This is a genomic window from Streptomyces sp. NPDC002787 (assembly GCF_053592095.1).
In genome coordinates this window covers 113,509-161,987 of record NZ_JBSFVC010000026.1, presented here as the reverse complement: position 1 = coordinate 161,987, position 48,479 = coordinate 113,509, and the positions used below count along the sequence as shown (strand labels likewise).

Below are 48,479 nucleotides of genomic sequence, written 5' to 3'. Positions count from 1 at the left end.
CGGGGGGGGCTGGGCGCGCAGTTCCCCGCGCCCCGGAAAAGCAGGGGCTGCGCCCCGTGCTTTTCGCCCCTGGGTGGCCGCAGGCCCTCAAGGGGCGCGGGGAACTGCGCGAGAAGCCCCACCGGACGGTCAGCTGGGGGTCGAAGGGGCGCAGCCCCTGGTGGGGGAAGGTCGGGTAGGGGCGGTGGGGGCGAGCAGAAGACGGAGCCGCACCCACCGCCGCTAGGAGGACCCACCCCCCTGTCGTTAGGATCGCCCCTCGTGACCGCCACCCTCGTCGTCAAGAACCTCGCCGCCGGCCACGGCGACCGCTCGCTCTTCTCCGGCCTCGACCTCGTCGTCGCCCCCGGGGACGTGATCGGGCTGGTCGGCGCCAACGGCGCGGGCAAGTCCACACTGCTCCGGCTCCTCGCGGGCCTGCTCCCGCCCGAGCAGGGCGAGGTGCGGCTGTCCCCGCCCACGGCGACCGTCGGTCACCTGCCGCAGGAACCGGAGCGCCGGGAGGGCGAGACCGTACGGGAGTTCCTCGCCCGGCGCACGGGCGTGGCGGAGGCCCAGCGGGTGATGGACGAGGCCACCCAGGCACTCGTCGACGGCGCGCCGGGTGCCGACGATGCGTACTCCACCAGCCTGGAGCGCTGGCTCGACCTGGGCGGCGCCGACCTGGACGAGCGGGCGGCGGAGGTGACCGACTCCCTCGGTCTCGGTGTCGGCCTGGACCAGCCCATGACCGGCCTCTCCGGCGGCCAGGCCGCCCGCGCCGGACTCGCCTCCCTCCTCCTCTCCCGCTACGACGTCTTCCTCCTCGACGAGCCCACCAACGACCTCGACCTCGACGGCCTGGAACGACTCGAACGCTTCGTCTCCGGTCTGCGCGCGGGCACGGTGGTCGTCAGCCACGACCGCGAGTTCCTCACCCGCACGGTCACCAAGGTCCTCGAACTCGATCTCGCCCAGAACCGGATCAGCCTCTACGGCGGCGGATACGAGGCCTATCTGGAGGAGCGCGAGACGGCCCGCCGGCACGCCCGCGACGACTACGAGGAGTACGCCGACAAGAGGTCCGCGCTGCAGGACCGCGCACAGATGCAGCGCTCGTGGATGGACAAGGGTGTCAAGAACGCGCGGCGCAAGGCGAACGACAACGACAAGATCGGCCGCAAGTTCCGCAGCGAGGCGAGCGAGAAGCAGGCCGCGAAGGCCCGGCAGACCCAGCGCATGATCGAACGGCTCGACGTCGTCGAGGAGCCGCGCAAGGAGTGGGAGCTGCACATGGAGATCGCGACCGCGCCGCGCTCCGGCGCCGTCGTCGCCACGATGCGCGACGCGGAGGTGCGGCGGGGCGGCTTCGCCTTCGGGCCGGTCTCCCTGCAGATCGACTGGGCGGACCGCATCGCCATCACCGGCGCGAACGGCGCGGGCAAGTCGACGCTCCTGGGCGCGCTGCTCGGCCGGATCCCGCTGGACGCCGGCCACGCCGCCCTCGGCTCCGGTGTCCTCGTCGGCGAGGTCGACCAGGCCCGCGCCCTCTTCCACGGCCCCGAGTCCCTCCTCGACGCCTTCTGCGCGGCCGTCCCCGACACCGAGCCCGGCGAGGTCCGCACCCTCCTCGCCAAATTCGGCCTGAAGGCCGATCACGTCCTACGCCCGGCGGTGACCCTCTCCCCGGGCGAACGCACCCGCGCGGCCCTCGCCCTGCTCCAGGGCCGAGGCGTCAACCTCCTGATCCTCGACGAACCGACGAACCACCTGGACCTCCCGGCGATCGAGCAACTCGAATCGGCCCTGGACTCCTACGAGGGCACGCTGCTCCTGGTCACCCACGACCGCCGCATGCTGGACGCGGTCCGAGTGACCCGCCGCGTCACTGTGGAGGCAGGCAAGGTGACGGAGAGCTGAGGGCGAGGGGGTTGGTCGCGCCCCTGCTTTTCAGGGGCGCGGGGAACTGCGCGACCAGCCCCCACCGGACGGACGTCTGGGGGTCAAAGGGGCGCAACCCTTGAGGATGGGACGGGTAGGGGCGGCGGGGGCGAGAGAACCCCCGCCGGAAAACTCAGCCGCGCTTCTTGTCCACCAACCCCGCCCGCCGCAATGCGTCAGCCATCGCACTGTTGGCAGGAGCCGGCGCCGCACCCCCCTGCCGGGAACCACCGCCACGCCCCTGCTGCCGAGGCGGCTGCCCCCCACGTGCCCCCCGCTGAGGCCGGGTTCCCGCACCCCCCTGCCCCTGCGACGCCCCCTTGGACGCCGCCTCGTCGTCCAACCGCAACGTCAACGAGATCCGCTTCCGCGGAATGTCGACGTCGAGCACCTTCACCTTCACGATGTCCCCGGGCTTCACCACATCACGCGGGTCCTTGACGAACGTCTTGGACAGCGCGGAGACATGCGCCAGCCCGTCCTGGTGGACACCGATGTCGATGAACGCCCCGAACGCCGCCACGTTCGTCACGACCCCCTCCAGGACCATCCCGGAGACAAGGTCGGAGATCTTCTCGACGCCCTCCTTGAACGTGGCCGTCTTGAAGGCCGGCCGAGGGTCACGCCCCGGCTTCTCCAGCTCCTTCAGGATGTCCGTCACGGTCGGCAGACCGAACGTCTCGTCCACGAAGTCCCCGGCGCGCAGCGACCGCAGGACCCCCGTGTTGCCGATGAGGGCCGCCACCTCCTGACCGGAGGTCTTCACCATCCGCCGGACGACGGGGTACGCCTCCGGGTGCACACTCGACGCGTCCAGCGGGTCGTCGCCGCCCCGGATCCGCAGGAAGCCCGCGCACTGCTCGTACGCCTTGGGGCCGAGCCGTGCCACCCCCTTCAGCTGGGCACGCGACTTGAACGGGCCGTTGGCGTCACGGTGGGCCACGATGTTCTCGGCGAGCCCGGAGGAGATGCCGGAGACACGGGCCAGCAGCGGGGCGGAGGCCGTGTTCACATCGACGCCGACGCCGTTCACACAGTCCTCGACCACCGCGTCCAGCGAACGCGACAGCTTCACCTCGGACAGGTCGTGCTGGTACTGCCCGACGCCGATCGACTTCGGGTCGATCTTCACCAACTCGGCCAGAGGGTCCTGGAGCCGGCGCGCGATCGAGACGGCGCCGCGCAGCGAGACGTCCATCCCGGGCAGCTCCTGTGAGGCGAACGCTGACGCCGAGTACACCGACGCGCCCGCCTCGGACACCATCACCTTGGTCAGCTTCAACTCGGGGTGCTTGGTGATCAGTTCACCGGCGAGCTTGTCGGTCTCGCGGGACGCCGTGCCGTTGCCGATCGCGATCAGCTCGACCGCGTGCTCCTTCGCGAGCCGCGCCAGCTTGGCGATGGCCTCGTCCCACTTGTTGGCCGGAACGTGCGGGTAGATCACATCCGTGGCGACGACCTTGCCGGTCGCGTCGACCACGGCGACCTTGACGCCCGTCCGGAAGCCGGGATCGAGACCGAGCGTCGCGCGGGTGCCGGCCGGAGCGGCGAGGAGCAGGTCGCGCAGGTTCGCCGCGAACACGTTCACCGCCTCGTCCTCGGCGGCCGTCCGCAGCCGCAGCCGCAGGTCGATGCCGAGGTGGACGAGGATGCGGGTCCGCCAGGCCCAGCGGACCGTGTCCGTCAGCCACTTGTCGCCGGGTCGGCCGCGGTCTGCGATCCCGAAACGATGGGCGACCATCCCCTCGTACGACGAGGGGCCGGGCTGCTCGGAGGGCTCCTCCGGCTCCAGGACGAGGTCGAGGACGTCCTCCTTCTCGCCGCGCAGCATCGCCAGGATGCGGTGGGACGGCAGCTCGGTGAACGGCTCGGCGAAGTCGAAGTAGTCGGCGAACTTGGCGCCCGCCTCCTCCTTGCCGTCCTTCACCTTGGCCGCCAGCCGGCCCCGCACCCACATGCGCTCGCGCAGCTCGCCGATCAGGTCGGCGTTCTCCGAGAACCGCTCGGTCAGGATCGCCCGGGCACCGTCCAGCGCGGCCTGCGGATCGGCGACGCCCTTGTCGGCGTCCACGAACGCGGCAGCGGCGGCCAACGGTTCGACGGTCGGGTCGCCGAGCAGGCCCTCGGCCAACGGCTCGAGACCGGCCTCGCGCGCGATCTGCGCCTTCGTGCGCCGCTTCGGCTTGAACGGCAGGTAGATGTCCTCCAGCCGCGCCTTGGTCTCGGCGGCGCGGATCTGCGCCTCGACCTCCGGCGTCAACTTGCCCTGCTCGCGCACCGAGTCCAGGATCGCCGCCCGCCGCTCCTCCAGCTCCCGCAGATAGCGCAGCCGCTCCTCGATCGTGCGCAGCTGCGCGTCGTCGAGCATCTCGGTCGCTTCCTTGCGGTAGCGGGCGATGAAGGGCACGGTCGAACCGCCGTCGAGCAGTTCCACCGCGGCCTTCACCTGCCGCTCCCGTACGCCGAGCTCCTCGGCGATCCTGCCTTCGATGGACCCTACTTCGATGGACCCGGGTGTCGTCACGATCCCGTACCGCCTTCTCCACTGAGGTTGCGCGGCAATTGTGGCAGGTGGCGCCGACAGTGGGGGATCAGGGCGCGAAACGCGCCTTGGCCCGGTACGCAGGAGGAGCCGGACGCGTGGTCGCGTCCGGCTCCTCCGTGGTCTGTGCTCGGCCTTCCTCAGGCCCGGCGGGCTCGCCCGGTGCGGCGCGTCGAACTGGACGCGCCGCCGAAGAGCCGGGCAAGGGCCCGGAACGGCAGCGTGACCACCGTCGCGATGGCCCCACCGATCTGCCGCAACACGTCTGCGATCGCACGGAACACGTACTTCCCCTTTCGTCTCCCGGCTGGCTGGGCCAGGAACGATCGGGTACCGCACCCCGCACCGTTCATGCCTGAACCATCCCGATCAGCGCTCGCCGATCACCCCGCCGGGACCACGCCCGCGCCGAACAGCGTCGTCATCGGGTCCGTCCTCGACGCCGTTCCGGTTCCTCCGGTGGCAGGAAAGGTGGGGTACTCGTCATTGCGGTCATGGTCCGCCCGCCCAAGAATCGAGGGCATGCGAACCGTCCTGGTCGTCCTCTTCGACGGCGTGCAGAGTCTCGACGTCACGGGCCCGATGGAGGTCTTCGCCGGCGCGGAGCAGTACACGCCCGGGACGTACCGCATCACCACGGCCTCCCTGGACGGCGCGCCCGTACGCACCTCCAGCGGCCTCACCCTCGTCCCGGACCACGCCCTCGCCGACACACCCACCCCGCACACCCTGCTGGTCCCCGGCGGTCAGGGCACCCGGAACCCCGCCCCCGAGGTGGTCGCCTGGCTGCGTGCGCACGGTCCGCGGGCCGAGCGTCTGGTCTCGGTCTGCACCGGCGCGATCCTGCTCGCCGAGGCGGGCCTCCTGGACGGCCGCCGCGCGACCACCCACTGGGCGTACAGCGACAAGCTGGCCCGCGACCACCCGGCGATCGAGGTCGACCCCGACCCCATCTACATCCGCGACGGGCACATCGCCACCTCCGCCGGCGTCACCTCCGGCATCGACCTCGCCCTCGCGCTCGTCGAGGAGGACATCGGCCGCGACGCCGCCCTCGCCATCGCCCGCCATCTGGTCGTCTTCCTGCGCCGGCCGGGGAACCAGGCCCAGTTCAGCGCCCAGCTCGCGGCCCAGACAGCCCGGCGGGAACCGCTCCGCGAGGTCCAGCAGTGGGTCACCGAGCACCCCGGCGACGATCTGAGCGTCGAGAACCTGGCCGCCCGCGCCCGGCTCTCACCCCGCCACTTCGCCCGCGCCTTCCAGGCCGAGACGGGCATGACCCCCGGCCGGTACGTCGACCGGGTCCGCCTCGAACACGCCCGCCGCCTCCTGGAGGACACCAGCGACGGCATCGAGAAGATCTCCCGCACCTGTGGCTACGGCACCTCCGAGGCCATGCGCCGCGCCTTCGTGAAGAGCCTCGGCACGGCCCCGGCGGAGTACCGCCGCCGCTTCCGTCCCGTCCTGGCCGACTGAGCCGACCCCAACGAAAGGACCTCCGATGCAGATCGCCATCGTCCTGTTCGACCGTTTCACCGCCCTCGACGCGGTGGGCCCCTACGAGACCCTCGGTCGCGCCCCGGACGCGGAACTGGTCTTCGTCGCCGAGGAGACCGGCCCGGTCCGTACCGATCAGGGAGCCCTGGCGATCACCGCCGACAAGACCCTGGCCGAGGTGCCGAGCCCCGACATCGTGATCGTCCCCGGTGGCCCCGGCCAGAGCGCGCAGATGGAGAACGAGGCACTCCTGAGCTGGCTGCGCACGGCCGACACCACCAGCACCTGGACGACCTCGGTGTGCACCGGCTCCCTGCTGCTCGCCGCCGCGGGCCTGCTGGAGGGCCGCCGCGCGACCTCGCACTGGCTGGCCCTTGACGAGCTGAAGAGGTTCGGGGTGGAGTCGACGGGGGAGCGGGTGGTGTTCGACGGCAAGTACGTCACCGCGGCGGGTGTCTCCTCCGGCATAGACATGGGGCTGACCCTGCTCGGCAGGATCGCGGGTGACGACCACGCCCGGGCCATCCAGCTGGCGACGGAGTACGACCCGCAGCCGCCGTACGACGCGGGCGCCCCGGAGAAGGCGCCGGCCCACCTCGTCGAATGGTTCCGCGAGAACAGCCGCTTCGTTCTGCGGTGAGCCAAGGGGGAGTCAGACGCTCCAGGTGAACCGGGGCTGTCGGCGCTCCAGGAACGCGGCGACGCCCTCCGCGGCGTCGCCGCTGCCGCGCGCCTGCTCGGCCCAGTGGGCGTCGCGGTCCGTACGGCCGTTCGCGAACTCCTTGGCCGCCGCCTGCGTCAGCCGGGAGCGCGAGACCAGCACACGGGTGAACTCCCGGATCCGCTCGGCCAGTTCACCCGACGGCAGCACCTCGTCCACCAGCCCCGTACGGAGCGCACGCTCCGCGTCGATCAACTCTCCGGAGAACAACAGGTACTTGGCGGTCCCGGGCCCGACCAGCGACACCAACCGCCGGGTGGAGGAGGCTGGATAGACCAGGCCCAGCTTCGCCGGGGTGATCCCGAACAACGACCCCTCCTCCGCGAACCGCAGATCGCAGGCCGCCGCCAACTGCGCTCCGCCGCCCACACAGTGCCCTCGGACCGCGGCGAGGGTCGGTTTGGGGAAGTCCGCGAGGGCGTTCTCGGCGCGCAGGGCCAACCCCTGGGCCTCGCCCGGTGACTGCCGTAGCGTGGAGATGTCGGCCCCCGCGCAGAACGTCCCGCCCTCCCCGGTGAGCACCAGTGCCCGTACGGCGGGGTCGGCGGCCAGCCGGTCGAGAAGCGGCGGCAGCGCCCGCCACATCCCGGCCGTCATGGCGTTGCGCTTGGCCGGGTGGTGGACGACGACGGTCGCGACCCCGTCGGCGACGGTGTCCAGCAGCTGAGGCTCCATGCACGGGATGCTAGCCACCCCCCGCGCCCATACGATCAAGAAGGGGCCCGGAACCGCGAGGAGGCCCCCATGCTCGGATCCAGGAAGACCAAGGACACACGCCCCGCGAAGGGCGCGGCCCCCGCGACGGGCGTGCGGGCGGGGACGGGTGTCTACGCCGCCGAGGACGTGGCCGCCGAGACCGCCAGGCTCAGCAGGGACTTCGGCCGGCTGACCGCGCTCGGCGTGATCCTGGTGATCGCCGGCCTCGTCGGACTCGTCTACGTCGGCTTCGCCACCCTGACCTCGATGATCCTGTTCGGATGGCTGCTGCTGGTCGGCGGAGCGATCGGCCTGCTGCACGCGGTCCAGGCGCGGGGCACCAACTTCTTCTGGCTCGGCGTCGTCGTCGCCGCGCTGAACATCGCGGCCGGAGTCGTCGTCATCAAGAGCCCCGAGGCGGCGGCCGAGGCGCTCACCATGTTCGCCGCGCTGCTCTTCCTGACCGGCGGGGTGTTCCGGCTGGTCGGCAGCCTCGTGGTGCGCGGCCCCCAGTTCGGCTGGACGCTGGTGTAGGGCGCCTTCGGTATCCTCCTCGGCATCCTGGTCCTCGCCTCCTGGCCGAGCAACAGCGAGTACGTCATCGGCACCTTCTTCTCGCTGGCCCTGCTCTTCGACGGCCTCGGCCTGATCGCCACCGGCTTCGGTGGCCGCCGCGTCGTGGGGCTGGTCTCCGAGCGGCTCACGGAGAGTGAGCGACCGAGGGGGGAAGCGGGCGGGTCGGGCGCCGCACCCGTACAACCCGAATAGTCCGAAAACGGCACGCCCCGCACAGGAGTGGTCATGCGACTGCCCGGTTCGGACACGGGCGATCCGAAAGTCGTCGATAAGTGCTGACTTCTGTTCAGTCCTGCGTGGGCAGCGCCGAGTTACCAACACTCGACATGTGGTGACAATCGAGCGCAAGGGTGGCGACCGGACAATGGACGACCATGGGCGCGGGGGCGACCCACGCCCGGGAGGCGGCGGGCACGCACCCGACGACCCCCAGCCGCCGGGACCACTGCCGTACGAAGGGGTCTGGCGGTTCACCGCTGCCGCCGTCGACGCCTCGGTGCCGCAGGCGCGGCGCGCCGTCCGGGACCTGCTCGCCCGACAGGGTGTGCCGATCTCGGACGACCTCGTCCAGGGACTTCTGCTGATCGTCTCCGAGCTGGTGACGAACGCCGTCAAACACGCGGCGCTCCTGTCGCCCACACTCGCCGTCGAGGTCGCCGTCGGCGCGGAGTGGGTACGGGTCTCGGTGGAGGACGACCACCCCTACCGCCCGACCGCCCTGGAGACCGACCACGGCCGGCTCGGCGGTCGCGGTCTGCTCCTGGTGCGCGAGATCACCTTGGAGGCGGGCGGGGTCTGCGACGTCGAGCACACCGCGAGCGGCGGCAAGGTGATCTGGGCCGCCCTGCCGCTCAAACCCGCACACGTGATCTAAGGGGCAGGGGTCGCTGTCCCAGGGCCGGAGGTCACCGGTCCATGGACCCAGTGGCCACCGATCCACGGACCGGAGGCCACCGATCCACGGACGGGAGGCAGCGGTCACCAGCCCGCGGCCTGGCCCGTCAGCTCCCTGACCGCGGGCCGGGCCGCGTCCAGGACCGTCATGAACCAGGCCGAGAAGGTGTCCTTGGCATGCCGCTCCGCCAACTCGGCAGGGGTCACGAACGCGGTGGCCCCGACCTCCTCCGGATCCGGCCGCAGCGGGGCCTTCAGCAGCCCGACGAACAGATGGTTGAACTCCTGCTCCACCAGACCCGAGGCCGGGTCCGGGTGGTTGTAGCGGACGGTGCCCGCCTCGCCGAGCAGCGCGGGGGAGACCCCCAGCTCCTCGTGCGTCCGCCGCGCGGCCGCCGCGAAGGGGGACTCGCCCGGGTAGGGGTGCCCACAGCAGGTGTTGGACCAGACGCCGGGGGAGTGGTACTTGCCGAGGGCCCGCTGCTGGAGCAGCAGCCGCCCGCGCTCGTCGAACAGGAAGACGGAGAACGCCCGGTGCAACTGTCCGGGCGGCTGATGAGCGGCCAGCTTCTCCGCGGTGCCGATCGTGGTGCCGTGCTCGTCGACCAGTTCCAGCAGGATCGCTTCCGTGACGCCGTTCGGTGAACTGTGCATCGCGGTGGCAGGTGTGATCGGCATGCCCATCCTTCGCCTCGTTCTTCGAGCCTCAAGTCTGCCGCACGAAACCGGCACTCCCGGGACTTCGCGTCGACCCGCATGTCCTACCCGCACACCCCACCGGGAGACACACGCCGCCCGCGTCTCAGACCCCGAAAGCTGCCGGGTACCTGATCGTGCCGGATGCCACCGATGAGGAACCGTCCAGCACCAGGGCCATCATCGCCGCGTCCGGCACGTCGAAACCCGGCCGGATGCCGTACTCGGATGCCCGTACGAAACCGAAGCGCGGGTAGTACCCGGGATGCCCCAGGACGAGGACGAGCCGCTCCCCGGCCGTGCGTGCCGCCTCCAGCACGGCGCGGACGACGGCCCCGCCCGCTCCCTGCCGCTGATGGTCCGGCAGCACCGCTACGGGGGCCAGCGCCAGCGCCGGCACCTCGTCCACATGGCAGCGGGTGATCAGGGCGTACGCCGCGATCGTGCCGTCCGGTGCCTCGGCGACGTACGACAGCCCGGGCAGCCAGGCGTCGGGGTCCTCGCGCAGCGCGTCGACCAGCTCGGCCTCCGCCTCGGTCTCGAAGGCGGCGGCGTTGACGCCGTACACCCCCTCCCGGTCCGCGGGTGTCTCCGGTCGTGTCGTCCAGACGGTCGTCAGTGACAAAGCTTCGCCTCGTGTTCCGCGTGGCCGCTCGGCTCCAGTTGGAAGGTGCAGTGCTCGACGTCGAAGTGGTCGCCGATGCAGCCCTGGAGGTCGTGCAGCATCTTCTCGTGGCCTATGGAGTCCAGCGTGTCCGAGCCGACCACCACATGGGCGGAGAGCACCGGCATGCCGGAGGTGATCGTCCAGGCATGGAGGTCGTGGACGTCCTCCACACCGGGCAGGGCCAGTATGTGCGCTCGCACCTCGGCCATGTCGACGTTTTTCGGCGCCGCCTCCAGCAGGACGTCGAGGGTCTCACGGAGCAGCTTCACCGTGCGCGGGACGATCATCAGGCCGATGACCAGCGAGGCGATCGGGTCGGCGGCCTGCCAGCCGGTGAGCAGGATGACGGTCGCGGAGATGATCACCGCCACCGAGCCGAGCGCGTCCGCGGCAACCTCCAGGAAGGCGCCCCGTACGTTCAGGCTCTCCTTCTGGCCCCGCATCAGCAAGGTCAGCGAGATCATGTTCGCGACCAGGCCGACCGCGCCGAACACGACGGTCAGGCCGCCCTGGGTGCCCGCGGGGGTGAGGAAGCGCTGGATCGCCTCGTAGAGCACATAGCTGCCGACGCCGAGCAGCAGCAGACAGTTGGCGAGCGCCGCGAGTATCTCGGCGCGGGCGTAGCCGAACGTGCGGTTGCCGGTCGCGGGACGGTTGGCGAAGTGGATGGCGAGGAGCGCCATGCCGAGGCCCACCGCGTCCGTCGCCATGTGTGCCGCGTCCGCGATGAGCGCCAGCGAATCGGCGAGAACGCCGCCGACGATCTCGACCACCATGACGGTGAGCGTGATCGACAGCGCGATCCGCAGCCGCCCGCGGTACGCCGCTGCCGCCGTACCGCTGGTCGGCGCGTGATGCGCGTGATGCGCGTGCCCGTGATCGTGACCGGCCCCCATCGATCCGCCCTTCCCCTGCGTCCGGGTGTTCGGCTCCGGATCACAGTGAACTACGGGTGGGGGGTATCCGGCAACGCGGCACTGAACACCGTTGTCATCTGCTCTGACCTGCGGAAACGATGCGCAGGTCAGAGCGTTGCCATGATCGTGGACTGGTCAGAGGCCGTGGTGCCGCCGCCAGCCCGCCCAGGCCGACTCGACCATCTCGCGTACCCCGCGTCGAGCCGTCCAGCCGAGCTCCCGCTCGGCCAGCGCGGCCGAGGCGACCGCGCGCGGCGCGTCACCGGGACGGCGCGGCTCGACGAGCGCGGGTCGCCGGTCGCCGGTGACCTCGCCGATGAGGTCGACGAGTTCGCGGACCGAAACGCCTTCCCCGCGGCCGATGTTCACGGTCAGGTCACCCGTGACGCCCTCGGCGGTGAGGTGGCGGGCCGCCGCGAGGTGCGCGTCGGCGAGGTCGGCGACATGGATGTAGTCCCGGACACAGGTGCCGTCCGGGGTCGGGTAGTCGTCGCCGAAGATGCGGGGGGCCTCGTCGCGGGTGAGCCGGTCGAAGACCATCGGGATGACGTTGAAGACGCCGGTGTCGGCCAGCGCCGGGACGGCGGCGCCCGCCACGTTGAAGTAGCGCAGGCACACGGTGGCGATGCCGTGCGCCCGGCCCGCGGCCCGGACCAGCCATTCGCCGGCGAGCTTGGTCTCGCCGTACGGGCTCATCGGGGCGCACGGGGTGTCCTCGGCGATGAGGTTCGCGTCCGGGTTGCCGTAGACGGCGGCGGAGGAGGAGAAGAGGAAACGCCGCACGCCGGCCGCGGCGGACGCCTCCAGGAGGGTGGCGAGACCGCCGACGTTCTCCTGGTAGTAACGGGTGGGCTGGGCGACGGACTCGCCGACCTGCTTGCGGGCCGCGAGGTGGACCACGCCGGTCACGCCGTGGTCCGTGAGGACGCGCTTGAGCAGGTCGCCGTCGAGGGCGGAGCCGTGGATCAAGGGCAGGTCCTCGGGGAGGCGGCTGCGGACTCCTGAGGAGAGGTCGTCCAGCGCGACGACTCGCTCGCCGGCGTCGGTCATGGCCGTCGCCACGTGTGCGCCGATGTAACCCGCCCCGCCTGTGATCAGCCATGTCATGGGGCCACCTTATTCGGGCATGGGGTTGTGTCTGTTCGCCGTGGGGCGTGTGCAGGGTTGGAGGGTGCGGCTGTGTCCGTGGCCGGTCGCGCCGTCCCCCGCGCCTCCTCGGAGCGCGGACCGCGCCCTCTTGATGAAGAGAGCGCGCCCCTCTCTCCGCCCCCTATGTACCGATATGTGGATGGCGGTTTGTGGCACAACCCTCAAATCCCCGATGATGATCGCGGCGGAGGGCCGACGGTGTGAGCAGGTCGAACTGATCGGGCCGTGAACGGGCGGTGAACGCCCGCTTCCCTTCATCCGATAACCTCTGCCGACACGCCGCCGGGTTCCAGGGCCGCGGCGCCTCCACCACGTACATGTCCGGCGCGGTCGCGTCGGCACCCAGGGAGTGAGTTCGTCTGTCGACCGCCATCCTCACCGGTCAGCCGGTGCCCGGATCGTCGCTGGAGGGCGATCTGCGGTCGCTCGGCTTCGACGTGCGGGTCGCCTCCGACGCCGGTGACTCCGAGACGCTTCTGGCGACGGTGCCCGCGGACCAGCGGGTCGCGATCGTCGACGCCCGGTTCGTGGGCCATGTCCACGCCCTGCGTCTGGGACTGACCGACCCCCGCTTCGAGGCCGCCGCCCTGCCGGGCGCCGTGACCGTACAGGCAGCCGCCCGCCAGGCGCTGACCCGGGCGCTGGCCCGCGAGAGCTCCGCCGCGAGCGGCACCACCGCGGTCGCCGTCGAGGACGTCGCCGACCGGGTCATCGCCGCCCTCGACGCCGACGGCGTCGGCCTGCACCGCCCCGAACTCGGCACCCTGGTCGCAGCCGTCCCCGCCGACCCACAGGCCCGCAACGAGGCCCGCCAGGCGGTCGCCGCCGTCGACGACGAGGCCGTACGGCTGCGTACGGCGGTGAAGTCCCGCGACGGCTTCTTCACCACGTACTGCGTCAGCCCGTACTCCCGTTACCTCGCCCGCTGGTGCGCCCGCCGGGGCCTGACCCCGAACCAGGTCACCACGGCCTCGCTGATCACCGCCCTGATCGCGGCCGGCTGCGCGGCCACCGGCACACGCGGCGGCTTCGTCGCGGCCGGCCTGCTCCTCCTCTTCTCCTTCGTCCTCGACTGCACCGACGGCCAACTGGCCCGCTACTCGCTGCAGTACTCGACGCTCGGCGCCTGGCTCGACGCCACCTTCGACCGCGCCAAGGAGTACGCCTACTACGCGGGCCTCGCCCTCGGGGCCGCGCGCGGCGGTGACGACGTATGGGCGCTCGCGCTCGGCGCGATGATCCTGCAGACCTGCCGCCACGTCGTCGACTTCTCCTTCAACGAGGCGAACCACGACGCCACCGCCAACACCAGCCCCACCGCGGCCCTCTCGGGCAAGCTGGACAGTGTCGGCTGGACGGTCTGGCTTCGCCGGATGATCGTGCTGCCGATCGGTGAGCGCTGGGCGATGATCGCCGTCCTCACGGCGGCCACGACCCCTCGTATCACCTTCTACGCGCTGCTCATTGGCTGTGCCTTCGCCGCGACCTACACGACGGCGGGCCGTGTGCTCCGGTCGTTGACGCGCAAGGCGGAGCGCACCGACCGCGCGGCAACGGCGCTCGCGGACCTCGCGGACTCCGGTGCGCTCGCCGAGCTGGTGGCCCGGGCCGGACGACGACCGCAGGTCCGTCCGTTCTTCCGCTCACCGGTGCTGATGGCGGCACTTGGGGCGGCGTTCATGTTGCTCTTCGCATGGATGGAGCCCTTTGGCAGCCCGCTCACGAGCATGGCCGCCGTCCTCTACGCGGTCTTCGCGGGCGGTGCCGTCGCACGCCCCCTCAAGGGCGCCCTGGACTGGCTCGTTCCCCCCTTCTTCCGCGCCGCCGAATACTGCACCGTTCTGCTGTTGGCGGCCAAAGCCGATGTGAACGGAGCCCTTCCAGCGGCTTTCGGGCTGGTGGCCGCGGTCGCCTACCATCACTACGACACGGTGTACCGCATCCGCGGCGACGCCGGAGCGCCACCGCGGTGGCTGGTGCGGGCGATCGGCGGACACGAAGGCAGGACCCTGCTGGTCACCGTCCTGGCCGCGCTGCTCGCGCCCACAGATTTCAAGGTCGCGCTCACGGCTCTCGCCGTGGCCGTGGCGCTGCTGGTGCTCGTCGAGAGCATCCGCTTCTGGGTGATCGCCCATAAAACAGGCGCACCCGCCGTACACGATGAAGGAGAACCCGCATGATCGGCCTCGTGCTGGCGGCCGGCGCCGGACGGCGTCTTCGCCCCTACACCGACACCCTGCCCAAGGCTCTGGTGCCGGTCGGCCCCGAGGGCAACGAGGACAGCCTCACCGTTCTCGACCTCACCCTCGGCAACTTCGCCGAGATCGGCCTGACCGAGGTCGCGATCATCGTCGGGTACCGCAAGGAGGCCGTGTACGAGCGCCGCGAGGCCCTTGAGCAGAAGTACGGCCTGAAGATCACCCTGATCGACAACGACAAGGCCGAGGAGTGGAACAACGCCTACTCCCTGTGGTGCGGTCGTGACGCCATCAAGCACTCGGTGATCCTCGCCAACGGCGACACGGTGCACCCGGTCTCCGTCGAGAAGACCCTGCTCGCCGCCCGCGGCGACGGCAAGAAGATCATCCTCGCCCTCGACACGGTGAAGTCCCTCGCCGACGAGGAGATGAAGGTCGTCGTCGGCCCCGAGGGCGGCATGACGAAGATCACCAAGCTGATGGACCCGGCCGAGGCGACCGGTGAGTACATCGGCGTCACCCTCATCGAGGGCGAGGCCGCCGACGAGCTGGCCGACGCCCTGAAGACGGTCTTCGAGACGGACCCGCAGCAGTTCTACGAGCACGGCTACCAGGAGCTCGTGAACCGCGGCTTCCGCATCGACGTGGCCCCCATCGGCGACGTCAAGTGGGTCGAGATCGACAACCACGACGACCTCGCCAAGGGACGTGAGATCGCGTGCCAGTACTGACGAGGCTCATCCCCTCGCCGGTCGTCGTGGACATCCGTCCAGGCGCGCTCGATGATCTGGCGGCGATTCTGTCGGACCAGCGCATCGCGCCGTCGGGCCGGCTGGCCTTCGCCATCAGCGCCGGCTCAGGCGCGGCGCTGCGCGACCGGTTCGCCCCCGCGTTTCCGGAGGCGGACTGGTTCTGCGACGCCGACGGCACCATCGACGGCGCGGTACGGCTCGCCGACTCGATCAAGAAGGGCGGTCACTACGACGCCGTGGTCGGGCTCGGCGGCGGCAAGGTCATCGACTGCGCCAAGTACGCGGCCGCCCGTGTCGGCCTGCCGCTGGTCGCCGTGGCCACCAACCTCGCCAACGACGGCCTGTGCTCGCCGGTCGCCACCCTCGACAACGACGCGGGCCGCGGCTCCTACGGTGTGCCGAACCCGATCGGGATCGTCATCGACCTCGACGTCATCCGTGAGGCCCCGGTGCGCTTCGTGCGGGCCGGCATCGGCGACGTGATCTGCAAGATCTCCGCCGTCGCCGACTGGGAGCTGTCGAGCCGGGAGACCGGCGAGAAGGTCGACGGACTGGCCGCCGCCATGGCCCGCCAGGCCGCCGAGGCCGTGCTCCGCCACCCCGGCGGGGTCGGCGACGACGACTTCCTGACGACCCTCTCCGAGTCCCTCGTCCTGTGCGGGATCTCCATGTCCGTGGCCGGCGACAGCCGTCCCGCCTCGGGCGCCTGCCACGAGATCAGCCACGCGTTCGACCTGAGCTTCCCCAAGCGCAACGCCCTCCACGGTGAACAGTGCGGTCTCGGCGGCGCGTTCGCCACGTTCCTGCGGGGCCACCACGAGATCGCGGGCCAGATGGCCGAGGTCCTCCGCCATCACGGTCTGCCCGTCCTCCCGGACGAGATCGGCTTCACCGTGGAGGAGTTCGTCCAGGTCGTGGAGTTCGCCCCGCAGACTCGGCCGGGCCGCTACACCATCCTCGAGCACCTCGAACTGAGCACCGACCAGATCAAGGACGCATACGCCGACTATGCCAAAGCCATCAGTAGCTGAGCTCCGCCCGGTCGTTCACCCCCCGGGTGTGAAGGACCGGCGGAGCGGCGAGCACTGGGCCGGCCGGCTCTACATGCGCGAGATCTCCCTGCGCATAGACCGGCACCTGGTGAACACCCGGGTCACGCCCAACCAGCTGACCTACCTGATGACCGTCTTCGGCGTCCTCGCCGCCCCGGCCCTGCTCGTGCCGGGCATCTGGGGCGCCGTCCTCGGTGTGCTGATGGTCCAGCTGTACCTGCTGTTCGACTGCGTCGACGGAGAGATCGCCCGCTGGCGCAAGCAGTACTCGATGACCGGCGTCTACGTCGACCGCGTCGGCGCCTACCTGTGCGACGCGGCCGTCCTCGTCGGCTTCGGGCTGCGCGCCGCCGACCTGTGGGGCACCGGCCGGATCGACTGGCTGTGGGCCTTCCTCGGCACGCTCGCCGCCCTCGGCGCGATCCTGATCAAGGCCGAGACCGACCTCGTCGGCGTCGCCCGACACCAGACCGGGAAGCCGCCGGTCCAGGAGTCGGCCGCCGAGCCGCGCTCCTCCGGCATGGCGCTGGCCCGCAAGGCCGCCGCCGCCCTGAAGTTCCACCGGCTGATCCTCGGCGTCGAGGCCTCCCTGCTGATCCTCGTCCTCGCGATCGTGGACCAGGCCCGGGGCGACCTGTTCTTCTCCCGGCTCGGCGTGGCCGTACTCGCCGGCATCGCGCTGCTCCAGACACTGCTGCACCTGGTGTCGATCCTCGTCTCCAGCAGGCTGAAGTGAGCGGCGGCATGAAGGTCGGCGCGGTGATCATCACCATGGGCAACCGCCCCGACGAACTCCGCGCCCTCCTCGACTCGGTCGCCAAGCAGGACGGCGACCGGGTCGAGGTGGTCGTCGTCGGCAACGGCTCGCCCATCCCGGACGTCCCCGAGGGCGTGACGACGGTCGAGCTGCCCGAGAACCTCGGCATCCCCGGTGGCCGCAACATAGGCATAGAGGCGTTCGGCCCCAGCGGCCGGGACGTCGACATCCTCCTGTTCCTCGACGACGACGGCCTGCTCGCCCACCACGACACCGCCGAACTGTGCCGCAAGGCCTTCGAGGACGACCCGAGGCTCGGCATCGTGAGCTTCCGCATCGCCGACCCCGACACCGGCGAGACCCAGCGGCGCCACGTGCCCCGGCTGCGGGCCTCCGACCCGATGCGCTCCTCCCGGGTGACCACGTTCCTCGGCGGCGCCAACGCCGTACGCACCCAGGTCCTCGCCGAAGTCGGCGGGCTTCCGGACGAATTCTTCTACGCCCACGAGGAAACCGACCTGGCATGGCGGGCACTCGACGCGGGCTGGATGATCGACTACCGGTCCGACATGGTGCTGTACCACCCCACGACCGCGCCCTCCCGGCACGCGGTCTACCACCGCATGGTCGCGCGCAACCGCGTCTGGCTCGCGCGCCGTAACCTCCCGGCCCCGCTCGTCCCGGTCTACCTGGGCGTCTGGCTGCTCCTGACCCTGCTCCGCAAGCCCTCCGGGCCGGCTCTGAAGGCCTGGTTCGGCGGCTTCAAGGAGGGCTGGACGCGTTCCTGCGGCCCCCGCCGGCCCATGAAGTGGCGTACGGTGTGGCGGCTGACCCGACTGGGCCGACCTCCCGTCATCTGACAAGCTCGAAATCTGAGAGCATTCGGCCGTACCCGGTCCAGGTTTCCGCCTCGGCCCGACCAGGCTGCGCACTTTGAGGACGAAAGTTTCCATTTGTGAGTGAGACAACGCATGACGGCAGGGTTGTGGTGAGCGACCGTCCGTCGCCCGACGACGGGCTCTCCGCGACGGAACTGGCCGCCAAGTACGGGCTCGCCGTGAGCGGTGCCCGGCCCGGACTCGTGGAGTACGTCCGCCAGATGTGGGGGCGGCGCCACTTCATCCTCGCCTTCTCCCAGGCGAAGCTCACCGCGCAGTACAGCCAGGCCAAGCTCGGCCAGTTGTGGCAGGTGGCCACCCCGCTGCTCAACGCGCTGGTGTACTTCCTGATCTTCGGGCTGATCCTCAACGCCGACAGAGGCATGCAGCGCGAGGTGTACATCCCGTTCCTGGTCACGGGTGTGTTCGTGTTCACCTTCACGCAGAGCTCGGTGATGGCCGGCGTCCGCGCGATCTCCGGCAACCTGGGCCTGGTGCGGGCCCTGCACTTCCCGCGCGCCTCGCTGCCCATCTCCTTCGCCCTCCAGCAGCTCCAGCAGCTGCTGTTCTCGATGATCGTGCTGTTCTGTGTCGCGGTCGGCTTCGGCAGTTACCCACGCCTGTCCTGGCTGCTGATCCTCCCGGTGCTGGTGCTGCAGTTCCTGTTCAACACCGGCCTCGCGCTGATCATGGCCCGGATGGGCGCCAAGACCCCCGACCTCGCGCAGCTGATGCCGTTCGTGATGCGGACCTGGATGTACGCCTCCGGCGTCATGTTCTCCATCCCGGTGATGCTCGCGGACCACCCCAAGTGGATCGCCGACATCCTCCAGTGGAACCCGGCCGCGATCTACATGGACCTGATGCGCTTCGCGCTGATCGACGGCTACGGCTCGGAGAACCTGCCTCCGCACGTGTGGGCGGTCGCCGGCGGCTGGGCCGTACTGATCGCGTTCGGCGGCTTCGTGTACTTCTGGAAGGCGGAGGAGAGGTACGGCCGTGGCTGAGGCACCCATTCCCACCGTCATCGCGGACGAACTGCACATCGTCTACCGCGTCAACGGCGCCAAGACCGGCAAGGGCAGCGCCACCGCCGCCCTCAGCCGCATCCTCAAGCGCGGCGAGGAGCGCGGCGTGCGCAAGGTGCACGCCGTCAAGGGCGTCTCCTTCGTCGCCTACCGCGGCGAGGCCATCGGTCTGATCGGCTCCAACGGCTCGGGAAAGTCCACCCTGCTGCGGGCCATCGCCGGTCTGCTCCCGGCGGAGAAGGGCAAGGTCTACACCGACGGCCAGCCCTCCCTGCTCGGCGTCAACGCCGCCCTGATGAACGACCTCACGGGCGAACGGAACGTCATATTGGGCGGCCTCGCGATGGGCATGTCCCGCGAGCAGATCAAGGAGCGCTACCAGCAGATCGTCGACTTCTCCGGCATCAACGAGAAGGGCGACTTCATCACCCTGCCGATGCGCACCTACTCCTCCGGCATGGCGGCCCGTCTGCGGTTCTCCATCGCGGCCGCCAAGGACCACGACGTCCTGATGATCGACGAGGCGCTCGCCACCGGTGACCGGAACTTCCAGAAGCGCTCCGAGGCCCGCATCCGGGAGCTGCGCAAGGAGGCCGGCACCGTCTTCCTGGTCAGCCACAACAACAAGTCCATCCGCGACACCTGCGACCGCGTCCTGTGGCTGGAACGCGGCGAACTGCGCATGGACGGCCCGACCGACGAGGTGCTGAAGGAATACGAGAAGTTCACGGGCAAGTAGCCCGAATGACCCGGGCCCCGCCGGAACTGCTCCGGCGGGGCCCGGCGTCTGCGAGGGAAACCGGGACACGGCGCTCGGGCCGGCTCGGGCCGGTGTTCGCAAAGGAAACGCCAACTCCGGCAAGGAAGGGTCAACTCCGGCCACCCATAGGAATCTTGGGGGCAATCGGTGCGTTCTTGTGATGTGCAGGACACCCCGACGGAGCATGGTGCGTTGTAGAACGTAAGCTGTACCGGTGCCGAATCGCGGCAAGTAGGTCCATAATGCGCGACACTCGGCATCCGCCGCAGACGCCGTCCACTGGGCGGCGTGTCCGAAATGGTGCGTATTGGGTCGGCAGTGTAGAACGGGAGATGTGACGGCCATGGCTCTGGAGACTCCCCTGCTCGACGACGCTTCTGCCGTTCCCGCGCCGGGTGACGGGTGGTGACCGAAGCCGGGACGGCGCGCACGGACCCGGAGCGCGACACCCTCGACAAGGCCGGGGCCGAGAACTTTCCCGTCGCCCCGTTCTTCCTGCCCAGGCCCTGGCGCGACGACCTCATGGCCGTCTACGGCTTCGCCCGCCTCGTCGACGACATCGGTGACGGCGACCTCGCCCCCGGCGGCGCCGACGCCCGCCTCCTGGGCCTCTCCCCGCGGGACGCCGACGACCGGCTGCTCCTCCTGGACGCCTTCGAGGCCGACCTCCGCAAGGTCTTCGACGCCACCCCGAACCACCCGCTGCTGCGCCGACTCCAGCGCACGGTCCGCCGCCGCTCCCTCACCCCCGAGCCGTTCCTCGCCCTGATCGCCGCCAACCGCCAGGACCAACTGGTCAAGCGGTACGAGACTTACGACGACCTGCTCGCCTACTGCGCGCTGTCCGCCAACCCGGTCGGCCACCTGGTCCTCGCCGTCACCGGCACCAGCACCCCCGAGCGGGTCCGGCACGCGGACGCGATCTGCACGGCCCTGCAGATCGTCGAACACCTCCAGGACGTCGCCGAGGACCTCGGCCGCGACCGTGTCTATCTGCCCACCGCGGACATGAAGCGCTTCCACGTCCAGGAGGCGGATCTCGCCGCGCCCACCGCGGGCGCGTCGGTGCGCGCACTGGTCGCGTACGAGACCGAACGCGCCCGGAATCTCCTGAATGAGGGCACCCCCCTCGTGGGTAGCGTCCACGGCAGGCTGAGGCTGCTCCTCGCGGGGTTCGTGGCGGGAGGAAAGGCGGCCGTCCACGCGATCACCGCCGCCGGATTCGACGTACTTCCCGGCCCCCCCAAGCCCGGCAAGCTCCGGCTGCTGCGCGAGGTGGGCGCGACCCTGCGAGGAGAGGGGTGATCCGGACCGTGGAGTCGGAACCACACCCGTCCGCACCGGTACTCGCCGCCTACAGCTACTGCGAGGCCGTCACCGGGCGGCAGGCCCGCAACTTCGCCTACGGCATCAGACTGCTGCCGACGCCCAAGCGCCGCGCGATGTCCGCCCTGTACGCGTTCTCCCGGCGCGTCGACGACATCGGTGACGGCGCGCTCGCGGTCGAGGTCAAGGCGGCCCGGCTGGAGGAGACCAGAGCCCTGCTCACCCGCGTCCGGGACGGCTCCGTCGACGAGGACGACACGGACCCCGTCGCGGTCGCCCTCGCCCACGCCGGGGCGGCCTTCCCGATCCCGCTCGACGCCCTCGACGAACTCATCCACGGCGTCCTCATGGACGTACACGGCGAGCACTACGAGACCTGGGACGACCTGAAGGTCTACTGCCGCTGTGTCGCCGGCGCCATCGGACGGCTCTCCCTCGGCGTCTTCGGCACGGAGCCGGGGGCGCGCGGCGCGGAACGCGCTCCGGAGTACGCCGACACCCTCGGGCTCGCGCTCCAACTCACCAACATCCTCAGGGACGTTCGGGAGGACGCGGAGGGCGGACGCACCTATCTGCCCTCCGACGACCTCGCGAAATTCGGCTGCTCGGCGGGGTTCGCCGGGCCGAACCCGCCGGCCGACTCCGACTTCGCGGGTCTGGTGCACTTCGAGGTGCGCCGGGCCCGCGCCCTCTTCGCCGAGGGCTACCGGCTGCTGCCGATGCTCGACCGGCGCAGCGGCGCCTGTGTCGCCGCCATGGCGGGCATCTACCGGCGGCTCCTCGACCGCATCGAGCGCGAGCCGGAGGCCGTGCTGCGCGGCCGGGTCTCGCTGCCCGGTCGCGAGAAGGCCTATGTCGCCGTACGCGGTCTGTCCGGTCTGGACGCCCGCCATGTGTCGCGCCGTACCGTCAGGAGGCGCGTCTGATGGACAATCTGCGCCAAGGTGAATCCATCGGGGAAAAGTGGTACGCAACCCTCCGCGACATGAGGGCGTCCCTGACTGCGACGGCCCACCGCGGACCGCTTCAGCGGCTCGGCGGACCGGCAGGGGAGGGTGCGCGATGACCGACGGCACACAGTCCGGGGGACTGCCGGCCACCGACCGTACGGGCCGCCCCCGGAGCACGGCCGTGGTGGTCGGCGGGGGCCTGGCGGGCGTCACCGCCGCGCTCTCGCTCGCCGACGCGGGCGTAGGCGTCACCCTTCTGGAGGGACGGCCCCGCCTCGGCGGGCTCGCCTTCTCCTTCCAGCGCGGCGACCTCACCGTCGACAACGGACAGCACGTGTATCTGCGCTGCTGCACCGCCTACCGCTGGTTCCTCGACCGCGTCGACGGGGCCGCGCTCGCACCGCTGCAGGATCGTCTCGACGTGCCGGTCCTCGACGCCGGGGGCAGGCCCGGGCAGCGGCTCGGCAGACTGCGGCGCGACGCGTTGCCCGTACCCCTGCACCTGGGGCGCAGCCTGGCCACGTACCCCCACCTCTCACTCGCCGAGCGCGCCAAGGTGGGGCGGGCCGCACTGGCGCTCAAGGCGCTCGACCTCGCCGACCCCGCCCTGGACGAGCGGGACTTCGGCGGCTGGCTGGCCGCGCACGGGCAGTCGGCGCGTGCCGTCGAGGCGCTGTGGGACCTCGTGGGGGTCGCCACCCTCAACGCGGTCGCTCAGGACGCCTCCCTCGCTCTCGCCGCGATGGTGTTCAAGACGGGCCTGCTGTCCGACCCGGGCGCGGCCGACATCGGCTGGGCCCATGTCCCGCTGGGTGAACTGCACGACCGGCTGGCCCGCAAGGCGCTCGACTCGGCAGGCGTCCGCACGGAACTCCGTACCCGCGTCACCTCCATCTCCCCCCTGGCAGACGGGAGTTGGCGGGTCGAGGTGCCCGGCGAGAGCCTCGGCGCCGACGCGGTCGTCCTCGCTGTACCGCAGCGCGAGGCGTACGACCTGCTGCCCGAGGGCGCGCTGGACGACCCCGGGCGGCTGCTGGAGATCGGCACCGCGCCGATCCTCAACGTCCATGTGGTGTACGACCGGAAGGTGCTGAGCAGGCCGTTCTTCGCGGCTCTCGGCTCGCCGGTGCAGTGGGTCTTCGACCGGACCGAGGCGTCCGGGCTGCGCGAGGGCCAGTACCTGGCGCTGTCGCAGTCGGCCGCGCAGGGCGAGATCGACACGCCCGTGTCCGACCTGCGCGAGCGGTATCTGCCCGAGCTGGAGCGGCTGTTGCCCGGCGCGCGCGGCGCCGAAGTGAAGGACTTCTTCGTGACCCGGGAGCGCACCGCGACCTTCGCTCCCGCCCCCGGCGTCGGAAGGCTCAGGCCCGGCGCCCGCACCAAGGCACCCGGCCTGTACCTGGCCGGAGCGTGGACCGCCACCGGGTGGCCCGCGACCATGGAGAGTGCGGTCCGCAGCGGTATCGGTGCGGCGGCCGCCGCGCTGGCCGCTCTGGGCCGGCCCCGAGATCACCTCTTCGACTATGAGGAGGCGGCGTGACGCTCGAAGCGCACCGGACCGGTTCCCGCACTCTCGGCAACGCGAACACTTCGACATCTGGAGAGACTGTGCCCACTGTGCCCCCGGCCGTGACGGCCGCTGCGAGGACCGCGGTGGACGTGACCGCGCTCCTGGAGCGCGGGCGGACCCTGGCCACGCCCGTGCTGCGGGCGGCCGTCGACCGGCTGGCGCCCCCGATGGACACCGTCGCCGCCTACCACTTCGGCTGGATCGACGCCCACGGCAACCCGGCGGACGGCGACGGCGGCAAGGCCGTACGTCCCGCACTCGCCGTCATGTCCGCCGAGGTCGCCGGCGCCGCACCCGAGGTCGGCATCCCCGGCGCGGTCGCGGTGGAGCTGGTGCACAACTTCTCGCTGCTGCACGACGACCTGATGGACGGCGACGAACAGCGCCGCCACCGCGACACCGTGTGGAAGGTCCACGGCCCCGCCCAGGCCATCCTCGTCGGCGACGCCCTGATGGTCCTCGCCAACGAGATCCTCCTCGAACTGGGCACCGCCGAGGCGGCCCGCGCCACCCGCCGTATCACCACGGCGACGCGCGCGCTCATCGACGGGCAGGCCCAGGACATCTCCTACGAGCACCGCGAGCGGGTCACCGTCGAGGAGTGCCTGGAGATGGAGGGCAACAAGACCGGCGCCCTGCTCGCCTGCGCCTGCTCCATCGGCGCCGTCCTCGGCGGCGCGGACGACCGCACCGCCGACACACTGGAGAAGTACGGCTACCACCTCGGCCTCGCCTTCCAGGCCGTCGACGACCTGCTGGGCATCTGGGGCGACCCGGTCTCCACGGGCAAGCAGACCTGGAGCGACCTGCGGCAGCGCAAGAAGTCCCTGCCGGTCGTGGCCGCCCTCGCGGCCGGCGGCCCGGCCTCGGAGCACCTCGGCGAGCTCCTCGCCGCCGACGCCAAGGCCAGTGACTTCGAGAACTTCTCCGAGGAGGAGTTCGCCGCGCGCGCCGCCCTCATCGAGGAGGCGGGCGGCCGGGGGTGGACCGCCGAGGAGGCGCGCCGCCAGCACGGAAAGGCCATCGAGGCGCTCGACTCGATCCGGATGCCCGCACGGGTCCGGGACCAGTTCGCGGCACTCGCCGACTTCGTCGTCGTACGGAAGAGATGATCACCATCCCTCAGAAGCCGACCGCTAACGGTCGCATAGCCCTCGCGTAGTCGCCGGCCGGTGCCTCGTCACCGGACACGCACCGGCCGACGGCTGACCCACCGCAGAGAGATCCGTCCACTGCACGAAGGGGAAGCCATGACAGCGACGACCGACGGAAGCACCGGGGCTCCGCTGCCCCGCGCTGCCGCGGCCAGCGACACCGACCAGGACACCCCGGTGGCGGCAGGGGTCCGGGATGCCGCCGCGCACGCCATACGGCGTGCCACCGACTTCCTGCTGTCCCGGCAGGACGCCCAGGGCTGGTGGAAGGGCGACCTGGAGACCAACGTCACCATGGACGCCGAGGATCTGCTGCTCCGTCAGTTCCTGGGCATCCGTGACGAGAAGACCACGCGGGCCGCCGCCCTGTTCATCAGAGGCGAGCAGCGCCCGGACGGCACCTGGGCCACCTTCTACGGGGGCCCGCCCGAACTCTCCGCCACCGTCGAGGCGTACGTCGCGCTGCGGCTGGCCGGGGACGATCCGGGCGAGCCGCACATGGCCAAGGCGTCCGCGTGGATCCGGGAGCGGGGCGGGATCGCCGCCGCCCGGGTCTTCACCCGCATCTGGCTGGCGCTGTTCGGCTGGTGGAAGTGGGACGACCTGCCGGAGATGCCACCGGAGATGATCTGGTTCCCGAAGTGGATGCCGCTGAACATCTACGATTTCGGGTGCTGGGCCCGCCAGACGATCGTGCCGCTGACGATCGTCTCGGCCAAGCGTCCCGTGCGGCCCGCCCCGTTCCCGCTCGACGAGCTGCACGCCGACCTCGGTCGGCCCGCTCCGCCCAAGCCCCTCGATCCGCTCGGGAGTTGGGAGGGCGCCTTCCAGCGGCTGGACAAGGCCCTGCACGGCTATCACAAGGTGGCGCTGAAGCGACTGCGCAAGGCCGCGATGAACAGCGCGGCCCGCTGGATCATCGAGCGGCAGGAGAACGACGGCTGCTGGGGCGGCATCCAGCCACCGGCCGTGTACTCCATCATCGCGCTGCATCTGCTCGGCTACGACCTCCGGCATCCCGTGATGCGGGCCGGGTTGGAGTCCCTCGACCGGTTCGCGGTGTGGCGCGAGGACGGGGCCCGGATGATCGAGGCCTGCCAGTCCCCGGTGTGGGACACCTGCCTCGCCACCATCGCGCTGGCCGACGCGGGCCTGCCCGCCGACCATCCCCAACTCGTCAAGGCCGCCGACTGGATGCTCGGCGAGGAGATCGTCCGCCCCGGCGACTGGTCGGTCAAGCGGCCCCAACTGCAGCCTGGCGGCTGGGCGTTCGAGTTCCACAACGACAACTACCCCGACATCGACGACACCGCCGAGGTCGTCCTCGCGCTGCGCCGGGTGAGGCACCACGACCCGGAGCGGGTGGAGAAGGCCGTCCGGCGCGGGGTGCGCTGGACCGTCGGCATGCAGTCGAGGAACGGGGCCTGGGGCGCCTTCGACGTCGACAACACCAGCCCGTTCCCCAACCGGCTGCCGTTCTGCGACTTCGGCGAGGTCATCGACCCGCCGTCCGCCGACGTCACCGCCCATGTGGTGGAGATGCTCGCCGTCGAGGGCCTGTCCCACGATCCGCGCACCCGGCGGGGAATCGAGTGGCTGCTCGCCGAACAGGAGCCGAACGGCGCGTGGTTCGGCCGCTGGGGCGTCAACTACGTCTACGGCACCGGCTCGGTGGTCCCCGCCCTGGTGACCGCAGGACTGCCCGCCTCCCACCCCGCGATCCGCCGGGCCGTCGCCTGGCTGGAGACCGTGCAGAACGACGACGGCGGCTGGGGCGAGGACCTGCGCTCCTACCCCGACCCCGCCGAGTGGGGCGGCAAGGGCGCCTCCACCGCCTCCCAGACCGCGTGGGCCCTGTTCGCGCTGCTGGCGGCGGGGGAGCGGGACGCCAAGGCCACCGAGCGCGGCGTCGAGTGGCTGGCCCAGACCCAGCGGGAGGACGGCGGCTGGGACGAGCCGTATTTCACCGGCACCGGCTTCCCCTGGGACTTCTCGATCAACTACCACCTCTACCGGCAGGTGTTCCCGCTCACCGCGCTCGGCCGGTACGTCAACGGCGAACCGGCGCTTGTGAAGGCCAAGGGAAGCTGATGAACCCGCCCGCCGCCCCGGCCCCGCTGCTGATCGCCTGCGCGCTCGGCATCGAGCAGCTCGCCCTGCGCAGCGGCTACCGGGGCGGCGCCGGGGGCCCGGTCACCGTCCTGCGTACCGGCATGGGGCCGCGGGCCGCCGAGCGGTCCGTCACCCGGCTGCTCGCCGACCCGGGGCTGCGGGACGCGGCCGTGCTGGCCACCGGGTTCTGCGCCGGACTCGCCCCGGGCATGCACCCCGGTGACCTGGTCGTCGCCGAGGAGACCCGGGGGCCCGACGGCGCCGTCACGCCCTGTGTGGGCACCGAACTGCTGGTCAAGGAGCTGGCGAGGGCCGTGCCAGGGCGCACGGTCCACACCGGCCCGCTCACCGGATCGGATCACGTCGTACGTGGTCAGGAACGGTCGGACCTGTTCGCGACCGGCGCGATCGCGGTCGACATGGAGTCCGCGGTCACACTCCACTGCGCCGTGAGACCGGACGCACGCCCGGTTGCGGCCGTCCGGGTGGTCGTGGACGCTCCAGAACATGAACTGGTCCGGATCGGCACGGTACGCGGTGGAATATCAGCCTTCCGCGTCCTTCGTGCCGTCCTTCCCGCTTACTACGAATGGCACCGTTCTTTGCTGCTCCCCAGGAGGTGAGCCAGATGGCCATGCCGCTCCGCCAGTCCATCAAAGTGGCGACGTATCTCGCTGAACAGAAGCTCCGCAAGCGGGACAAGTTCCCGCTGATCGTCGAGCTGGAACCGCTCTACGCCTGCAATCTGAAGTGCGAGGGCTGCGGCAAGATCCAGCACCCGGCGGGTGTGCTCAAGCAGCGCATGCCGGTGGCGCAGGCCGTCGGCGCGGTTCTGGAGTCCGGGGCGCCGATGGTGTCGATCGCCGGCGGCGAACCCCTGATGCACCCTCAGATCGACGAGATCGTACGGCAGTTGGTGGCGCGGAGGAAGTACGTCTTCCTGTGCACCAACGCCATGCTGCTGCGTAAGAAGATGGACAAGTTCAAGCCCTCGCCGTACTTCGCGTTCGCCGTGCACATCGACGGACTGCGCGAGCGGCACGACGAGTCGGTGGCGAAGGAGGGGGTGTTCGACGAAGCCGTGGCGGCCATCAAGGAGGCCAAGCGGCGCGGCTTCCGGGTGACCACCAACTCGACCTTCTTCAACACCGACACTCCGCAGACCGTCATCGAGGTCCTCAACTACCTCAACGACGACCTGAAGGTCGACGAGATGATGATCTCGCCCGCCTACGCCTACGAGAAGGCGCCCGACCAGGAGCACTTCCTCGGCGTCGAGCAGACCCGCGAACTGTTCAAGAAGGCCTTCTCCGGCGGTAACCGCCGGCGCTGGCGCCTCAACCACTCGCCGCTGTTCCTCGACTTCCTGGAGGGCAAGGTCGACTTCCCGTGCACGGCGTGGGCGATCCCCAACTACTCGCTCTTCGGCTGGCAGAAGCCCTGCTACCTGATGAGCGACGGGTACGTCACGACGTACCGGGAGCTGATCGAGGACACCGACTGGGACGCGTACGGGCGGGGCAAGGACCCGCGCTGCGCCAACTGCATGGCGCACTGCGGCTATGAGCCGACCGCCGTCCTCGCCACCATGGGATCGCTGAAGGAGTCCCTGCGCGCCCTGCGCGAGACGGTCTCCGGCAACCACGGGAACCAGGGGTGATGTCATGACCGCCGTGTCCCTGGGTGTTCCCGGGATGCCCGCCCGACCGGTAGCGGAGCGCCGCCCCTCGCGGCGGATCCAGGTCGGGTCGGTGGCCGTGGGGGGCGGGGCCCCGGTGTCGGTGCAGTCGATGACGACGACCCGTACGTCGGACGTCGGCGCCACCTTGCAGCAGATCGCGGAACTCACCGCGTCCGGCTGCCAGATCGTCCGGGTCGCCTGCCCCACGCAGGACGACGCGGACGCCCTCGCCACCATCGCCCGCAAGTCGCAGATCCCGGTGATCGCGGACATCCACTTCCAGCCGAAGTACGTCTTCGCGGCGATCGAGGCGGGCTGCGCGGCGGTGCGGGTGAACCCCGGCAACATCAAGCAGTTCGACGACAAGATCAAGGAGATCGCGCGGGCCGCGAAGGACCACGGGACCCCGATCCGGATCGGGGTCAACGCCGGCTCGCTGGACAAGCGGCTGCTCCAGAAGTACGGCAGGGCGACGCCCGAGGCGCTGGTGGAGTCCGCGCTGTGGGAGGCGTCGCTGTTCGAGGAGCACGACTTCCGGGACATCAAGATCTCCGTCAAGCACAACGACCCGGTCGTGATGATCGAGGCGTACCGGCAACTGGCCGCGCGGTGCGACTACCCGCTGCATCTCGGGGTGACTGAGGCCGGTCCGGCGTTCCAGGGCACGATCAAGTCCGCCGTGGCCTTCGGGGCGCTGCTCGGCGAGGGGATCGGCGACACGATCAGGGTCTCGCTGAGCGCCCCGCCGGTCGAGGAGATCAAGGTCGGCATCCAGATCCTGGAGTCGCTGAACCTGCGGCAGCGTCGGCTGGAGATCGTCTCGTGCCCGTCGTGCGGGCGGGCACAGGTCGATGTGTACCGGCTGGCGGACGAGGTCACCGCAGGTCTCGAGGGCATGGAGGTCCCGTTGCGGGTGGCCGTCATGGGCTGCGTCGTCAACGGACCCGGGGAGGCACGTGAGGCGGACCTGGGGGTCGCCTCCGGCAACGGCAAGGGGCAGATCTTCGTGAAGGGCGAGGTCATCAGGACCGTGCCCGAGTCGAAGATCGTGGAGACCCTCATCGACGAGGCGATGAAGATCGCCGAGCAGATGGAGAAGGACGGCGTCGCGTCGGGGGAGCCGGCGGTCACCGTGAGCTGACAACACGGGCTGAGAAGCACGGATCGAGAGGGGGCCCGACGTGACGATTCTGGAGAGCATCCGGCAACCGCGCGACCTGAAGGCGCTGACCGAGGCGGAACTCGGTGAACTGGCGGAAGAGATCCGGGAGTTCCTGGTGCACGCTGTCGCCAGGACCGGTGGTCACCTGGGGCCCAACCTGGGGGTGGTGGAACTCTCCATCGCGCTGCACCGGGTCTTCGAGTCACCCGTCGACCGCATCGTCTGGGACACCGGTCACCAGAGCTATGTGCACAAACTCCTGACAGGTCGTCAGGACTTCTCCAAGCTGCGCGGCAAGGGCGGCCTGTCCGGCTATCCCTCGCGCGAGGAGTCCGAGCACGACATCGTCGAGAACAGCCACGCCTCCACCGCTCTCGGCTGGGCGGACGGCCTCGCCAAGGCCCGCCAGGTCCAGGGGGAGAAGGGGCACGTCGTCGCGGTGATCGGCGACGGCGCGCTGACCGGCGGCATGGCCTGGGAGGCGCTGAACAACATCGCGGCAGCCAAGGACCGGCCGCTGATCATCGTCGTCAACGACAACGAGCGCTCCTACTCCCCGACCATCGGCGGCCTCGCCAACCACCTCGCCACCCTGCGCACCACCGACGGCTACGAACAGTTCCTCGCCTGGGGCAAGGACGTCCTGCTGCGCACCCCGGTCGTCGGCAAGGAGGTCTACGAGGCGCTGCACGGGGCGAAGAAGGGCTTCAAGGACGCGTTCGCGCCGCAGGGCATGTTCGAGGATCTGGGCCTGAAGTACGTCGGCCCGATAGACGGGCACGACACCAAGGCCGTCGAGTCGGCGCTGCGCCGCGCCAAGCGCTTCCACGGGCCCGTCCTCGTCCACTGCCTGACCCAGAAGGGTCGAGGGTACGAGCCCGCGCTCGCCAACGAGGAGGACCACTTCCACACGGTCGGCGTGATGGACCCGCTGACGTGCGAACCGCTCACCCCCGCCGGCGGGCCGTCCTGGACCTCGGTCTTCGGCGACGAGATCGTACGGATCGCCGACGAGCGCGAGGACGTCGTGGCCATCACGGCGGCCATGCTGCACCCGGTGGGGCTCGGCAAGTTCGCGGAGAAGTTCCCGGACCGGGTCTGGGACGTCGGCATCGCCGAGCAGCACGCGGCGGTCTCGGCGGCTGGGCTCGCCACCGGCGGGCTGCACCCGGTCGTGGCGGTCTACGCGACCTTCCTCAACCGGGCCTTCGACCAACTCCTGATGGACGTGGCGCTGCACCGGTGCGGAGTCACCTTCGTCCTGGACCGGGCCGGGGTCACCGGCGTCGACGGCGCCTCGCACAACGGCATGTGGGACATGTCCATCCTCCAGGTCGTGCCGGGGCTGCGGATCGCCGCGCCGCGCGACGCCGAGCAGCTGCGGGCGCAGCTGCGGGAGGCGGTCGCCGTGGACGACGCGCCCACGCTGATCCGGTTCCCGAAGGAGTCGGTGGGGCCGGAGATCCCCTCCCTGGAACGGGTGGGCGGCATGGACGTCCTGCACCGCTCCCCCTCCTCCGACAGCCCTCAGGTGTTGCTCGTCGCCGTCGGCGTCATGGCGCCGGTGTGTCTGCAGGCCGCCGAGCTGCTTCAGGCGCGGGGCATCGGCTGCACCGTCGTCGACCCGCGCTGGGTCAAGCCGGTCGATCCGGCGTTGCCATGGCTCGCCGACGAACACCGGCTGGTGGCCGTCGTCGAGGACAACAGCCGGGCGGCCGGGGTCGGTTCGGCGGTCGCGCTGGCGCTGGGGGACGCCGAGGTCGACGTGCCCGTGCGGCGGTTCGGGATCCCGGAGCAGTTCCTGCCGCACGCCAAACGCGGGGAGGTGCTGGCGGACATAGGTCTGACGCCGGTCGAGATCGCCGGGCGGATCAGCGCCTGTCTGGCGGTGAAAGACGAACTGCCCGAGGAGAAACTGCCCAAGGAGAAACCCTAGATGGCCACCGCGGAACCTGCCGCCGACACCGAGGAGTTCGACCTCGGCAGACTCCTCGCCGAGCGCGGCGCCGAGCGCTACGACCTCCACACCCGCCACCTCAACCACCAACTCCCGCGCATGCTGCACACGATCGGCTTCGACAAGGTCTACGTGCGGGCCGAGGGCGCTTACTTCTGGGACGCGGACGGCGGCGACTACCTGGACATGCTCGCCGGGTTCGGGGTGATGGGGCTCGGCCGCCACCACCCCGTGGTCCGCAAGGCGCTGCACGACGTGCTCGACGCGCAGCTCGCCGACCTGACCCGCTTCGACTGCCAGCCGCTGCCCGGGTTGCTCGCCGAGAAGCTGCTCGCCCACAGCCCGCACCTGGACCGGGTGTTCTTCGGCAACAGCGGCACGGAGGCCGTCGAGACCGCGCTGAAGTTCGCCCGGTACGCCACCGGCAGACCGCGCGTCCTGTACTGCGACCACGCCTTCCACGGCCTCACCACCGGCTCGCTGTCCGTGAACGGCGAAGCCGGCTTCCGGGACGGCTTCGCACCGCTGCTGCCCGACACGGCCGTGCCGCTCGGTGATCTCGACGCCCTGTCAAGGGAGTTGAAGAAGGGGGACGTCGCCGCGCTCGTCGTCGAGCCCATCCAGGGCAAGGGCGTGCACGAGGCGCCGCCCGGCTATCTGCGCGCCGCCCAGGAGCTGCTGCACCGGCACAAGGCGCTGCTGATCGTCGACGAGGTGCAGACCGGGCTCGGGCGGACCGGGGACTTCTACGCCTACCAGCACGAGGACGGCGTCGAGCCGGACCTGGTCTGTGTGGCGAAGGCGCTCTCCGGCGGCTATGTCCCGGTCGGGGCGACCCTCGGCAAGGAATGGATCTTCAAGAAGGTCTACTCGTCGATGGACCGCGTCCTCGTGCACTCGGCGAGCTTCGGCTCCAACGCCCAGGCCATGGCCGCCGGCCTCGCCGTCCTCTCGGTCATGGAGAACGAGCAGATCGTGGCGGGCGCCCGGGCCACGGGCGATCTGCTGAAGAGCCGGCTCACCGCCCTGGTCGACAAGTACGAGCTGCTCGCGGACGTGCGGGGCCGGGGGCTGATGATCGGAATCGAGTTCGGCAGGCCCAAGTCGCTGAAGCTCCGCGGCCGTTGGACGATGCTCCAGGCGGCCCGCAAGGGACTCTTCGCCCAGATGGTCGTCGTGCCGCTGCTGCGACGGCACCGCATCCTCACCCAGGTCTCCGGAGACCACCTGGAGGTGATCAAGCTGATCCCGCCGCTGGTCATCGGGGAGCGGGAGGTGGACCGGTTCGTCGCGGCGTTCACCGAGGTGATGGACGACGCGCACAGCGGGGGCGGGCTGATGTGGGACTTCGGCAAGACGCTGGTGAAGCAGGCCGTGGCCGACCGTTAGCGCGGAGCGAGACCGCTTTGCCTCTGAGGCAAGAGATTTGCCGCAGAGGTAAAGCTCGGGCTGAATGGAGGGCATGAGCCCTTCCCGGGGTACGAACCCTCCCGAGCCCTCGCCGGACGAGGAACTGCCCGCCGTCGCCCCGCAGCTGCGGGCCCTGCGCCGCCGGGCCTCCCTCACCCTGGAGGCCGCGGCCCGCGCCGCCGGACTGTCGCCCGCGCACCTCTCCCGGCTGGAGACCGGGCGGCGCCAGCCGTCGCTGCCGATGCTGCTGGCGCTGGCCCGTATCTACGGTACGACCGTCTCGGAGCTGCTCGGCGAGACCGTCGCCGAACGGGACGCCGTGCTCCGCGCGTCCGACATGGAGCCCACCAGGGCCGGCGGCTGGACGTACTGGCAGGCGGGCGCGCCCGGGCGCGGGATGCAGGCGTTGCGCGTCCATGTGCCCCACGGCTCGCAGGGCGACATCGTGCGCGTGCATCCCGGCGAGGAGTGGCTCTACGTCCTCGAAGGGCGGCTGCGGCTGCGCCTCGGGGACAGCGCGCACCTGCTCGCGCCCGGCGACAGCGCGCACTTCGACTCGCTGACCCCGCACCGCATCGCCGCCGCCGACCACGGCGGCGCCGACCTGCTGTTCGTCCACACCCTGCTGCAGAGCCCGACCGCCGCACTGTGCCTCGGGCCGACCACCCCGGGAGAGACCCCATGACCGACCTGGAAGAGAAGTTCCCCCGCGCCCTGTGGGTGCGGCTCATCATCTACATCGCGGTCGGCCATGTCTTCGCCGCCTTCATCTACCTGCTGTTCGAGGTGGGTGCCAAGCAGTAGCCGCGCGGTCGGCGGGCGGGCCCTGGCTCCTAGTCGAGCAGGCGCTCGCGCAGCCGCTCCCGCATCTCGGGGGTCACCTTCAGGCCCCGCTCCAGATAGGTGTCCACATCGCCCCAGGTCTCCTCGACCGTGTCGAAGGCCGCCTGGAGGTACTCGGCGCGGGCGTCGAACAGCGGGCTCAGCAGCTCCATGACCTCCGGGGAGTAGGCGTTCGCGGAGGTGCTGCTGCGGTGCACCTTGTAGCGGCGGTGCTTGGCGTTCGACTCCAGGTAGTCGGCGACGATGGCCTCGCGCTCGACGCCCAGGGTGAGGAGGGTGATGGCGATGGAGAGACCCGCGCGGTCCTTGCCCGCCGCGCAGTGCATCAGCACGGGCACGCTGTCCTCGGCCAGCGCGTGCAGCACCCGGGAGTGCTCGGCCGTGCGGTGCTTGATGATCGTCCGGTAGGAGGCGATCATCCGGCCGGCCGCCTTGCCGTCGTCCAGCAGTGCGCGGAGCTGGTCCAGGTCGCCGTCGCGGACCATCCTCCAGAACTCGGCGCCGTCCGCCGGGTCGCTCAACGGCAGGTTCACATTGAGCACGCCGGGCAGCTCGACGTCCGGGCCCTCCAGCTTCTGGTCGGCCGTGTTGCGGAAGTCGAAGATCGTGTGCAGGCCCAGGGAGGCCAGAAACGCGGCGTCCTCGTCGGTCGCGTGGGCGAGGTGGCCACTGCGGAACAGCACCCCTTGGCGCACCCGACGGCCGTCCACGGTCGGCAGACCACCCACATCGCGGAAGTTGCGCACTCCGGTCAGCTCGGGCTCGGTCGACGGGACCTGCTGCGTCACTGGGGCTCCTCCCATCCGCCCGTCGGCGCCGATCGTCGACGGACGCGCACTCGACACCGAGGCGCGCACTTGACGATACGACATGGGTGCGTACGCCAATGAGTTGTCCACAGACGCCGTGGACGGCTCGTCGGCCTTTGTCCACAGCCGTCGCGAAGGACTTGTCGGCGGTTGTCCACAGGTGCCGTCGAGCGCCCGCGACGACCTGCGATGATGTTGAAGCCCGATCGCACCTGTTCGAATCTGTGGGGGCTTGATGTTGGAAATCGGCGCAGACAGCCGGACGTGGCTTCTCGCGGGGCCCAGGAGCAGTTATGCCCTGCGGCTCACGGAGAACGACGAGCTGCTGCACCTGCACTGGGGTCCCCGGATCGCGCTCGCCGACGCCGAGGAGCTGGCCGCCAGGCAGCAGTTGCCGTACTGGCCGTTCGAGGCCCCGGTCGACGGCCATGAGGAGTACCCCGTCGAGGGCGGTCCCCGCTTCACGCGCCCCGCGCTCTCCGTGCGCACGGACGAGCGGCGCGGCACCGAGTGGAGCTTCCGCTCGTACGAGGCCGACGGCGACGAGCTGCGGCTGAAATTCACCGACGACGGCCTCGGGATCACGCTGCACTACCGGATGCGTGACGACGTGATCGAGCGCTGGGTGACCCTGGCCAACGACGGGCCGGCGGTGGAGCTGCTGCGGGCCGACTCGGCGACCTGGACGCTGCCGCCTCGCGAGGAGGAGGCCTGGCGGCTGTCCCAGCTGCACGGGCGGTGGGCGGCCGAGTCCCGGCTGGTGCGTGGGGACCTCACCTACGGCGAGAAGATCATCGGCAGCCGGCGCGGGCACACCGGGCACCAGCATCTGCCCTGGGTCGCCCTCGACACGGACGCCACCGAGGAGCGCGGCGAGGTCTACGGCTGCGCCCTCGGCTGGTCGGGGTCCTGGCGGATCGCGGTCGCCCAACTCCCGGACGCGCGCGTGCAGATCACCGGCGGCGCCGGATACGACGAGTCCGGTCTGCTGCGGCTGGAGCCGGGCGAGACGTTCACCACGCCCGTCTTCGCCGGCCTGTGGAGCGACGGTGGTTTCGGCGGGGCGAGCCGAGCCTGGCACGCGTATCAGCGGACGTACGTCATCCCGGAAGCGGACCAGGACCGGCCGGTGCTCTTCAACTCCTGGGAGGCCACCGAGTTCGACATCTCCGAGGAACAGCAGGGGGCCCTCGCGCGGCGGGCGGCGGCCATGGGGGTCGAGCTGTTCGTGGTGGACGACGGCTGGTTCGGGGCGCGTACGAGCGACCGGGCCGGGCTCGGCGACTGGACGCCCAATCCGGATCGCTTCCCGAAGGGGCTGAAGCCGCTCGCCGACTCTGTGCACGCACTCGGGATGCAGTTCGGCATCTGGGTCGAGCCGGAAATGGTCAATCCGGACAGTGAGCTGTACCGGGCGCACCCGGAATGGGCGCAGTTCCAACCGGGTCGAAAGCGGACGGAACTGCGCAATCAGCTCGTGCTCAATCTGGCGCGCGAGGACGTCCAGGAATACCTCTGGGAGCGGCTGGACGCGCTTCTCTCCAGTGCGCCGATCGACTACGTGAAGTGGGACTTCAACCGCTGCTTCACGGACGCCGGCTGGCCCGGGGAGTCGTACCCGCAGAAGCTGTGGGTCGAGCATGTGCGGGCCTTCTACGCCCTGCTGGACCGGCTGCGGGCCGCGCATCCGGGGGTGGCGTTCGAGTCGTGCTCGGGCGGCGGCGGCCGTATCGACCTCGGGGTCATGGCCCGGACGGACCAGGTGTGGACCTCCGACAACACCGACCCGCTCGACCGGCTCGCCATCCAGCACGGCTTCAGTCAGATCCACCCGGCCCGGATCATGGCCGCGTGGGTCACCGACAGCCCGAACAACCAGCTCAACGGCCGGGTCAGCTCGCTGCGGTTCCGCTTCGTCAGTGCCATGGCGGGTGTGCTCGGTGTCGGCGGGGACCTGACCGAGTGGACCGAGGAGGAGCTGGCCGAGGCGCGGGACTGGGTCGAGCTGTACAAGGAGATCCGGCCGGTCGTGCAGCGAGGCGACCTCTACCGGCTGCGGCCGCCAACGGGCGGGCTGAGCGCCGTGCAGTACGTGCACGGTGACGAGGTCGTCGTGCTGGCCTGGCTCCAGGCGCAGCACTACGGCGAACCGCTCGCCCCGCTCCGGCTGCGCGGCCTCGACCCGGCAGGAACGTATGAGTGCCGCGAAACGGGTGAGGTGTATCGGGGTGCCGTGCTGTCGCATCACGGATTGCGGACCGGACTGCGCGGCGACTTCGATGCGGCAGTTATCCGCCTCCGTCGCACATGAGTGAACTGTCCGAAATGGAGCGGTAATTCCAACACGCCCTGGAATAAAGGCTACTGGGTCGTAGGTGCGTGAGCAGCGTCATATTCGTGACCGTCTGTCGCCGTCATGTCCATGTAATTCCGGACTGTTTCCAGGGCGGTTGGAAAACGATTAAGGTCGGTCTTTTACGGAGCGTAATCATGAATTGATGTAAGGATCAGGGAGGAAGACGCACAGGAAGTCCCAATGGTTGTCTCTGTGGGCACAAGTCGCTTACGTTCGGCGTCAATCCGGACGGACGCCCAATCCTGCCGCCGACCGGAGCCGAGTACCGACCCGATCCACGGCAGGAGCGGGGGACCCACAGGTAGTACCGCCTGTTCCGGTCTCCGGAACGGCTAGGGGTAAAGCCGTGCGCAAGCACGGCCGGACATCTCCAGTCCGCACCCGACAGCTCACCTCGCAGGCGACGGAGAGGAATTCGCCATGCCCGCGAAGGGTAAGCACCGCCGTCCGAAGTCCCAGCGCTTCACCCGCTCGATCGCCGCCGCCGGCACCGGTGGCGCGGCGCTCGCGCTGCCGCTGATCGGCGCCGCAGGCGCCCACGCCGCCACCCCGACGGCCGCCGTCTCCGGCGTTTCCGAGAAGACGGCCACGATCACCGCCGAGAAGGCCGCGGCCGAGGCGGGCGCACGGATCGAGCAGGCTGAGAAGGCCGCGCAGGCGGAGAAGACCGCCACCAAGAAGGCGGCGACCAAGACCTATTCGGTGAAGGTCGGCGACTACCTCTCGAAGATCGCGGACGAGCAGGACGTCGAGGGCGGCTGGAAGCAGCTCTACTCGGACAACCGCGAGGCGATCGGCTCCGACCCGTCGCTCATCCACCCGGGACTGAAGCTCACGATCGGTGAGCGGGCCCCGTCGAGCGGGACGCCGCAGTCGTCGGCGAAGACCCAGCCGTCGCAGTCGTCGAAGTCCACCCAGTCGTCGAAGTCCTCCGGCTCCTCGACGCAGGAGTCGAAGGACACCCAGGCGTCGACCTCCACGTCGAGCGGGCAGTCCTCGTCGTCCAACGGCTCCGGCTTCAGCATGCCCCTCCAGGGCGCCAGCATCGGCACCGCGTACAAGACCGCCGGCAGCATGTGGTCCAGCGGCTACCACACCGGCGTCGACTTCGTGGCGCCGACCGGGACCAGCCTCAAGGCCGTGGGCGCGGGCACCGTCGTCTCCGCCGGCTGGGGCGGCGCGTACGGCAACCAGGTCGTCATCAAGCTCGCCGACGGCTACTACGCCCAGTACGCCCACCTGTCGTCGATCTCCGTCTCCGCGGGCCAGTCCGTGACCGGCGGTCAGCAGATCGGCCTCTCCGGGGCGACCGGCAATGTCACCGGACCGCACCTCCACTTCGAGATCCGCACCACCCCGAACTACGGCTCGGACATCGACCCGGTGGCGTACCTGCGGTCGAAGGGCGTCGGCGTCTGAGGCTGACGCGTTCGTTCGCACCCCGCCGGTTGTGACAGGCCGGACCCCCTTGATCCCGGGGGTCCGGCCTTCGGCGTGCCGTGGCTTGGTCGAGGGGGTCTCGACAGTGGTGTGACCGTGGGGAGAGAGTGATCCTGTAAGCGCTTTCTGTCTTCTGGGTCACCTACACAAGGAGTGTCATGGCCACCCGCAGAGCCTTTGGGGTCCTCGCTGCCGGTGCCGCTGTCGCGGCGCTTGCTCCGGCCGCGGTCGCGAGTGCGACGTCGCGTCGGCGGCGGGGGCGGCTGATCGCCGGGGACGGATTTCGGCACGGACTCGGTCGGTGGGCCGTGGAGTTGGAGAGGGGTGGCTCGGTCACGGCCTCGGGCGGGGTGCTGGACGTCGATGTGCCGGCCGGGGCGACCGTGTGGTTCAAGCGGAGGCTGGAAGGGCCGTACGTCATCGAGTACACGGCCACGCCCGTGTCCGAGGGAGGCGTCAATGACCGTGTCTCCGACCTCAATAACTTCTGGAACGCCGTCGACGTGCGTTCACCGGACGATGTCTTCGCCACCCCGCGAGGTGGTGCGCTCGCCGAGTACGACTACCTGAAGACCTATTACTCCGGCTACGGGGCCAACTACAACACCACGACGCGGCTGCGTCGGTACGTCGGTGAGGCGGGTGTGCGGCCGTTGGTCTTCGACTACACCGAGCCGTTGCTCGTCGCGAACGAGCCGAACCGCGTACGGATCGTTTCGGACGGCCCCACCGTGCGCTGGTGGAACAACGGACGGCTTGTGTTCGACTACGTGGACCCGGAGCCGTACACGGGTGGGCACTTCGCGTTCCGGACGACGTGGAGTCACTTCCGGATCGAGGACTTCCGCGTGTGGGGGCTGGTCGGCCGGTGATGAGCGCGTCTGTATTCCGGAGTTGACCAAGGCTTGACGCGTGGTCTATCTCACCGGGCGTCAAGCCTTTATTACGGTCGCGTAGGTCACATCCCAAGGTGAATCATGGGGCGATGTGACAGACGATTCGAATGACAGCAGAGCAATGATCGGGTCGTACGTGGCGGTGGGGGACAGCTTCACCGAGGGCGTCGGCGACCCCGGGCCCGATGGGCGGTTCGTCGGCTGGGCCGACCGGTTCGCGGTGCTTCTCGCGGACCGGGTGCCGGAAGGCGACTTTTCCTACAGCAATCTCGCCGTGCGGGGGAAGCTCCTCGACCAGATCGTCGAGGATCAGCTGCCGCGTGCGCTGGAGCTCGCGCCGGATCTCATTTCGTTCTGCGCGGGCGGCAACGACATCATCCGGCCCGGCACCGACCCGGACGAGGTCGCCGAGCGGTTCGAGCGGGCGGTCTCGACGCTCACCTCGGCCATCGGCACCGTCATGGTGACGACCGGTTTCGATACGCGGGACGTGCCTGTGCTGAGGCATCTGCGCGGCAAGATCGCCACGTACAACGGGCATGTGCGGGCCATCGCGGATCGGTACGGCTGCCCGGTGCTGGACCTGTGGTCGCTGAAGACCGTCCAGGACCGGCGGGCCTGGGACGGCGATCGGCTGCATCTGTCTCCCGAGGGGCACACACGGGTCGCCCTGCGCGCCGGGCAGGTGCTCGGTGTCGAGGTTCCGGCGGATCCTGATCAGCCGTGGCCCCCGTTGCCGCCGCGTGGGACGTTCGAGATGCGGCGGGACAACATCCAGTGGGCGCGGGAGTACCTGGTGCCTTGGATCGGGCGGCGGCTGCGGGGCGAGTCGTCCGGGGACCATGTGTCGGCGAAGGGGCATCTGTCGCCGGACGACATCAAGATGCGGATCGAGTCGGTGGCCTGAGGGGGTGCCTCCGGTGGTCGGGCCGGAGTGCGTGCCGACCGGAGGTGGGCCGGTTCGTGTGCGCGGGCGGGAGGTTCGGGGGCGGTCGGCGTCTGTTCGCCGTGGGGTGCCGCGCCGTGGACGAGGCCCTGTCCCCGTGCCCGCTCGCGCAGTTAGTCACGCCCCTTTCAGGACGCGTGTCCGTGTGGTTCAGGTGGGGGTGGGCGTCCAGGTTTTGCGGTTCAGGCCCAGTTCTCGGGCCAGGGCCTCCTCGGCCCAGCGCTCGGCGCGGGTACGGGAGACGGCGCCGTCGTACGTCGTCATCTGTACGGCCAGGCCGTCCAGGAGGGCGGTGAGGCGGAGGGCTGTTGCCGGGGGATCCGGGCAGCGGAACTCGTCGGCCGCCACGCCCGCCTCGATGACCTCGGTGAGCGCGGCCTTCCACTGGGCGTCCAGGTCGCGGGTGACCTCGCGCAGGGCGGGTTCGCGGAGGGACACCGCCCAGCCCTCGATCCAGAGCCGCCAGCCCTTGGCCTGGCCGGTCGGGGCGTACCAGCGCACGGCCGTTCGCAGACGGCGCAGGGCCGTCGTGCGGCGGCTCAACAGCTTGCGGAGATGGGCGAGGTCGTCCTCGGCGGCGTAGCGGAAGGCCTCGGCCACCAGCCGTTCCTTGGTCGAGAAGTGGTAGAGGACCAGGGCGTTGCTGACGCCGAGGACGGCGGCCACGTCGGCGATCCGTACCGCCGCGACACCGCGCGCCTCGATCTGTTCGATGGCGGCCCGGAGCAGCTCCGCACGCCGCTCGGCCACGCTCAACCGCACCCTGCCCACGTGGCAACCCTACCTACGTCCACCGACGGCCACCGGAGGCTTCGAGCCACGCCGGCGGGGCCGGGAACCGCCCGTGAGGTTTCAGCGGTGCCAGCCGAAGCGGGCCTCGATCCGGGGGAGCCGGTCGGCGGCGACGGCGTGGGCGGCCGCTCGGGGGGTCGTGCCGCCGGTCTCCGCGCGGGCGAGGGTGAGATCGACCAGGGCGCGCATGGAACGGCGGGTGTGGGCGAAGGCCTCGTCCGCGGCGGCGCCGATGTCGCCGAAGAGGGTCCACCACCACCAGGCGTTCGTGCCCGAGTTGACCACGACGTCCGGGAGGACGACGACCCCGCGCGCGGCGAGCAGTTCCTCAGCGGCCGGGAGCACCGGCATGTTGGCCGCCTCGGCGATCAGTCGGGCGGTGATGTGCCGCTGGTTGTCCGGGTCGATCGCGTAGGAGATCGCCGCGGGGACCAGTACGTCGGCGTCGGCGGTGAGCCAGGCGTCGGTGGGGGCCTCGCGGTCGTCGGGGCGGAGCGCGGAGCGGTCGACCGTGCCGTGGGCGTCGCGCGCGGCGAGCAGTGTCTCGACGTCCAGGCCGGACGGGTTGGTGATGGTGCCCTTGATATCGGCGACGGCGACGATCGTGAGGCCGGCGCGGGCGAGGAAGCGGGCGGTGGCCCCGCCCATGGTGCCCACGCCCTGCACGGCGACACGCGTTCCGGCGTGGGGCGTCCCGGCCCGGTCCAGGGCCGTGAGCACGGACTCGGCGACGCCACAACCGCCGACCAACTCGTCCAGACCGATGCCGTCCACCTGGATGCGGAAGGCGTCCGCGAGCCGTCGCCGGGCCGCGCGCTCGTCGTCGAGCAGGGGGTACACGGCCTGGATCGTCGACACCAGGCCCGCCTCGGCGGCGGCCCGGTCCACCAGGTCCTGGGTGAGTCCGAGGTCCTCGCCGGTTGTCCAGAAGCTTTCGATGTACGGGCGCATCGCACGCAGGTAGCGGACCAGGACGCCGTACGCCTCCGGGTCCCGGGGGTCGCAGTCGATGCCCCCCTTGGCGCCGCCCAGCGGGACGTAACGGCCGTCCGGGTCGTAGTGCAGCGCCTCCTTCATGGTCATGCCGCGGGCGAGACCGGCGACCTCGTCGAGCGTGCAGCCCGGCCGCATACGGAGTCCGCCGCTGGAGACCCCGCGCACCAGCCGGTCCACGACGAGATGGCCCCGCCGGCTCGTGACGTGGTCGGTCCAGGTGAGCGAGAGGAAGGGGGCGGTGGTCACGGGGCTCCTCGGGGTGGCCTGGCGAGGCGGAGGGGGCGAGGGCTCTGGGAACAAAGAAATCTACTGATCCGTTGGTCAGTATTGCATCGTGCGGGGACGGGTCGGACCCGGCGTTGTCGGAGGGGCGGACCATAATGGGATGCCTGAGCGAATCCACCAGGAGGTGCCGTGTCCGGTTCCGGATCCCGTTCTCTGAGCTCGGGGCTGCGCGCAGCGCGGCCCGCCGCCTTCGGCGCGGACCCGAGCGGTGCCCGGCTGGAGCGGATCCGTAGATCCCCGCACTTCGCGAACGGGGTCTTCGTGAACCCCGAGGGCGCCCGGATGCGCCCCTCCGGCAGCGCCGCGGTGGAGATGGCGAAGAGCCTCTTCCGCAAGGACGAGCGTGTCAGACGCGCCCCGGCCGGGTCGATCCCCGTGCACTCCACCACCCTCGCCGACCTGGCCAAGCCTCCGGCGAGCGGTCTGCGAATCACCTGGATGGGGCACTCCAGCGTGCTCGCCGAGATCGACGGCCACCGGGTCCTCTTCGACCCCGTCTGGGGTGAGCGCTGCTCGCCCTTCGCCTTCGCCGGGCCCAAGCGGCTGCACCCCGTGCCGTTGCCGCTGGCCGCGCTCGGCCCGGTCGACGTCGTCGTCATCTCGCACGACCACTACGACCACCTGGACATGCCCACGATCAAGGAGTTGGCCGGTACGGACACGGTGTTCGCCGTGCCGCTCGGCGTCGGCGCCCACCTGGAGCACTGGGGCGTCTCGGCGGACCGGATCCGGGAGCTGGACTGGCAGGAGGCGACGAAGGCCGGCGGACTCACCCTGACCGCCACCCCCGCCCGGCACTTCTGCGGCCGTGGTCTGCGCAACACCCAGCACACGCTGTGGGCCTCCTGGGTGGTCACCGGTGACGAGCACCGGATCTACCACAGCGGCGACACCGGGTACTTCAAGGGCTTCGCGGACATCGGCGCCGAGCACGGCCCGTTCGACATCACCATGATCCAGGTCGGTGCGTACTCCGAGTTCTGGCCCGACATCCACATGACTCCCGAGGAGGGGCTCCAGACCCACCTCGACCTCCAGGGGGGCGGGCTCGGCGGCGTGATGCTGCCGATCCACTGGGCGACGTTCAACCTGGCGATGCACGCCTGGGCCGAGCCGGGCGAGCGCATGATGTGGGCCACGCACGGCGCGGGGGTGACGATGGCCGCACCGCGGCCCGGGGAGCCGTTCGAGCCGAAGAGCACACCGCCGGTGAACCCGTGGTGGCGTGCCGTGTCCCAGCAGCCGGTCGGCGGCTGGCCCGCCTGGCCGCCCGTGGGGGAGCAGTTGGACCTGGTGGCGGAGAGCTGACGTGACGCCCTCCGCCGACCGGTGGGTGTCGGTCCCGAGGACCTCGCTCCAGACCTCCGTCAGCTGACCGGTGAGCGAGTCGTCGGTGCGGGGCGCGGGGGTGTCGCCGGTCACCACGGGGGTCGGCTCGGGCAGTCGGGACGCGTCGAGTTTGCCGTTGGCCGTGAGCGGCAGGGCGTCCACGGCGGTGGCCGTGGACGGCAGCATGTAGTCGGGCAGGAGTTTTGGCGGCCCGCTCGCGGACCGCGGCCGTCCCTCCTCGCCGGTCAGGACGACGTAGGCGTCGACCCGGGCGGTCGCGGCGTCCGCCGGGTCGTCGCGGCGTACGACGATGGCAGCTGTGCGGACGGTGGGGTCCTCCCACAGGACCGCGCGGATCTCGTCCGGCTCGATCCGGAAGCCGACGATCTTCGCCCGGCTGTCGATCCGCCCCAGGTGCTCCAGCCGGCCGTCCGGGCGCAGCCGCCCCGGTCACCGCTGCGTGCAGGGCGCCGTCGGCGTGCGGGTCCGGCACGAACCGTCGGGCGGTCAGTTCCCTCCAGGCCGGCTGCGGCCGTACGGGCACGTTCTTCGGCTTCGAGGACACCCCCGGCCAGTGAGCACCGGGCGAGCACAACGGCACCTTCCGTGGCCACAACCTGGCCTTCGTGGGCGCGACCGCCGCACTGGACCTCTGGGCGGACCCGTACTTCGGCCCGACCTCCGGGAGTTGGGCGAGGCGATCGGGTACCGGCTCGCGGACATCGTCGCCGAACTCCCGCCGGGTGCCGCCGAGATCGTCGGCCGGGGGACCATGAGCGGCCTCCGGTTCGCCGACACCGCGACCGCCGACCGGGGGGCAGCGAAACGCGGATGACGACCGTCCCATGGACGGAAGTCGCCGACTCCCTCGTCGAGATGGTGACCGACACCGTGAACGGACCGAGAATTCTCCCGACAGGGTGATTTCTGGATTGACGGAGAGGGCCGGGGAGCACCGTGCTCCCCGGCCCTCCTTGCTTGTTATCGACCTTTCCTGACCAGCTCTGATCGAATTTCAGCGGTAAAAAGAATCCGACAGGAACGCCCGTGCGAAGAATTATCGGACTGTCGCACGAAGCCTCATACCAGAGCGGGACGCATTGCGCCGTTCTTTGTCAACTGCGCACCGCACATGATGCGTTGGCGACTACTGTGAGTCGCCGTCGGACGACGCAAAGCCGAATTCTTCGACTCTCACGACCGACACGCGATGGCGCATGCCCAAGTCGCCCAGCCGTGGCACCCCCCACACCCCAGACGGACCAGTACGAGGACGCTGATGTCTCACCTTCGCGCACCGGCCGCCCGCGCAGACCGCCGTGAGGGCGGGCGGCACGGGCGATCGTCCGCCCGCGCCGTCCCCTCGCTGCCCGAGATCCACATACGGCCACAGCTGCTGCGCCTCGCGGTCCTGCCCCCCACCGCCGTGGCCCTCAGCGCCTGCGCCGCCGTGCTCTTCACCGTCCGGGCCGGCGGAGCCCGCTTCAGCCTCACCCTGTGGACGGTGCTCGCCGGAACCGCCCTGGTGGCCCTCGCCGGCATCGCGATCGCCGCCGTGGCCGCCTCCCGCACCGCCAAGTCCGTACGCGAACGCCTGGGCACCCTGCGCCAGGCCACCACCAAGAGCGAGGACGACCTGCGCGCCCTCGTCGACGCGCTCCGGCGCGGCGACCAGCCGCCCGCCCGCGGCCCGCGCGCCAAGCCCGCCGCGGACGCCGACGACTTCGAGCGGCTCGGCGCCGACCTGGCCCGCGCCCACGACAGCGCCGTCACCGCCGTCGTCCAGGCCTCCCAGCTCTCCAGCCACGCGGGCAGCGAACAGAAGCTCGAAGTCTTCGTGAACCTGGCGCGCCGTCTGCAGTCCCTGGTCCAGCGAGAGATCTCGATCCTCGACGACCTGGAGAACGAGATCGAGGACCCGGACCTCCTCAAGGGCCTCTTCCACGTCGACCACCTCGCCACCCGCATCCGCCGCCACGCCGAGAACCTCGCCGTCCTCGGCGGCGCCGTCTCCCGCCGCCAGTGGAGCAACCCCGTCTCCATGACCGAGGTGCTGCGCTCCGCGATCGCCGAGGTCGAGCAGTACTCCCGGGTCAAGCTCGTGCCCCCGGTCGACGGCACCCTGCGCGGCCACGCCGTCGCCGACGTCATCCACCTCCTCGCCGAACTCGTCGAGAACGCCACCGTGTTCTCCGCCCCGCACACCCAGGTCCTGCTCCGCGCCAACCTCGTCACCTCCGGACTCGCCGTCGAGGTCGAGGACCGAGGCCTCGGCATGCCCGTCACCGAGCAGAACAAGATGAACGCCCTGCTCGCCGACCCCGACCAGGTCAACGTCGCCAGCCTCCTCCAGGACGGCCGCATCGGCCTCTTCGTGGTCTCCCAGCTGGCCCGCCGCCACGGCATCCAGGTCCGCCTCCAGACCAACATCTACGGCGGCGTCCAGGCCGCGTTCGTCGTACCCCAGGGCCTGCTCGGCACCGACTCGGGCGACGTACCACCGTCCCAGCCCCACACCCAGCAGTCCGACGGAGTACGACGCCAGCCCGCCGCACCCCGGCACCCCCAACCCGCCACCGCCCAGCGGGCGTCCGCATCCGGCCCGGCCGACCGCCCGGTGGCCGACCGGGCCACCCGGACCACGACCGACCGCCCCGGCCGCCCGGCACCCGCGCACCCCACGCGCACCGAGCCCGGCCACCGGTCCGCCCCGGCCCCGGCACGTCCCTCCGTGCCCCGCCAGCAGGGCCCCACCCGGACCGGCGGCCAGCAGGGTGCGGGCAGGGGCAGCGGCGGCCCGGCCCCGCTGCCGGTGCGCGGCGCCCGGAAGGAGCGGCCCAACCCGGCCGAGGCCGTGCCCGGCATCCGCCCCGACGACCGGCACACCGTCGCGGAGAACGCCGGGACACCCCCGACCCCGCGCGTCGCCGGCGCCGTACGCGGCACCATGGGCAAGCCCCAACTGCCCCGCCGCCGCGCCCAGCAGCACATCGTGCCCCAGCTCCGCGGCGGACCCGCGCCCGTGTCCCGGCAGGACCCCGACCACTACATCGGTCACGACCCCGGCCTGATGGCCGCCTTCCAGCGCGGCATCGGACTCGCCGAGGCCCGCCAGATGGAGAGCTCCGACCGGGACACCTCGACGCTCGACACGACATCCGTGGACCTGACGCCCCCGGCCCCCGACGCCGCCTCCCGCATCGACACGGGCCAGTTGGACACGGGCTACCCCGCCTCGACCTCACGCGGCGGCACCGGTCGCCGGGGCACGGACGACCCGGCCACCCCATCACGAGGCGGCACGGGCCACACCGACGCACTCCACATGGAACTGGCCCACATGGACGCACCCCACAAGGACGCCACACAGCCCCTGGGCGGACACCCCAGGGGCGTGGCCCCCATAGCCGTACCGCCGTCCGCCCTCGGCGCGGCACACGACCTCACGCCCCGGCAGGACGGGAGCACACCGGCCGGATGACCACCCCCCTCACCACCCCCACAGCGGTCCCCACCCCCTCCGCTCCCGCAGACCAACGCACCCCAAGGAGTCGATCCACCATGGCGAGCGATGCGCCGACCGGCCATGTATCCGATCTCGACTGGCTGATGAGCGGCCTCGTCCAGCGCGTACCGCACACCACGAGCGCGGTGCTGCTCTCCTGCGACGGGCTCGTGAAGTCGGTCCACGGCCTAGATCCGGACAGCGCCGACCACATGGCGGCCCTGGCCTCCGGCCTGTACTCCCTCGGACGCAGCGCGGGTGTCCGCTTCGGCGACGGCGGCGAAGTCCGCCAGGTCGTCGTCGAACTCGCCTCGACCCTGCTGTTCGTCTCCACCGCGGGCTCCGGCACCTGCCTCGCCGTCCTCGCCGGGCGCGAGGCCGACGCCGCGGTCCTCGGCTACGAGATGGCGATGCTCGTCAAGAGCGTCCGCCCCTACCTGGTCACCCAGCCCCGTCAAGCCGCCGAACCGTCCGCGATGAGGCCTTGAGCGTGCCCGCAGCCGGCGACGGACCCTTGTACGACGACGCCGCCGGGCGTCTGGTACGCCCCTACACCGTCATCAACGGCCGGACCCGGCCGACCACCGCGCTCGATCTCCTCTCACAGGTGATGGCCACCGGGGCGACCCCCCTTGGCTATCTCGGCCCCGAGCACGCACAGGCACTCGACCTGTGCCGGGCACCCGTCTCGGTCGCCGAGGTCGCCGCCCACCTCAAGCTGCCGGCGGCGGTCACCAAGGTGCTGCTGTCCGATCTGGTCGACTGCGGGGCACTCACCACCAAGCCCCCGGCCTTCCACCACAACCCGACAGACCGGTCTCTTCTGGAGGCAGTGCTCGATGGACTACGACGACAGCTCTGACCCCTTCCCCACCGCACTGAAGATCTTGGTGGCGGGAGGGTTCGGGGTCGGCAAGACGACCTTCGTCGGCGCGGTGAGCGAGATCGCGCCGCTGAGCACGGAGGAACTGCTCACCACCGTGAGCGCCGCCACCGACAATCTCGACGGCATCGAGAACAAGGTCGAGACGACCGTCGCGATGGACTTCGGCCGCATCACGCTCGATCCGCGACACGTGCTCTATCTGTTCGGCACACCCGGACAGCAGCGGTTCTGGTTCATGTGGGACGAACTCTCCGAGGGCGCCCTCGGCGCGGTCATCCTGGCCGACACCCGTCGCCTGGAGGACTGCTTCGCCGCCGTCGACTTCTTCGAACAGCGTGGCCTCGGCTTCATCGTCGCCATCAACGAGTTCGACG

44 protein-coding genes, 1 pseudogene and 1 riboswitch (1 of these 46 running past the window's edge) are annotated in these 48,479 nt (G+C 70.8%); of the genes and pseudogenes, 35 read left to right on the top strand and 10 right to left on the bottom strand.

Features of this window, described 5'->3' with window-relative positions; translation table 11 throughout:
* Positions 1 to 261 precede the first annotated feature (261 nt).
* Positions 262 to 1,899: an ABC-F family ATP-binding cassette domain-containing protein gene (locus ACWD26_RS32290; protein WP_451275493.1), complete on the top strand. Its 1,638-nt coding sequence runs from the start codon at positions 262 to 264 to the stop codon at positions 1,897 to 1,899.
* 154 nt (positions 1,900 to 2,053) lie between these two features.
* On the opposite strand, the gene ACWD26_RS32285 is transcribed toward ACWD26_RS32290, so the two are convergent.
* The gene (locus ACWD26_RS32285) at positions 2,054 to 4,444 is read right to left on the bottom strand and encodes a Tex family protein (protein WP_451275492.1); all 2,391 of its coding nucleotides are present in this window, start codon (positions 4,442 to 4,444) and stop codon (positions 2,054 to 2,056) included.
* Between the two features lie 158 nt (positions 4,445 to 4,602).
* On the bottom strand, positions 4,603 to 4,746 hold the full coding sequence (locus ACWD26_RS32280) for an LPFR motif small protein (protein WP_257537496.1): 144 nt from the start codon (positions 4,744 to 4,746) through the stop codon (positions 4,603 to 4,605).
* 238 nt (positions 4,747 to 4,984) lie between these two features.
* Between ACWD26_RS32280 and ACWD26_RS32275 the strand changes: the two genes are divergently transcribed.
* Together ACWD26_RS32275 and ACWD26_RS32270 are read left to right on the top strand one after the other, a co-directional pair.
* Complete coding sequence (locus ACWD26_RS32275; RefSeq protein ID WP_451275491.1) at positions 4,985 to 5,938, top strand: GlxA family transcriptional regulator; 954 nt, start codon at positions 4,985 to 4,987, stop codon at positions 5,936 to 5,938.
* A gap of 25 nt (positions 5,939 to 5,963) precedes the next feature.
* Positions 5,964 to 6,599, top strand: a complete 636-nt coding sequence (locus ACWD26_RS32270; RefSeq protein ID WP_451275490.1) for a DJ-1/PfpI family protein — start codon at positions 5,964 to 5,966, stop codon at positions 6,597 to 6,599.
* A 12-nt stretch (positions 6,600 to 6,611) separates the two neighbouring features.
* Here the strand turns inward: ACWD26_RS32270 and ACWD26_RS32265 are convergent, their stop codons facing one another.
* Positions 6,612 to 7,355, bottom strand: a complete 744-nt coding sequence (locus tag ACWD26_RS32265) for an enoyl-CoA hydratase/isomerase family protein (RefSeq protein WP_451275489.1) — start codon at positions 7,353 to 7,355, stop codon at positions 6,612 to 6,614.
* 69 nt (positions 7,356 to 7,424) lie between these two features.
* Here ACWD26_RS32265 and ACWD26_RS32260 point away from each other — a divergent pair.
* Together ACWD26_RS32260 and ACWD26_RS32255 are read left to right on the top strand one after the other, a co-directional pair.
* Positions 7,425 to 8,144 (top strand): annotated as a pseudogene (locus ACWD26_RS32260) (HdeD family acid-resistance protein).
* Positions 8,145 to 8,316: 172 nt separating this feature from the next.
* On the top strand, positions 8,317 to 8,826 hold the full coding sequence (locus ACWD26_RS32255; RefSeq protein WP_451275499.1) for an ATP-binding protein: 510 nt from the start codon (positions 8,317 to 8,319) through the stop codon (positions 8,824 to 8,826).
* A gap of 104 nt (positions 8,827 to 8,930) precedes the next feature.
* Here the strand turns inward: ACWD26_RS32255 and idi are convergent, their stop codons facing one another.
* The 4 genes from idi to galE form a co-directional block, all read right to left on the bottom strand.
* Entirely contained in the window at positions 8,931 to 9,524 is a 594-nt protein-coding gene (gene idi, locus ACWD26_RS32250; protein WP_451275488.1) for an isopentenyl-diphosphate Delta-isomerase, read from the bottom strand.
* 124 nt (positions 9,525 to 9,648) lie between these two features.
* The gene (locus ACWD26_RS32245; RefSeq protein WP_451275487.1) at positions 9,649 to 10,167 is read right to left on the bottom strand and encodes a GNAT family N-acetyltransferase; all 519 of its coding nucleotides are present in this window, start codon (positions 10,165 to 10,167) and stop codon (positions 9,649 to 9,651) included.
* On the bottom strand, positions 10,158 to 11,105 hold the full coding sequence (locus ACWD26_RS32240) for a cation diffusion facilitator family transporter (protein ID WP_451275486.1): 948 nt from the start codon (positions 11,103 to 11,105) through the stop codon (positions 10,158 to 10,160). Before ACWD26_RS32240 ends, ACWD26_RS32245 begins: the two co-directional genes overlap by 10 nt.
* 156 nt (positions 11,106 to 11,261) lie before the next feature.
* Positions 11,262 to 12,233 carry a UDP-glucose 4-epimerase GalE gene (gene galE, locus ACWD26_RS32235; RefSeq protein ID WP_451275485.1) on the bottom strand — a complete coding sequence of 324 codons (972 nt, stop codon included), beginning with the start codon at positions 12,231 to 12,233 and terminating at the stop codon, positions 11,262 to 11,264.
* Positions 12,234 to 12,634: 401 nt separating this feature from the next.
* Between galE and ACWD26_RS32230 the strand changes: the two genes are divergently transcribed.
* From ACWD26_RS32230 to ACWD26_RS32135, 20 genes are all read left to right on the top strand, one after another.
* On the top strand, positions 12,635 to 14,455 hold the full coding sequence (locus ACWD26_RS32230) for a DUF5941 domain-containing protein (RefSeq protein WP_451275498.1): 1,821 nt from the start codon (positions 12,635 to 12,637) through the stop codon (positions 14,453 to 14,455).
* A complete protein-coding gene (locus ACWD26_RS32225; RefSeq protein ID WP_099966170.1) occupies positions 14,452 to 15,204 on the top strand; it encodes a phosphocholine cytidylyltransferase family protein in 753 nt (250 codons plus the stop codon). The genes ACWD26_RS32230 and ACWD26_RS32225 overlap by 4 nt, the downstream gene beginning before the upstream one ends.
* Positions 15,192 to 16,256, top strand: coding sequence for an iron-containing alcohol dehydrogenase family protein (locus ACWD26_RS32220; RefSeq protein ID WP_451275484.1), 1,065 nt, complete (start codon positions 15,192 to 15,194; stop codon positions 16,254 to 16,256). The genes ACWD26_RS32225 and ACWD26_RS32220 overlap by 13 nt, the downstream gene beginning before the upstream one ends.
* Before the next feature lie 28 nt (positions 16,257 to 16,284).
* Positions 16,285 to 17,013: a CDP-alcohol phosphatidyltransferase family protein gene (locus ACWD26_RS32215; protein WP_451275483.1), complete on the top strand. Its 729-nt coding sequence runs from the start codon at positions 16,285 to 16,287 to the stop codon at positions 17,011 to 17,013.
* Positions 17,014 to 17,021: 8 nt separating this feature from the next.
* Positions 17,022 to 17,894, top strand: coding sequence for a glycosyltransferase family 2 protein (locus tag ACWD26_RS32210; protein ID WP_451275482.1), 873 nt, complete (start codon positions 17,022 to 17,024; stop codon positions 17,892 to 17,894).
* Positions 17,895 to 17,989: 95 nt separating this feature from the next.
* A complete protein-coding gene (locus tag ACWD26_RS32205) occupies positions 17,990 to 18,919 on the top strand; it encodes an ABC transporter permease (protein WP_451275481.1) in 930 nt (309 codons plus the stop codon).
* Positions 18,912 to 19,679: an ABC transporter ATP-binding protein gene (locus tag ACWD26_RS32200; protein ID WP_451275480.1), complete on the top strand. Its 768-nt coding sequence runs from the start codon at positions 18,912 to 18,914 to the stop codon at positions 19,677 to 19,679. Before ACWD26_RS32205 ends, ACWD26_RS32200 begins: the two co-directional genes overlap by 8 nt.
* Positions 19,680 to 20,105: 426 nt before the next feature.
* Positions 20,106 to 21,005, top strand: a complete 900-nt coding sequence (gene hpnC / locus ACWD26_RS32195; RefSeq protein ID WP_451275479.1) for a squalene synthase HpnC — start codon at positions 20,106 to 20,108, stop codon at positions 21,003 to 21,005.
* Positions 21,002 to 21,952: a presqualene diphosphate synthase HpnD gene (gene hpnD / locus ACWD26_RS32190; RefSeq protein WP_451275478.1), complete on the top strand. Its 951-nt coding sequence runs from the start codon at positions 21,002 to 21,004 to the stop codon at positions 21,950 to 21,952. The genes hpnC and hpnD overlap by 4 nt, the downstream gene beginning before the upstream one ends.
* Positions 21,952 to 22,092, top strand: coding sequence for a DUF6380 family protein (locus tag ACWD26_RS32185; RefSeq protein ID WP_451275477.1), 141 nt, complete (start codon positions 21,952 to 21,954; stop codon positions 22,090 to 22,092). The genes hpnD and ACWD26_RS32185 overlap by 1 nt, the downstream gene beginning before the upstream one ends.
* Positions 22,089 to 23,516, top strand: coding sequence for a hydroxysqualene dehydroxylase HpnE (gene hpnE, locus ACWD26_RS32180; protein ID WP_451275476.1), 1,428 nt, complete (start codon positions 22,089 to 22,091; stop codon positions 23,514 to 23,516). Before ACWD26_RS32185 ends, hpnE begins: the two co-directional genes overlap by 4 nt.
* Positions 23,517 to 23,584: 68 nt before the next feature.
* Positions 23,585 to 24,658, top strand: coding sequence for a polyprenyl synthetase family protein (locus ACWD26_RS32175; protein WP_451275475.1), 1,074 nt, complete (start codon positions 23,585 to 23,587; stop codon positions 24,656 to 24,658).
* 138 nt (positions 24,659 to 24,796) lie between these two features.
* Positions 24,797 to 26,791, top strand: a complete 1,995-nt coding sequence (shc, locus tag ACWD26_RS32170) for a squalene--hopene cyclase (RefSeq protein WP_451275474.1) — start codon at positions 24,797 to 24,799, stop codon at positions 26,789 to 26,791.
* Positions 26,791 to 27,435, top strand: coding sequence for a phosphorylase family protein (locus ACWD26_RS32165; RefSeq protein WP_451275473.1), 645 nt, complete (start codon positions 26,791 to 26,793; stop codon positions 27,433 to 27,435). Before shc ends, ACWD26_RS32165 begins: the two co-directional genes overlap by 1 nt.
* Before the next feature lie 5 nt (positions 27,436 to 27,440).
* A complete protein-coding gene (gene hpnH, locus ACWD26_RS32160; RefSeq protein WP_451275472.1) occupies positions 27,441 to 28,472 on the top strand; it encodes an adenosyl-hopene transferase HpnH in 1,032 nt (343 codons plus the stop codon).
* A 4-nt stretch (positions 28,473 to 28,476) separates the two neighbouring features.
* A complete protein-coding gene (ispG, locus tag ACWD26_RS32155; RefSeq protein ID WP_451275471.1) occupies positions 28,477 to 29,634 on the top strand; it encodes a flavodoxin-dependent (E)-4-hydroxy-3-methylbut-2-enyl-diphosphate synthase in 1,158 nt (385 codons plus the stop codon).
* 40 nt (positions 29,635 to 29,674) lie between these two features.
* Positions 29,675 to 31,591 (top strand): 1-deoxy-D-xylulose-5-phosphate synthase, encoded by a 1,917-nt coding sequence (gene dxs / locus ACWD26_RS32150; protein WP_451275470.1) that lies wholly within the window; start codon positions 29,675 to 29,677, stop codon positions 31,589 to 31,591.
* Positions 31,592 to 33,001, top strand: coding sequence for an aspartate aminotransferase family protein (locus tag ACWD26_RS32145; protein ID WP_451275469.1), 1,410 nt, complete (start codon positions 31,592 to 31,594; stop codon positions 32,999 to 33,001). It abuts the gene before it with no gap.
* Positions 33,002 to 33,074: 73 nt separating this feature from the next.
* Entirely contained in the window at positions 33,075 to 33,707 is a 633-nt protein-coding gene (locus ACWD26_RS32140) for a helix-turn-helix domain-containing protein (RefSeq protein ID WP_451275468.1), read from the top strand.
* Positions 33,704 to 33,826: a DUF6126 family protein gene (locus ACWD26_RS32135; RefSeq protein WP_451275467.1), complete on the top strand. Its 123-nt coding sequence runs from the start codon at positions 33,704 to 33,706 to the stop codon at positions 33,824 to 33,826. The genes ACWD26_RS32140 and ACWD26_RS32135 overlap by 4 nt, the downstream gene beginning before the upstream one ends.
* A gap of 29 nt (positions 33,827 to 33,855) precedes the next feature.
* Here the strand turns inward: ACWD26_RS32135 and ACWD26_RS32130 are convergent, their stop codons facing one another.
* Positions 33,856 to 34,653, bottom strand: a complete 798-nt coding sequence (locus tag ACWD26_RS32130) for a tyrosine-protein phosphatase (protein WP_451275466.1) — start codon at positions 34,651 to 34,653, stop codon at positions 33,856 to 33,858.
* 256 nt (positions 34,654 to 34,909) lie between these two features.
* Between ACWD26_RS32130 and ACWD26_RS32125 the strand changes: the two genes are divergently transcribed.
* The 4 genes from ACWD26_RS32125 to ACWD26_RS32110 all read left to right on the top strand — a co-directional run bounded on the left by ACWD26_RS32125 (position 34,910) and on the right by ACWD26_RS32110 (position 40,273).
* Positions 34,910 to 36,985 carry an alpha-galactosidase gene (locus ACWD26_RS32125; protein ID WP_451275465.1) on the top strand — a complete coding sequence of 692 codons (2,076 nt, stop codon included), beginning with the start codon at positions 34,910 to 34,912 and terminating at the stop codon, positions 36,983 to 36,985.
* 302 nt (positions 36,986 to 37,287) lie between these two features.
* Positions 37,288 to 37,446: riboswitch (cyclic di-AMP (ydaO/yuaA leader) on the top strand.
* A gap of 4 nt (positions 37,447 to 37,450) precedes the next feature.
* Positions 37,451 to 38,449 carry a LysM peptidoglycan-binding domain-containing M23 family metallopeptidase gene (locus tag ACWD26_RS32120; RefSeq protein WP_451275464.1) on the top strand — a complete coding sequence of 333 codons (999 nt, stop codon included), beginning with the start codon at positions 37,451 to 37,453 and terminating at the stop codon, positions 38,447 to 38,449.
* Positions 38,450 to 38,628: 179 nt separating this feature from the next.
* Positions 38,629 to 39,342, top strand: a complete 714-nt coding sequence (locus tag ACWD26_RS32115; RefSeq protein WP_451275463.1) for a DUF6250 domain-containing protein — start codon at positions 38,629 to 38,631, stop codon at positions 39,340 to 39,342.
* Positions 39,343 to 39,487: 145 nt separating this feature from the next.
* Complete coding sequence (locus tag ACWD26_RS32110) at positions 39,488 to 40,273, top strand: SGNH/GDSL hydrolase family protein (RefSeq protein ID WP_451275462.1); 786 nt, start codon at positions 39,488 to 39,490, stop codon at positions 40,271 to 40,273.
* A 189-nt stretch (positions 40,274 to 40,462) separates the two neighbouring features.
* Here the strand turns inward: ACWD26_RS32110 and ACWD26_RS32105 are convergent, their stop codons facing one another.
* The gene (locus ACWD26_RS32105; RefSeq protein WP_451275461.1) at positions 40,463 to 41,062 is read right to left on the bottom strand and encodes a TetR/AcrR family transcriptional regulator; all 600 of its coding nucleotides are present in this window, start codon (positions 41,060 to 41,062) and stop codon (positions 40,463 to 40,465) included.
* A gap of 102 nt (positions 41,063 to 41,164) precedes the next feature.
* Positions 41,165 to 42,346 (bottom strand): Glu/Leu/Phe/Val dehydrogenase dimerization domain-containing protein, encoded by a 1,182-nt coding sequence (locus ACWD26_RS32100; protein WP_451275460.1) that lies wholly within the window; start codon positions 42,344 to 42,346, stop codon positions 41,165 to 41,167.
* A gap of 168 nt (positions 42,347 to 42,514) precedes the next feature.
* Here ACWD26_RS32100 and ACWD26_RS32095 point away from each other — a divergent pair, with 168 nt between their 5' ends.
* The 6 genes from ACWD26_RS32095 to ACWD26_RS32070 all read left to right on the top strand — a co-directional run.
* The gene (locus ACWD26_RS32095) at positions 42,515 to 43,693 is read left to right on the top strand and encodes an MBL fold metallo-hydrolase (RefSeq protein ID WP_451275459.1); all 1,179 of its coding nucleotides are present in this window, start codon (positions 42,515 to 42,517) and stop codon (positions 43,691 to 43,693) included.
* A gap of 709 nt (positions 43,694 to 44,402) precedes the next feature.
* The gene (locus ACWD26_RS32090) at positions 44,403 to 44,549 is read left to right on the top strand and encodes a hypothetical protein (RefSeq protein ID WP_451275458.1); all 147 of its coding nucleotides are present in this window, start codon (positions 44,403 to 44,405) and stop codon (positions 44,547 to 44,549) included.
* A gap of 444 nt (positions 44,550 to 44,993) precedes the next feature.
* On the top strand, positions 44,994 to 47,195 hold the full coding sequence (locus ACWD26_RS32085) for an ATP-binding protein (protein ID WP_451275457.1): 2,202 nt from the start codon (positions 44,994 to 44,996) through the stop codon (positions 47,193 to 47,195).
* A gap of 80 nt (positions 47,196 to 47,275) precedes the next feature.
* Entirely contained in the window at positions 47,276 to 47,707 is a 432-nt protein-coding gene (locus tag ACWD26_RS32080) for a roadblock/LC7 domain-containing protein (protein ID WP_451275456.1), read from the top strand.
* 2 nt (positions 47,708 to 47,709) lie between these two features.
* On the top strand, positions 47,710 to 48,081 hold the full coding sequence (locus ACWD26_RS32075; protein ID WP_451275455.1) for a DUF742 domain-containing protein: 372 nt from the start codon (positions 47,710 to 47,712) through the stop codon (positions 48,079 to 48,081).
* A protein-coding gene (locus tag ACWD26_RS32070) for a GTP-binding protein (RefSeq protein WP_451275454.1) crosses the window boundary here: on the top strand, positions 48,059 to 48,479 show its 5' portion. Its footprint extends 179 nt past the window's final position; only the first 421 of its 600 coding nucleotides appear in the window; it begins with the start codon at positions 48,059 to 48,061; its stop codon lies off the right edge, out of view. The genes ACWD26_RS32075 and ACWD26_RS32070 overlap by 23 nt, the downstream gene beginning before the upstream one ends.

Coding starts and splice junctions, on each gene's coding strand:
- ACWD26_RS32275 (WP_451275491.1), top strand. CDS start 4,985: ATGCGAACCGTCCTGGTCGTCCTCTTCGACGGCGTGCAGAGTCTCGAC.
- ACWD26_RS32270 (WP_451275490.1), top strand. CDS start 5,964: ATGCAGATCGCCATCGTCCTGTTCGACCGTTTCACCGCCCTCGACGCG.
- ACWD26_RS32265 (WP_451275489.1), bottom strand. CDS start 7,355: ATGGAGCCTCAGCTGCTGGACACCGTCGCCGACGGGGTCGCGACCGTC.
- ACWD26_RS32255 (WP_451275499.1), top strand. CDS start 8,317: ATGGACGACCATGGGCGCGGGGGCGACCCACGCCCGGGAGGCGGCGGG.
- idi (WP_451275488.1), bottom strand. CDS start 9,524: ATGCCGATCACACCTGCCACCGCGATGCACAGTTCACCGAACGGCGTC.
- ACWD26_RS32240 (WP_451275486.1), bottom strand. CDS start 11,105: ATGGGGGCCGGTCACGATCACGGGCACGCGCATCACGCGCATCACGCG.
- galE (WP_451275485.1), bottom strand. CDS start 12,233: ATGACATGGCTGATCACAGGCGGGGCGGGTTACATCGGCGCACACGTG.
- ACWD26_RS32225 (WP_099966170.1), top strand. CDS start 14,452: ATGATCGGCCTCGTGCTGGCGGCCGGCGCCGGACGGCGTCTTCGCCCC.
- ACWD26_RS32210 (WP_451275482.1), top strand. CDS start 17,022: ATGAAGGTCGGCGCGGTGATCATCACCATGGGCAACCGCCCCGACGAA.
- ACWD26_RS32185 (WP_451275477.1), top strand. CDS start 21,952: ATGGACAATCTGCGCCAAGGTGAATCCATCGGGGAAAAGTGGTACGCA.
- hpnE (WP_451275476.1), top strand. CDS start 22,089: ATGACCGACGGCACACAGTCCGGGGGACTGCCGGCCACCGACCGTACG.
- shc (WP_451275474.1), top strand. CDS start 24,797: ATGACAGCGACGACCGACGGAAGCACCGGGGCTCCGCTGCCCCGCGCT.
- ACWD26_RS32165 (WP_451275473.1), top strand. CDS start 26,791: ATGAACCCGCCCGCCGCCCCGGCCCCGCTGCTGATCGCCTGCGCGCTC.
- hpnH (WP_451275472.1), top strand. CDS start 27,441: ATGGCCATGCCGCTCCGCCAGTCCATCAAAGTGGCGACGTATCTCGCT.
- ispG (WP_451275471.1), top strand. CDS start 28,477: ATGACCGCCGTGTCCCTGGGTGTTCCCGGGATGCCCGCCCGACCGGTA.
- ACWD26_RS32145 (WP_451275469.1), top strand. CDS start 31,592: ATGGCCACCGCGGAACCTGCCGCCGACACCGAGGAGTTCGACCTCGGC.
- ACWD26_RS32140 (WP_451275468.1), top strand. CDS start 33,075: ATGAGCCCTTCCCGGGGTACGAACCCTCCCGAGCCCTCGCCGGACGAG.
- ACWD26_RS32135 (WP_451275467.1), top strand. CDS start 33,704: ATGACCGACCTGGAAGAGAAGTTCCCCCGCGCCCTGTGGGTGCGGCTC.
- ACWD26_RS32125 (WP_451275465.1), top strand. CDS start 34,910: ATGTTGGAAATCGGCGCAGACAGCCGGACGTGGCTTCTCGCGGGGCCC.
- ACWD26_RS32120 (WP_451275464.1), top strand. CDS start 37,451: ATGCCCGCGAAGGGTAAGCACCGCCGTCCGAAGTCCCAGCGCTTCACC.
- ACWD26_RS32115 (WP_451275463.1), top strand. CDS start 38,629: ATGGCCACCCGCAGAGCCTTTGGGGTCCTCGCTGCCGGTGCCGCTGTC.
- ACWD26_RS32110 (WP_451275462.1), top strand. CDS start 39,488: ATGATCGGGTCGTACGTGGCGGTGGGGGACAGCTTCACCGAGGGCGTC.
- ACWD26_RS32085 (WP_451275457.1), top strand. CDS start 44,994: ATGTCTCACCTTCGCGCACCGGCCGCCCGCGCAGACCGCCGTGAGGGC.
- ACWD26_RS32080 (WP_451275456.1), top strand. CDS start 47,276: ATGGCGAGCGATGCGCCGACCGGCCATGTATCCGATCTCGACTGGCTG.